The organism is Fibrella rubiginis, assembly GCF_017353185.1.
In the GTDB taxonomy this organism is placed as follows: Bacteria; Bacteroidota; Bacteroidia; order Cytophagales; family Spirosomataceae; genus Fibrella; species Fibrella rubiginis.
This window is the reverse complement of the sequence record NZ_JAFMYV010000003.1, coordinates 344860-402530: the sequence shown is the minus strand read 5'-3', so window position 1 is coordinate 402530 and position 57671 is coordinate 344860. Positions and strand designations below refer to the sequence as shown.

Annotated in this window: 42 protein-coding genes and 1 tRNA gene (2 of these 43 only partly in view); 19 read left to right on the top strand and 24 right to left on the bottom strand. The window is 55.1% G+C overall.

All coding sequences use genetic code 11. The features are described 5' to 3' along the window. Window positions 1-421, top strand: partial view of a single-stranded-DNA-specific exonuclease RecJ gene (gene recJ, locus J2I47_RS08575; protein ID WP_207364148.1) — the 3' portion only. It extends 1343 nt beyond the left edge of the window; the window shows 421 of its 1764 coding nt (coding positions 1344-1764); its start codon lies off the left edge, out of view; the stop codon is at window positions 419-421. A gap of 63 nt (window positions 422-484) precedes the next feature. Beyond that, a complete protein-coding gene (gene lptB / locus J2I47_RS08570) occupies window positions 485-1225 on the top strand; it encodes an LPS export ABC transporter ATP-binding protein (protein WP_207364147.1) in 741 nt (246 codons plus the stop codon). 7 nt (window positions 1226-1232) lie between these two features. Here lptB and J2I47_RS08565 read toward each other — a convergent pair whose 3' ends face one another. Both J2I47_RS08565 and recO read right to left on the bottom strand, forming a co-directional pair. Further along, window positions 1233-2072, bottom strand: a complete 840-nt coding sequence (locus J2I47_RS08565) for a hypothetical protein (protein ID WP_207364146.1) — start codon at window positions 2070-2072, stop codon at window positions 1233-1235. A 93-nt stretch (window positions 2073-2165) separates the two neighbouring features. Then, on the bottom strand, window positions 2166-2858 hold the full coding sequence (gene recO / locus J2I47_RS08560; protein ID WP_207364145.1) for a DNA repair protein RecO: 693 nt from the start codon (window positions 2856-2858) through the stop codon (window positions 2166-2168). Window positions 2859-2976: 118 nt separating this feature from the next. Between recO and J2I47_RS08555 the strand changes: the two genes are divergently transcribed. After that, window positions 2977-3516, top strand: a complete 540-nt coding sequence (locus tag J2I47_RS08555) for a hypothetical protein (RefSeq protein ID WP_229374415.1) — start codon at window positions 2977-2979, stop codon at window positions 3514-3516. Between the two features lie 256 nt (window positions 3517-3772). Here J2I47_RS08555 and J2I47_RS08550 read toward each other — a convergent pair whose 3' ends face one another. Next, entirely contained in the window at window positions 3773-4651 is an 879-nt protein-coding gene (locus tag J2I47_RS08550; RefSeq protein WP_207364144.1) for an SdiA-regulated domain-containing protein, read from the bottom strand. A gap of 195 nt (window positions 4652-4846) precedes the next feature. On the opposite strand from J2I47_RS08550, the gene J2I47_RS08545 reads away from it, so the two are divergent. Further along, window positions 4847-7270, top strand: coding sequence for a M1 family metallopeptidase (locus J2I47_RS08545; protein WP_207364143.1), 2424 nt, complete (start codon window positions 4847-4849; stop codon window positions 7268-7270). A gap of 361 nt (window positions 7271-7631) precedes the next feature. On the opposite strand, the gene J2I47_RS08540 is transcribed toward J2I47_RS08545, so the two are convergent. Beyond that, window positions 7632-8150 carry a protein kinase family protein gene (locus tag J2I47_RS08540; protein ID WP_207364142.1) on the bottom strand — a complete coding sequence of 173 codons (519 nt, stop codon included), beginning with the start codon at window positions 8148-8150 and terminating at the stop codon, window positions 7632-7634. A 117-nt stretch (window positions 8151-8267) separates the two neighbouring features. Here J2I47_RS08540 and J2I47_RS08535 point away from each other — a divergent pair, with 117 nt between their 5' ends. Next, window positions 8268-10868, top strand: a complete 2601-nt coding sequence (locus J2I47_RS08535) for a zinc-dependent metalloprotease (protein ID WP_207364141.1) — start codon at window positions 8268-8270, stop codon at window positions 10866-10868. A gap of 160 nt (window positions 10869-11028) precedes the next feature. Then, a tRNA-Pro gene (locus J2I47_RS08530) sits at window positions 11029-11105 on the top strand. A gap of 418 nt (window positions 11106-11523) precedes the next feature. On the opposite strand, the gene J2I47_RS08525 is transcribed toward J2I47_RS08530, so the two are convergent. Both J2I47_RS08525 and J2I47_RS08520 read right to left on the bottom strand, forming a co-directional pair. Continuing rightward, complete coding sequence (locus J2I47_RS08525; RefSeq protein WP_207364140.1) at window positions 11524-13986, bottom strand: T9SS type A sorting domain-containing protein; 2463 nt, start codon at window positions 13984-13986, stop codon at window positions 11524-11526. Between the two features lie 105 nt (window positions 13987-14091). After that, window positions 14092-16293 carry a lamin tail domain-containing protein gene (locus tag J2I47_RS08520; RefSeq protein ID WP_207364139.1) on the bottom strand — a complete coding sequence of 734 codons (2202 nt, stop codon included), beginning with the start codon at window positions 16291-16293 and terminating at the stop codon, window positions 14092-14094. A gap of 408 nt (window positions 16294-16701) precedes the next feature. On the opposite strand from J2I47_RS08520, the gene J2I47_RS08515 reads away from it, so the two are divergent. Continuing rightward, window positions 16702-16875: a hypothetical protein gene (locus J2I47_RS08515; RefSeq protein WP_207364138.1), complete on the top strand. Its 174-nt coding sequence runs from the start codon at window positions 16702-16704 to the stop codon at window positions 16873-16875. 223 nt (window positions 16876-17098) lie between these two features. Here the strand turns inward: J2I47_RS08515 and J2I47_RS08510 are convergent, their stop codons facing one another. The 14 genes from J2I47_RS08510 to J2I47_RS08450 all read right to left on the bottom strand — a co-directional run bounded on the left by J2I47_RS08510 (window position 17099) and on the right by J2I47_RS08450 (window position 30708). Continuing rightward, window positions 17099-18772 carry a bifunctional metallophosphatase/5'-nucleotidase gene (locus tag J2I47_RS08510; RefSeq protein ID WP_229374414.1) on the bottom strand — a complete coding sequence of 558 codons (1674 nt, stop codon included), beginning with the start codon at window positions 18770-18772 and terminating at the stop codon, window positions 17099-17101. Between the two features lie 60 nt (window positions 18773-18832). After that, window positions 18833-19258: a DsrE family protein gene (locus tag J2I47_RS08505; protein WP_207364137.1), complete on the bottom strand. Its 426-nt coding sequence runs from the start codon at window positions 19256-19258 to the stop codon at window positions 18833-18835. Between the two features lie 26 nt (window positions 19259-19284). Continuing rightward, a complete protein-coding gene (locus J2I47_RS08500) occupies window positions 19285-20325 on the bottom strand; it encodes a c-type cytochrome (RefSeq protein ID WP_207364136.1) in 1041 nt (346 codons plus the stop codon). A 72-nt stretch (window positions 20326-20397) separates the two neighbouring features. Next, window positions 20398-21000 carry a methyltransferase family protein gene (locus tag J2I47_RS08495; protein WP_207364135.1) on the bottom strand — a complete coding sequence of 201 codons (603 nt, stop codon included), beginning with the start codon at window positions 20998-21000 and terminating at the stop codon, window positions 20398-20400. Between the two features lie 8 nt (window positions 21001-21008). Further along, on the bottom strand, window positions 21009-21419 hold the full coding sequence (locus J2I47_RS08490) for a molybdenum cofactor biosynthesis protein MoaE (protein WP_207364134.1): 411 nt from the start codon (window positions 21417-21419) through the stop codon (window positions 21009-21011). A 15-nt stretch (window positions 21420-21434) separates the two neighbouring features. Beyond that, entirely contained in the window at window positions 21435-21683 is a 249-nt protein-coding gene (moaD, locus tag J2I47_RS08485; protein WP_207364133.1) for a molybdopterin converting factor subunit 1, read from the bottom strand. A 136-nt stretch (window positions 21684-21819) separates the two neighbouring features. Continuing rightward, the gene (locus J2I47_RS08480) at window positions 21820-22083 is read right to left on the bottom strand and encodes a hypothetical protein (protein ID WP_207364132.1); all 264 of its coding nucleotides are present in this window, start codon (window positions 22081-22083) and stop codon (window positions 21820-21822) included. 99 nt (window positions 22084-22182) lie between these two features. Continuing rightward, window positions 22183-23136, bottom strand: coding sequence for a DUF11 domain-containing protein (locus tag J2I47_RS08475; RefSeq protein ID WP_207364131.1), 954 nt, complete (start codon window positions 23134-23136; stop codon window positions 22183-22185). 2416 nt (window positions 23137-25552) lie between these two features. Next, on the bottom strand, window positions 25553-25675 hold the full coding sequence (locus J2I47_RS26780; RefSeq protein ID WP_262899005.1) for a hypothetical protein: 123 nt from the start codon (window positions 25673-25675) through the stop codon (window positions 25553-25555). A 188-nt stretch (window positions 25676-25863) separates the two neighbouring features. Continuing rightward, on the bottom strand, window positions 25864-26877 hold the full coding sequence (locus J2I47_RS08470) for a HipA domain-containing protein (protein ID WP_207364130.1): 1014 nt from the start codon (window positions 26875-26877) through the stop codon (window positions 25864-25866). Further along, the gene (locus J2I47_RS08465; protein WP_207364129.1) at window positions 26874-27206 is read right to left on the bottom strand and encodes a HipA N-terminal domain-containing protein; all 333 of its coding nucleotides are present in this window, start codon (window positions 27204-27206) and stop codon (window positions 26874-26876) included. Before J2I47_RS08465 ends, J2I47_RS08470 begins: the two co-directional genes overlap by 4 nt. Continuing rightward, complete coding sequence (locus J2I47_RS08460) at window positions 27203-27406, bottom strand: helix-turn-helix transcriptional regulator (protein WP_207364128.1); 204 nt, start codon at window positions 27404-27406, stop codon at window positions 27203-27205. The genes J2I47_RS08465 and J2I47_RS08460 overlap by 4 nt, the downstream gene beginning before the upstream one ends. Window positions 27407-27597: 191 nt before the next feature. Next, complete coding sequence (locus J2I47_RS26990; RefSeq protein WP_374759900.1) at window positions 27598-27825, bottom strand: DUF2442 domain-containing protein; 228 nt, start codon at window positions 27823-27825, stop codon at window positions 27598-27600. Between the two features lie 351 nt (window positions 27826-28176). Further along, entirely contained in the window at window positions 28177-30708 is a 2532-nt protein-coding gene (locus tag J2I47_RS08450; RefSeq protein ID WP_207364126.1) for a S9 family peptidase, read from the bottom strand. A gap of 115 nt (window positions 30709-30823) precedes the next feature. On the opposite strand from J2I47_RS08450, the gene J2I47_RS08445 reads away from it, so the two are divergent. The 7 genes from J2I47_RS08445 to J2I47_RS08415 all read left to right on the top strand — a co-directional run bounded on the left by J2I47_RS08445 (window position 30824) and on the right by J2I47_RS08415 (window position 39528). Next, complete coding sequence (locus J2I47_RS08445; protein WP_207364125.1) at window positions 30824-31111, top strand: YciI family protein; 288 nt, start codon at window positions 30824-30826, stop codon at window positions 31109-31111. 109 nt (window positions 31112-31220) lie between these two features. Then, window positions 31221-31985 (top strand): hypothetical protein, encoded by a 765-nt coding sequence (locus J2I47_RS08440; protein ID WP_207364124.1) that lies wholly within the window; start codon window positions 31221-31223, stop codon window positions 31983-31985. Then, a complete protein-coding gene (locus J2I47_RS08435) occupies window positions 31982-32806 on the top strand; it encodes a PhzF family protein (RefSeq protein ID WP_229374413.1) in 825 nt (274 codons plus the stop codon). The genes J2I47_RS08440 and J2I47_RS08435 overlap by 4 nt, the downstream gene beginning before the upstream one ends. A 185-nt stretch (window positions 32807-32991) precedes the next feature. Continuing rightward, a complete protein-coding gene (locus tag J2I47_RS08430; protein ID WP_207364123.1) occupies window positions 32992-33855 on the top strand; it encodes a TspO-related membrane protein in 864 nt (287 codons plus the stop codon). Between the two features lie 97 nt (window positions 33856-33952). Continuing rightward, on the top strand, window positions 33953-35389 hold the full coding sequence (locus J2I47_RS08425) for a M61 family metallopeptidase (protein ID WP_207364122.1): 1437 nt from the start codon (window positions 33953-33955) through the stop codon (window positions 35387-35389). Between the two features lie 249 nt (window positions 35390-35638). Next, window positions 35639-38908, top strand: a complete 3270-nt coding sequence (locus J2I47_RS08420; protein WP_207364121.1) for a TonB-dependent receptor — start codon at window positions 35639-35641, stop codon at window positions 38906-38908. Between the two features lie 161 nt (window positions 38909-39069). Beyond that, a complete protein-coding gene (locus tag J2I47_RS08415) occupies window positions 39070-39528 on the top strand; it encodes a GNAT family N-acetyltransferase (protein ID WP_207364120.1) in 459 nt (152 codons plus the stop codon). 63 nt (window positions 39529-39591) lie between these two features. On the opposite strand, the gene J2I47_RS08410 is transcribed toward J2I47_RS08415, so the two are convergent. Further along, window positions 39592-41286, bottom strand: coding sequence for an IPT/TIG domain-containing protein (locus J2I47_RS08410; RefSeq protein ID WP_207364119.1), 1695 nt, complete (start codon window positions 41284-41286; stop codon window positions 39592-39594). A 52-nt stretch (window positions 41287-41338) separates the two neighbouring features. Beyond that, window positions 41339-44209 (bottom strand): TonB-dependent receptor, encoded by a 2871-nt coding sequence (locus J2I47_RS08405; protein WP_207364118.1) that lies wholly within the window; start codon window positions 44207-44209, stop codon window positions 41339-41341. Between the two features lie 380 nt (window positions 44210-44589). Between J2I47_RS08405 and J2I47_RS08400 the strand changes: the two genes are divergently transcribed. Both J2I47_RS08400 and J2I47_RS08395 read left to right on the top strand, forming a co-directional pair. Continuing rightward, on the top strand, window positions 44590-46908 hold the full coding sequence (locus tag J2I47_RS08400) for a T9SS type A sorting domain-containing protein (protein WP_207364117.1): 2319 nt from the start codon (window positions 44590-44592) through the stop codon (window positions 46906-46908). Between the two features lie 198 nt (window positions 46909-47106). Further along, the gene (locus J2I47_RS08395) at window positions 47107-51837 is read left to right on the top strand and encodes a GEVED domain-containing protein (RefSeq protein ID WP_207364116.1); all 4731 of its coding nucleotides are present in this window, start codon (window positions 47107-47109) and stop codon (window positions 51835-51837) included. A 23-nt stretch (window positions 51838-51860) separates the two neighbouring features. Here the strand turns inward: J2I47_RS08395 and J2I47_RS08390 are convergent, their stop codons facing one another. After that, complete coding sequence (locus J2I47_RS08390; protein ID WP_207364115.1) at window positions 51861-53312, bottom strand: pyridoxal phosphate-dependent decarboxylase family protein; 1452 nt, start codon at window positions 53310-53312, stop codon at window positions 51861-51863. A gap of 70 nt (window positions 53313-53382) precedes the next feature. Beyond that, window positions 53383-54498: an endonuclease/exonuclease/phosphatase family protein gene (locus tag J2I47_RS08385; RefSeq protein WP_207364114.1), complete on the bottom strand. Its 1116-nt coding sequence runs from the start codon at window positions 54496-54498 to the stop codon at window positions 53383-53385. 295 nt (window positions 54499-54793) lie between these two features. Between J2I47_RS08385 and rimP the strand changes: the two genes are divergently transcribed. The 3 genes from rimP to infB form a co-directional block, all read left to right on the top strand. After that, on the top strand, window positions 54794-55291 hold the full coding sequence (rimP, locus tag J2I47_RS08380) for a ribosome maturation factor RimP (protein WP_207364113.1): 498 nt from the start codon (window positions 54794-54796) through the stop codon (window positions 55289-55291). Between the two features lie 56 nt (window positions 55292-55347). After that, on the top strand, window positions 55348-56622 hold the full coding sequence (gene nusA / locus J2I47_RS08375) for a transcription termination factor NusA (protein ID WP_207364112.1): 1275 nt from the start codon (window positions 55348-55350) through the stop codon (window positions 56620-56622). 166 nt (window positions 56623-56788) lie between these two features. Continuing rightward, a protein-coding gene (gene infB / locus J2I47_RS08370) for a translation initiation factor IF-2 (protein WP_207364111.1) crosses the window boundary here: on the top strand, window positions 56789-57671 show its 5' end (the start). The gene runs 2384 nt beyond the window's last position; only the first 883 of its 3267 coding nucleotides appear in the window; its start codon is at window positions 56789-56791; its stop codon lies beyond the right edge, outside the window.

The window sequence follows — 57671 nt, the reverse complement described above, 5'->3', positions numbered from 1 at the left end:
TGAAAACATCGACGCTTTCCGCGAAAAATTTGAACAGGTGGTGTCGGAACGAATTTTGGACGAATACCTCATACCTCGCGTAGAAGTGGATCTGCCGCTCGATTTCAGCGAAATCAACGATAAGTTCTACCGGGTTATGAAGCAGATGTCGCCGTTTGGGCCGCACAATCTGGCCCCAATTTTCTGCACGGAAGACGTGGTGCTGGTGGGCGAACCGATGTTGATGAAAGAAAAGCACATCAAGTTCACCTGTCGGCAGCGGCGGTCGGGTCATCAGTTCACGGCGGTGGGTTTCGGCCTCGGTGCCTGGGCCGACCACCTGCGCTCCGACGAACCGTTCTCGATTTGTTATAGCCTGGAAATGAATCATTTCAACAACCGCTCAACCATGCAGTTGTATTTGAAAGACATAAAGATTTAAGGGGACCGCGGATGACGCCGGGTGCGGTCGGGATGACAAAAAGACCGTTTCCTATACACATACATGATTCTCAGAACCGAACATTTAGTAAAAAAATACGGCAGCCGGCTAGTCAACAATGATGTGTCGTATCAGGTGGCGCAGGGCGAAATTGTGGGCTTGCTGGGGCCAAACGGCGCGGGTAAAACTACCTCGTTCTATATGGCCGTGGGCCTGGTAAAACCCAATAGCGGCAAAGTCTTCATCGACGATACCGACATCACCGATCAGCCCATGTACAAGCGTGCCCGGTTGGGATTGGGCTATCTGGCGCAGGAGGCGTCTATTTTCCGCGACCTCACGGTAGAAGAAAACATTCTGGCTGTGCTGGAAATGACCAACAAATCGAAGGTCGACCAACGGGCAAAATGTGAAGAGCTAATCGAAGAGTTTAACCTCGGCCATGTGCGCAAAAACGCGGGTAAAGTGCTCTCTGGCGGCGAACGTCGCCGGACAGAGATTGCCCGTGCGCTGGCTGTAGACCCCAAATTCATTCTCCTCGACGAACCCTTTGCAGGCGTTGACCCCATTGCCGTCGAAGATATTCAGACCATCGTGGCGCAACTCAAGCACCGCAACATCGGCATTCTCATTACCGATCACAACGTAAACGAAACCCTCTCCATTACTGACCGGGCATACCTGCTCTTCGAGGGAAAAATTCTGAAGCAGGGCACCGCCGAAGAACTAGCCGGCGACGAGCAGGTGCGGCGCTTATATCTAGGTCAGAATTTCGAATTGAAACGCAAGTTTGTGAAAGAGTGAAACTAGACTACAAGGCAAGAATTTCTAAACAACCTTGGGAATAGCGTATTGTATATTTTCCTGCCCTTTGAATATTGTAAGTAATCAAACCCTTGCAAAGGGAATTAATACGTATTGACAAAGGAATTTTTATATAGTTATCCGCATACATAGCGCTAGAAACCAAAGACATCTGTTGCCAACTGATACCATTGGTACTGTATTGAACAACTACAGGCACATTAGTATCATTTGAGATTGAAAATCCAGATGCAACATTTTCCTGTTCTTTCCTCACAACAGCATTTACTTCAATGTTAATATAGATACCACTCATTGCACTAGGATTTCTGATACCCAAATAGAAAATGCCCTCTTGCAGATTTGCTTGTTTAACAGGCACAACACCTGAAACGAAATTTTGCCTACTGGCAATGTCGTACCAACGAAAGCCAGAACCACTACCTAAAAGTGAATTGTCATCTTTATTTATAAAATGCAACCTTTCATTCTCTGGAAGTAGAAACACATCACATACTTCGGCACCCGTTGGCCGCATCAATTTTGTACTCAAAGACGCTATGCCAACTTGATCGAGTGTATTTACTAAATTAGAAAAGAGACTATACTGCTGGCTAGCTTGTGCGGCTTGCTCAGGAGAGTGAAAAGCCGAAAACGTATAATACCACTCAACTGTATTTTGAGGAAGAGTGACTGCTATTGCCACCCGCGATTTACCACCCATCATGGCACGATTACCTCCATTCAAATAAAATTGCTGAGGCTGTAATACTTGAACAACTTCATGATTTTGTGCAATTGAACTGGTACTAATTAAAAATAGAGATAGAATAGTATATATGTCCATAATCCTCTGTTGTGACTTAGTTGTGATTTTTTGAGCACTAATATTATAAATTTTATAGTAATTCCAAATTATTACACATAGTAAAAACACTTTTTACCCTAGCACTTCGCGCAAAACGGCCAGCGATTTCACGTCGCCGAGGTTATCGAAATGAATACGGTAATAGGCCACAAGAGCGTCGAGGAGGTCGGCGCGCTGGGCGCGGGTCAGGCGAACGGGGGTGCCAATGGGCTGGCTCATGAATGTGTTAAGGGCATCGGTCATGGCATCGTCGGCCAGGAAAGGGAGGGACCGTTCGCGAAGCTGATCTTCAAACTCCTGCGCGTTTTCGGGACCAAAGCCCAGGTAGGAAGCCAGTTGGAGCAGGAAGGCGAGGTGGAAGTTTTCGTACTGCTCCGTGGCCTCTTCCAGGTATACGATTGACGTGAGCAAAAACCGGAACAGATGCGGATTGCCTACTTCTTCTTTCAGCGTCCGGCTCAGTAACTCGGTCACGAATAGCGCGAGGCTCGATTTGGCTACTTCAAACGGAATATGCTGAAACGGATACGGCGTTTTTACCTCCGACAGCCGGTGCAGATCGCGGTCGTCGCGGTGGTAAACCACCATATCGAGCAGGGTGAGGGGCTGGAAAAGCGCGATCCTATTGGTTTTGTTTTTGGCCGACCGCACCCCGTTTACGATGTAGCTTTGCAGGCCAAACGCCTCGGTATACACCCGCACAATAATGGATGATTCGCGGTAACGGATATAGCTAAGGGCAATTCCTTTGGTTTTATAGAGCATGGACAAACGGATAACGGATACTAAAACAACATCAGAACACCCAAAAAAGTACCGGGCAACAATCTGTCCTGCCGGCTCGTTTCTGACTACAGTCGACACCTACTTTTCACGCAATCTCTTGACACGTATACAACTAACTATCTGGTTATTAGCGGGTTTTGTTACTACTGCCCATGCCCAGCGCGACACCTCGTTCTACCGAACCACGCCCATTCCCGCGCATCTGCGGCCTATTGAGCGGGCGTTAGGGTCTTCATCGCTGGGTAGCGTTTACTACTACGGAGGCAAAAAGCTTACTGGCCCTTATTCGCTGGAGGTACCCTTTTTTGAGTTAAACGACCCTATCGTAAACCGGCACTACCGCAACTTCCGGGTCTGGACCACTGTGAGCCGCCTTACGGCCCTGGGCCCTGTCATTTATTTCCTGGCCCGAACCCGGTCGTCGGGCTTCAATTCGGGCGAATACTGGACAATCTACGGTGGTAGTGCGGTGTTGGCCATCGGTACCGTGATTGTGGCCAATACGCAGGTAAACAAATCGGTTGCCCGCTACAACTCGCTGTTACGCCAAAATTACCGGGTGCAGGTTGGTGCCGCGTTCACACCGCTGCCTATGGGTATGCCCGCTTTGGGTGTGGGGGTAGTGGGAAAGTTTTAGCGGTCACGATTGCATTTTACTGCCGTTGCCTCGTCGTTGTCTCGTCGTTGTCGCTTGGCTCATGCCGAGTGACCTATATCAAAGGGCCTCCGGCCCGTAGTGCGACGTTGAGTCATGTTGGCCTATTGCTGCAAAGTCAACCTACGGGCCGGAGGCCCTTTGATATGGGTCACTCGGCATGAGCCAAGCGACAACGGGGCCAAGCGACAACGACGGGGCTTGCTCTAGGTGTGGAGGTGTAGGGAAATTTTATCGGTCACGACTTCATGTTGTATAGTACCAAAATGCCCTTTTTGCCGTCGCCTTCGCTGGAGATGCAGAGCGTACCGTCGGGCAGAAAACAGATGCCTTCGGCTTGCGGAAGCAGGTCTTTATCCAGTTTTATCACTGATTTTACCTTGCCCTGCACCGTACACACCAGCAGTTGATTCGACGCGGCCGATAGCAGGTAATAGTCGTGCGTTTGGGGGTGAACGGCAATGCCCGACGGCTTGAATTTTTTGTCGCCCAGCCCGAATGCGGCCACGTTGGCCTGCTTCAGGATGAAGCCCTGGAACAGCGTCTTGTTCTTCAGGCTGTAGAAATAGATCTTTTTGTCGTCAGAGCCGGGGCCATCTTTGGTAGCCAGCAGCAGCGCGTTTAGCTGGGGATCGTACCCCAGTCCTTCCATGTCATTCTTACCTGGGAGGTCTATCTTGATGTGGCGCGTTTGGGGGCCGCCGCCAATAATCTTGATACCGTTGCCGTCTTCGTGTTCAAAGGCATACAGTTCTCCATCACTGCGCAGTGCATAGAGGGTTTTGTTCACGTATTCAACCCCTTCAAAGTCGCCTTTAGGGCCAAAAACATGGTTATCGACCACTGCCTTTTTAGCCAGATCGTAGATAAAGACCATGCCCACCTCATCCTGCACGCAGGCTAGTCGACCTGGTTTGTAATAACTCAGGCCCGAAATTTCGCGCAGGTCGCTGGGGAGTTTATGCGTCTGTGCGGGGTTGGCAAGGTCATACGGAATTGGCTCATTCACCACCGTCGATGTGGATTGGTCGGCCTCATCAGTCTTCTTTTTGCCGGGCTTGCAGGCCGAAAAAAGAGTAAGCAGCAGTAAACTGGCCAGGGTTATTCGGTTGCGCATAAGGAGTTCGTCGTTGTCAGGGCTAAAGTAACCGGATAGATTGGAACACTGCCAAATTTTACATTATGCTTACGGGAATCAGCCAATAATTAGTTGGTATCTACCCGATAATGACGGCGAGCAGGGGGGTATAACCACACCTTGTCCGCTTTTTCTTTATTTTTAAGGTGGTTTTTCATTCACAAACTCAATTCTATGCGACACACAATCGGGTCGGTGCTGGCTCTGGGCCTGGCCCTGCTACTCAGCGAACGGGCCGCGGCCCAAACGGCTCCGTCGAACTTCAGCGCCAATGACAAGTTCGAACAGATGGGACCTGCCTTGCCCACGCCCAACACCTTCCGTACTGCCGCTGGTGCACCGGGTAAAGACTATTTCCAAAACCGCGCCGACTACGATATCAAGGCCACCCTCGACGACGCGCAACAGAAAATTACCGGCACTGAAACGATTACATACCACAACAACTCGACTGACGAGTTGCGTTACATCTGGCTGCAACTCGACCAGAACCTGTTTGCCAAGGGATCAACCGGCAGCATCACCCGCACGGGTGGCGTGAGCGAGGGCGGCATGAGCTTCACGCAGTTGCAAAACCTGACATCGGTACGCGAACGCAGCCAGCAGCAGGCGAGTGACAAGTTTGGCTACAAGATCACGAAGGTGACCTCGGCGGGCAAGAACGTGCAGCCACTGCCCTACACCATCAACGAAACGATGATGCGCATTGACCTGCCCACGCCGCTGAAGCCGGGTACGTCGTACTCATTCAACGTCGACTGGAATTACTTCATCACCGAGTATTATGGCCGTTCGGGCTACGAAAAATTCAAGGATGGTAACAGTAACTATTTCATAGCACACTGGTTTCCAAGACTTTGCGCATACAACGACGTAAACGGCTGGCAGAATAAGCAGTTTCTGGGGCAGGGCGAATTCACGCTCATCTTCGGTAATTACAAAGTGGCCATCACCGTGCCAAGCGACCACATTGTTGGCTCAACGGGTGAGTGCCAGAACTACAGACAGGTGCTGACATCTGCCCAACAGCAACGCATGGCCAAAGCTGCCGCCAGCAAAACGCCCGTGGTGATCGTGACCCAGGCCGAAGCTGAGGCCGCCGAAAAGGCCCGACCTGCCGACGTGAAAGGCACCAAAACGTGGGTCTACAAAGCTGACAACGTGCGCGATTTTGCCTTCGCCAGCAGCCGCAAGTTCATCTGGGATGCCATGCAAACGGATGTTTACGGTGACGGCCACAAGATATGGAGCATGTCCTTTTACTCGAAAGAGGGTAATCCACTATGGGGCCAGTATTCAACCCGCGTGGTCGAGCATACGCTGAAATCGTATGGCAACCGGACCATCAAGTACCCCTACCCGGTGGCTATTTCGTGCCACGCCACAGCGGGTGGCGGCATGGAATACCCCATGATCTCGTTTAATGGTGGTCGTCCGGAGGCCGACGGTACGTATTCGGAGCAGGTGAAAGCGGGCATGATCGGTGTAATCATTCACGAGGTGGGCCACAATTTCTTCCCCATGATCGTGAACTCCGACGAGCGCCAATGGACCTGGATGGACGAAGGCCTGAACACCTTCTGCCAATATCTGGCCGAAAAAGAGTGGGACTATAATTTCCCCAGCCGCCGTGGCGAACCCCAATACATTGTCGACTACATGAAGGCTGATAAGTCGGTGCTCTCGCCGATTATGACTTCGTCCGACAACGTCATCAACCTGGGTGCCAATGCCTACGCCAAACCCGCCACAGCCCTGAACATTCTGCGCGAAACCGTCATGGGCCGCGACCTGTTCGACTACGCCTTCAAGGAATATGCCCGCCGGTGGGCGTTCAAATCGCCCGAACCAGCCGACTTTTTCCGCACACTGGAAGACGCTTCAGGCGTAGATCTGGATTGGTTCTGGAAAGGCTGGTTTTATGGTGTAGAGCCTGTGGATCAGGACCTTGTTACGGTAAACTGGTATCAGCCGAGCAGTCAAAATCCGGAGGTGGTCAAAGCCGAAGCCCGCGAAGCCTACAAGCGCCGGATGAACACGGTGTCGAAGCAGCGCGACGCCCTGAAGAAAGACGAAACGGTGGTAAGCCAGGACACCACGATGATGGACTTCTACAACCGTTACGACCAGTTTGCCGTGACGGACGCCGACCGTAAGAAATACCAGGATTACCTTGCCACGCTCACCCCCGACGAACGGGCGGTGCTGGAGTCGAAGCAAAATTTCTATACGCTGACCCTGAAAAATAAAGGCGGTTTGCCAATGCCCGTAATCGTGCGGATGGAGTTTGAAGACGGCACCGATTCGACGGCCCGGTTCCCCGCCGAAATCTGGCGGTTTAACAACAACCAGATTGCCAAGGTGATTGCCACGTCGAAGAAAGTGACGCAGTGGACGCTGGATCCCTACCAGGAAATCGCTGATATCGACACGGAGAATAACTCGTTCCCACGCACGTCGAAGCCTACGCGGTTCCAGTTGTTCAAGCAACGCCCCGGTGGTTTCGGCCCGCCTGCAGGCCCCAACCCCATGCAGCAGCAACGGCAGGCCTCACAAGCCCCCGCCCCCCCCGCCAAGCAGGGTAGCGGAAAGAACTAAAGCACCTGATCGAGTAATGAAAAAGACCCCTGACACAGTGTCAGGGGTCTTTTTCGTGTAAAGAAGGACGTGAAATTGTAATGATCTGCCGCAAAGGCAAGAGGCCCGGAGGTTGAACGCCACAGCTTTAGCCTGGCGCTACGAAACCGCCCAACTCTTCCCTTTTAGCGACTAAAGTCGCCCGCCTGGACAATATCGCTGTAGCCCCATCGAGTATATAAGTCAGATTGAAACGGGCGACTAAAGTCGCCAAAGGGAGGAGGTGAGCGGTCTCGTAGCGCCAAGCTAAAGCCGTGGCGTTCAACCTCCAGGCCTCTTGCCTCTGATATAGGATACCGCACAAGTAACAGCCGCTATTTGGTTATCGATTCAAAAAATACGCCTTGAACTGAACCATTTCGGCTTGTTCTATCTCGATGTATTTGGCAAAAATCGTATCGCCAACCTGACTTTTTAACGCCGAAATGCCTACATCAATCAGGCGCAAGCCCTGTTCGGTGAGGAGGATGTTGTCGAAAGCTAGGCCGTCGAGGTTGGAGGGGCGTTTCAGGTCACGGTGGACGAAGCCACTGGCGTGGAGTTGAGCTAGTTCGTCGGCGAAAACATCGAACCAGAGTTCTCGGCGTTCTACTTCGTAAGCCCGATAATCAATGGGACGGATGCGTTCCATCACCAGCATTTCGGCAGCAAGGGCTTCGTTGTAATCGAGGCGAACGAAGCGCACCACAAGGTCATTAATGGCATTGGCAACCTTCATTTTCTCAGCCTCCGAACCAATGTCTGACCGCGTATCGCCCGTAAAGAGCTTAGCCACCTCCGTCTCTGACAAGACAATGACCGTATTGTTGGCACCTGACGAAAGACGGCGGGGGTATTTCATGGAAAAAGGCTTTTAAAGCCTGTAATAGCACATTACAGAAATGAGTAGCCGGACCTTATTCCGGCGTTTATTGACTGCGTATTCACGCGGCTTCTTTTGTAAAAATAACCTATTTCCATGCATCAACAGTTACTAAAAAGCTTGTGCGGCTTGGCGCTGCTGGGGCTTGCTTTGCCCACGCAGGCGCAGAACCGACCCACTGCTCCCGCATCAGCTACGGCCACTCCACCCACCACCAATACGGCCTCGCCTACTGCCGCCGGGCCGCCCCGGGTAGCCATTAAACCCTACCGCGAGGTGATTACCAAAGCGGCCAAAACCAGCAAGGGGTTGTTTACCGCCCACCAAATCGACGACAAGTATTACCTCGAAATTGCCGACTCGCTGCTGGGGCGTGAGTTTATGGCCATCACCCGCATTGCCAAAGCGCCCACCGGCGCGGGCTACGGCGGCGAACTGGCCAACCGGCAGGTGCTACGCTGGGAACGAGGCCCTGACAAACGGCTGCTGCTCCGGGTGGTTAGCTACATCAACGTCAGCACGGCCGGGGGCGACACCCTACCCATTTCGCAGGCTGTGCGCAACTCGAACGTAGAACCCATCGCGGCGGCGTTCGATGTTCGGGCCATTCGTAAAGACAGCTCGTCGGTAATCGACGTGACCGATTTCTTCCGGAATGATAATCAGGTTGTGTCGCTGACGCCCACAACCAAGTTCCGCTACCGGATCACGGCGGCGGCGGCCGACCGGTCGTTTATTCAAAGCGTGAAATCGTACCCCATCAACACCGAGGTGCGGGTGGTGCGCACGTTCAATGTCAATACCACGCCCACGCCGCCGTCGGCTACGCCCTCGCCACTGCCCACGGTAAGCCTGCCGGGGGGTAATGATGCCGGTGCCGTGACGATGGAGATCAACACGTCGATGATTTTGCTGCCGAAAGTGCCCATGCGCAAACGCCTGTTCGACAGCCGCGTGGGCTACTTTGCCAATAACTACACCGTTTATGACGACAATTCACAACGCACGGAAGATGAGACGTTTGCGGTGCGGTGGCGGCTGGAGCCCAAAAATGAGGCCGACGCCGAACGGCAAAAAAAGGGTGAGATGATCGAGCCGAAAAAGCCCATTGTTTATTACATCGACCCCGCTACGCCTACCAAATGGCGCCCTTTTCTGAAATTGGGTGTGGCCGACTGGCAGAAAGCGTTTGAAAAAGCGGGTTGGAAAAACGCGGTTATGGCTAAAGACTGGGACCGCGCCGACACTACCCTGAGTCTGGAAGATGCCCGGTATTCGGTGATCCGCTATTTCGCGTCTGACATTGAAAACGCCTACGGCCCCAACGTCAACGACCCCCGGTCGGGCGAGATTATTGAGAGTCATATTGGCTGGTATCATAACGTGATGAACCTGTTGCGGAAGTGGTATGTGGTACAGGGTGCCGCCGTAGATGCCCGCGCCCGCAAGCCCAAATTCGACGATGAACTGATGGGTCAACTGGTGCGGTTTGTGTCGAGCCACGAGGTAGGCCACACGCTGGGGCTGCGCCATAATTTCGGGTCCAGCCACGCTACGCCGGTAGAGAAACTGCGCGACAAGGCGTTTATTGCCCAAAATGGCCACACCGCTTCCATCATGGACTACGCCCGTTTCAACTACGTAGCCCAACCCGAAGACGGCATCACCGACCTGTTTCCACGCATTGGTACCTACGACATCTGGGCCGTGGAATGGGGCTACAAACCCATCTACGACACCAAAGATGCCACTGCCGACAAGCTGGTGCTGAACGAGATGGTGAAGAGCCACGAGAAGGACCCGCGCTACTGGTTTGGTACGGAAATAAACCCGATGGACCCCCGTTCGCAGAGCGAAGACCTGGGCGACAACGCCATGAAAGCGAGCGAATACGGCATCAAAAACCTTAAGCGCATTCTGCCCAACTTGGTTGAGTGGACCCGCGAAGAGGCCGAGGATTATGACAAGCTCCGCGAAATGCACGGCGAGATCGTGGGTCAGTTTCGGCGGTACATGGGCCATGTGACCAAGTATGTGGGCGGTATCTACGAGACCCCCCGCACCTATGACCAAACCGGCATGATGGTCTACGAACCTACGCCCCGCGCCCTGCAAAAAGAGGCCGTAGCATTCCTCAATGCCCAATTATTCCAAACCCCAACCTGGCTGCTGGACCCAAAAATTCTGCCGCTGGTACGTCCCGATCAGGGGGTAGACTATATCCGCACCTTGCAGGAAACCACCCTCAACAGCCTTACCGATGTGGGTCGGTTGTCGCGGCTGATCGAAACGGGTTCAGGCACGATGGGGCAGTCGGGCACACCAGGTTATTCGCTTATTGAGTTCATGACCGATTTGCAGAACGGTATTTTTAAGGAGCTAACCACAAACAAGCCCATCGACCTGTTCCGCCGGAATCTGCAGAAAGCGTATGCCGAGAAACTGATTGCCGTGCTGAACACACCGGCCTCGGCGGGTGGCGCCGCAGCCCCCTTTAGCGGGGCTGGTTTCCGGTTCAACCCCGGTCCGGTAACGGATATTCGGAAGTCGGATATCATGTCGGTTGTACGGGGTGAACTCGTTGGTCTACAGCGTAGTGTCGCCGCCGCCGTTCCCCGCCAAACCGACACCATGAGCCGCTACCACCTCGCCGACCTGCAAGCCCGCATTCAGCAGGCGCTGGATCCGAAGAAGTAAAGGAGTTCAAAGTCCAAAGTCTAATGTCTAATGTCTAAAGTTGCTTCACGCGAAGCTATTGCGAACTGCATCGATTCGGTGAACGACGGACTGGCGAAGCAACTTTAGACATTAGACTTTGGACTTTGAACTCCCTTCCTTTATCTTTGTCTCACTAAAACGGGATGTAGCGCAGTCCGGTAGCGTGCTTGCATGGGGTGCAAGAGGTCGTGGGTTCGAATCCCGCCTTCCCGACCAAGCCAGTCAGCAATGGCTGGCTTTTTCATTGGTAGCGTGTCCCGCTTTGGGCGGGAGAGTCGTGGACAGTCCACTTCCGCCTTCCCGACAAAGAAAACCGCCTTGATCAAACGATCAGGCGGTTTTTGTTTCTAGTACCTCAGCGCCATTCATTGATATAATGCCTTATTCTGGCTGTGTTTGTTATCCGCGTATCACGAGGACAGGATCAAAAACACACCGTTTACGATAAGCACGTTATCGCTTCCAGTTGCTGGAAGATTGTCAGTTCTCAGGTTATCTATCAAGTAAGCGCCACTTGTTACAACACATGTTGCCCGTATTGCTTACAACAACATGGGCAACATGTTAAGTTAAACGTTGGACTGTGTCGAATGGGATTTTCGTAGACGCACTGGTTTCGTCAAGATCAGCCGGTTCACTCTTTCACCAGCTTACGATTGACCCGACGGCCCTCCAGCGTTACCTCTAGTATATACAAGCCTGTCGACAATGATCCAATCACGAGCGTCCGTTCGTTTTTGCCAGCTATACCCCTATCGGTTCGTGTCTGTCGAACCCGTCCCTGTAAATCCAGCAATCGCAACTGTACATCGCCCGCATCCCTCAGGATGAATATTACTGTAGCCACATCCTGTGCGGGATTCGGTTGAACATAGACTGGCGACGATTCGTCCAGAGCCGGCTCGGCAGCCGCCGCCCGTAACCCATTGATCGAAAAGTAAATAGCGCCATCAGGTGAAGTACCCTGCTGGTAGCCCACCGGCGGTACTATACCGCTGGGCAGGGATAGTCCTCTCCAGGCTGTCGCACCGCTGTTGAGGCAGAACCGGTATTGATCGACGCCCCCGTCTTTGGTAAAATAAGTCCAGAAGTTGTCTCCCCGAACGTAATACCTGTCGTTAGAGGCCCCCGGTATGGTTGTTACCAAAGCGTGCCGGTCGTTGGCAAACGTCCGAATCTCCACATTGAGCCCGTTCCAGGTACCCACATGGCGGGGGCTTACATCGCAAATACTTTGCAGGGCTGGGTCACTCTGAGCGAAGAAGACAGCCCCATCGGGTGAGGTACCTTGTTGATAACCCGCCGGCGGTACTATACCGCCGGGCAGAGACAGTCCTTCCCAGGCTGTCGCACCGTTGTTGAGGCAGAACCGATACTGGTCAACGCCCCCGTCTCTGGTAACATAGTTCCAGAAATTGTCTCCCCGAACGTAATACCTGTCGTTAGAGGCTCCCGGTATGGTTGTTACCAGGGCGTGCCGGTCGTTGGCAAACGTCCGAATCTCCACATTGAGCCCGTTCCAGGTACCCACATGGCGAGGGCTCACATCGCAGGTATTTTGCGGGAGGGCGGCCTGAACAAAGAAAGCCGCCCCATCGGCTTCGGTTCCCTGCTTATAGCCAGCAGGTGCTTTTAGAAAACTTGACGCGGTTAACCCTCCCCAGGCAGTAGTCCCAGCGTTCAGGCAACTCTGTAAAGCAATTGCGCCAGAATCGAGCGCGAAGCTTCCCCAGAAGTTATCACCACGTGGGTAGTATTTGTCGGTAGTCGAATTAGGATCGGCCGTTACCAGTACGTTGTGTCCGGAAATAGTGCGAATCTGTACGAGTAGCCCATTCCAGGTACCCACGTTGCGGGGGCCGCTGCTGAAATCGCACCCCCCACAGTTATCGCTGGCATTGAAGGCATAACTGGCCGTTTGCCCATTCTGGCGAGCTTTCAGGAGTAGAGGAGTTCCATCAAGATTAGTTATGGCACTCGTTTCAAGGCGCTGGTTTGGACTGGTAGTCCAGTCGGTAATGCCGGTAGCCGAAAACTCAATGGGTGACCCATCGCCTCCTTTGGTACGAAAGGTCAATGTCTTCGTCTGGCAGTCGTAGCTAGGGGCTAGCAGGGAGAGCGGCTCCAGGGCGGGAGGGGACACGGCAGAACGCGGTGTTGGGCCTAATTTAACCACCCAAAAATCAGCCTGACCGTGTGTGCCGCTTACATCGCCATCGGTAGATGTAGTTGTGTTAGCCAGCAGGTAGCCTCCATCTGCTGTAGCCAGCAAGCCGCGGCTTATATCGCCACCTGTTCCCCCGTAGGTTTTCTGCCAGACCAGCTCTCCGGAACTGTTCAGTTTAACTACCCAGACATCTTCTCTGCCACTGGTACCTTCCGCATTAGAAGCATTCGGATCAAAAGCACCGCCGTGATTACCGGTCACATCTCCGTCGATGGATCGGGTAAATCCTGACACGACACAGCCTCCATCGGTGGTGGTCGTAAGGCCAAACGCTTCATCAAAAGTCGACCCACCCAGGGCCTTTTGCCAGAGTAGCTGCCCGCTGCTACTGAGCTTGACTACCCAATAATCCCAATCGCCGTGGTTGCCGGTCACGTCGCCATTGTGTGACTGGGTGCGGCCGGCTATCAGAAAGTCGCCCTGTTTTGTTTTGGTAACGGCCCGGGCAAAGTCCCAGTTGGAACCACCCAGGGTTTTTTGCCAAACTATGTCGCCGGTGCTTGATAGCCTGACCACCCAATAATCAATCGAGCCTTTGTTGCTAGTCACGTCCCCGTCGTTGGAAAAAGTGTAGCCGACTACAACCAGACCATTGTCGTCTGTAGTTGTTAGGGCAAAGGCTTCTTCGTTGGAGCTACCGCCTAACGTTTTTTGCCAAAGCATTGTACCCGAACTGTTTAGCCTGACAACCCAGAAGTCGCCACCACCATGTTGCCCCCTAACATCGCCATCACCTGAATTAGCTATCCCCGTTACAACAATGTCGCCATTGGTCGCGGTGGCGATCCCAAACCCCCACTCATTAGCCGATCCGCCCAGCAGTTTCTTCCAGACAACATCGCCAGTAAAATTGAATTTGATGACCCACAAGTCTGCACCACCGTGATTGCCGGCGGCATCGCCATCGCTGGAATACGTCCGTCCGACCGCTACATAACCATCCCCGGTTGAGGCAACACCCTCAAACGCATCTTCTCATGAGCCCCCTACTGTTTTTTGCCATACGATGCTTCCTACGCTGTTGACCCTCACAATCCAGGCATCCACACCACCATGATTTACACCAACGTCACCATTATTGGTAGACGATGTAGAGCCTGCCAGCACATAACCTCCATCCGACGTAGGCGTTATGGCTCCGGCTGATGATCCTTCTGACCCCGTACCGCCCAGAGCTTTCTGCCAGGCAAGGGGAGGAGGCGTTTCGCCGCCCAGGCCGACGAGTTCTGATCGGAATTTTTTGAATAAGGGCTGAGGTAGATCCTTGGTTGCAGTGCCGTCATTATAAAACTGGGTGACCCCATTGTCCATCAAAAATTGAATCGAACTGGTACTTTTCAACGGATTAGGCACGTCCACAATACCTTCAAAACTACCCGGAACAGTTAGGCTCGTTAGATCGGCATCGCGTAATATGGGAAACGAAGCCGGGTCTCCATTCCACGTGTACAGCCTGAAGTCGTTGGGGGCAATGTCTGTTGCCGTGCCGGGAGGGCCGGCAATGATAATGTACTCGTTGTTGCTGTTTCTGCGCATCTCCCGAATACCCCGCACGCCCAGATCCATTTCGATTGGTTTCCCAAATTTGGCACTCCCGGCTGGCAATGACTGGCTGGTGCTCGTTACTAAGGCCGTGAAGTTTGTAACGGGCACAATCAACGCCTTGTATCGATCATTGGTGGGTATCAGCGGTGCCCGGAAGCAGATGTAGCCCGCACTATCCAGGGGTGCCAATTCGAGGCCTTCAATATTATAGCCGGCCGCCTGTTTGGCATCTACCCCGGAGGCTGCACTGGCTACCAGCCCGTAATAGTTAGCTCCTTTCCCGTGCTTGTTACCCGCATCCCAGTTGAGAAGGTCATCCCGAAGGTAATCATATCGCCCTCCGTAGCTTAAGGATGTGCTGGCCCCCGTGCCGCTCACCGTAGTTACAAAGACCCGGTTGCGGTTTACCCTGGATTCGCCTTCTTCGTTATTGCTCTGGGAGCCAATCCAGAAAATGCGGTTGCCCGTTCGGGTCGAACCTTCAATATCGACTTCTTTTCCCTTACCGTTGTTCTTATAAAGGTCCAGCACGGAGGCAAAATCGAAGCCATTTACGGGTGTTCCCGAATTTTTGCGGTTATACAGGCGAATCGTCTGATTCTCATCGTCGCCCACCAGCATATAATCGGCATCGATATTAATGGCCGTCGATCCGTCGCTGGTGCCCGCATGGAAGCGGGAGGTAGTGGGGTTCTGCGAGGCCGCCGAGGCTGCATAGTTGATCAGGTACGTATCTGAGGAACTGCCGTCACTGACCATAACGCTGATGGTAGCATACCCCACACCGACTGGTGCGAATTTTAGGTTCAGGCTGAGTCCCGAACCCGTCACCGTCTTGTTCTGGATGAGGTTGCCGTTAGGCACAACGGCGGCGTTGTTGCTCGTAACCGAAACCACCAGAGTTGAAGCAGGTGTGTCTGTGTCGCTAATTGAAAACGAAGTACCCAACGTGCTGACCGGATCAGTAGGGTCATTCAAAACACCACTCACAAAGCCGACGCTATAGGTAGCCAACTGGATGTAGGGCGTAGTTTGGGTAGCCTGGATGAGCGGCGAAGCGGCTGACGTCCGGTATGAGTACCGGCCAGGGTTACCCGTATTTGTGGGGCTTGTAACCGTAGTGAATGATCGCTGGATGTCATTTACTACTGATTTCTGCCATTTGGTAGGATCATTCTTCCCCAGGTTAGGCAGGCTGGCCCAGAAACTGGTGCCATTGGCCGTTGAATTGGAATATTTAAGGTAATCTACCCGGCTGTTTAGATTGTCATAAATATTGATCTCGTCACTGCCTCCTAATTTTGTCGTGTTATCACCGATCACCTTGATGGTACTTGGTAAACCCCAGGCAGCATGAAAGGCGCTGTCAGTTGCTTCAGTGATAATAACCGACTCTCCGGGATATACCACCCCGAACTTGCTTAGGCTAAGCGGATTTGTGTGATTCTCATCCTCAAATCGCCAGTTCGTCATGTTCACGGCGGCATCCCCAACGTTGGTAAGCTCTATAAATTCGCCCGGTTTCCCGTCGTACATGAACTCAGTAATTCGGATCGACCCTGCTGACACTGTACCCATAGGAGCAACAAGTTGGCGGGATTGTCCGGCCACTGAGCCCGGTGCTGATGCCATAGCTGACCTGGTCGGCCCGGCCGGCATGATGGACCTGCTGAGGTCAAGAGAAGTTTTGTAGGTAAAGGAGATAAAGCTCAGAGAGGCTAGCAGAGCAATTGACCAATAAAAGCCCGTCCGACGGGCTTTTGGGTTAAACAGACGCTGTTTGACGGGTAAAAGAAGTTTCATGGTTTGTAGGATTAGTAGGTGGTTAGTGAAATGCGGTAAGAACATCATGCCAACTGGCTACATCCAGCCTTGGCCAGAGAAGAAGCGGGTAACGTACATGCAGCAGGGCTACTTTCGACTCATGAATCATTTACAGGCCGAGATTGCCTTCGAAGCATGAACTAAAAGTAAGTGGGGAGGTAGCTGCCATTCCATGAGTGGCCTTATCACTGATCATGATTAAAAACAGGGTTGACCATGATTAAGAACATGGACTTTCTACATCTGACCGGAGATGATTTTCAGGCACATTTGAGCGCATGGCAGACGGTGCCCATGAAAAAGGGAACGTACAGCCAACCGCCACTCATCGTGCTCACCAGGGTGAATGGCTTCAGCGTGGCCGATGATGGGTTAACCCGGATTAAATAAGGTATTTATTCATGAGTCGATGGCTGTACGATCAACTCATTGGTACAGCGAGTCCGTAGTTAACTCCGGTCGTACGATACGCGCTTGTATCCGGCTTAGCAGTTAGGCCGATAGGGAGGAGAAGGTTAGCAGAATGCTATCCAGCTGATGGTCAGATAATCAGGCTGACGTAATATGCAATGGGTCAAATTGTGGGTAGCTTTTTGCTTGCCTAACTAACGAGTCAGGTGAACTGGTAATCAACCCCATACACCTGCGTTAGCAAGGTTTGAGGGCCGTCGAGGATGTGGGCCGCACGGGGCATTTTGGGGCTGACGGGCGAGAACGCGGTCAGGTATTGTTTCATCACGGAGTGCATCGACTCGGTGGTGTTCTGCCCATCGAGCACACCCTTCAGGCGACAGAGCATATCAGCGGGGTCGCCTTCGCGTTCGCAGGCCGAAAGGGTGTAGGTGCGGGCGGGGTCGAGCGGTTGGCCACCGATGCGTACTGCCTGCACCCGCTGACCTGCCGGGGCATAGGCTTTGAAGTCGACTTCCATGCCCTTGAAGCGTACGACCCAGCCCCCCAACCGTTTGCTGGCATCATTGGCAAATACGTTTTGCAGTTCCCGTTCCAGCCAGTCAAGTACCTGTCGGCCAGTTGCTTTTGCCGTTCGTATGGCTGCATCGACGGGGAGCATGTCGTAGAGATAACCCTCCGTAATGGCTACGCGCCCGTCGGGACCAGCCGTGCGGGGCGGACAAAAACGGAAGCCGTTGGACAAGGCTATGTCGGGCTTTAGTTTCCACATCAGAGCGTCGGTGATGAGGGTGTCGATGGTGTTTTCGACCACAAAATTGCGGTATAGTGGTTCGGTGCTGTAGCCTAACACCCGGTTTATATCAGCCTTGTAAGGGGCTTCGATTTGTTCTACCAACCGCTGCACGGCGGGGTCGGCCCGGTACTTTTTGGGGTTTACTTCCAGCAGTTCGTAGTGTTCTCCCGTCACCTTACCGTCCTTTATCGTCAGGTCCAGCCGACCGATAAACGAGCCAAACGCACCGGGTTCGACCACTTTGGCCCACTTGCCCTGAATCGGTTTGCGCACCCGTTCGTGCGTGTCGGCCCCGAAAATGTAATCTACGCCCTCGGTGTCGGGGTGGTTGGCCAGGGCAATCTGTTGCGACAACCCCAGGTGGGCCAGCACAATCACGACGGCGCACTGCTCCTGATTGCGCAATACGTCGACCCAGTACTTGATGCTCTCTTCGGGTTTGGTATACACAATACCTTTGCTGTAGAGTGGCGACTGCCGGATGGGTACCAACGGGTCTGTGTAGCCCAGGAAGCCAATTTTTATGCCCAACCGGTTGAGGATCTGATAGGGCTGAAAAATCAGTTCGCCCTTCACGCCTTCGCCTTTATCGTGATGCATGTTAGTGCATACTTTGGGCGACTGAAGGCCTCCCAGTAAGTGCTGCATAGCCTTTTTCTGATACACCACTTCCCAATTGCCGGGCAGAAACAGGTCGTAATTCAGCGCGTTCAGCAGGGGTACAAATGCTTCGCCCTTTGTTTTGACCGACAGCATACTCCCCTGAAACATATCGCCGGTATCAATCAGCAGGGTATTGGCTGGGTTTTGCCGACGGATGCTGTTGATGGCGGTGGCTAAATGCGCGTAGCCACCCGCTTTGCGGAACGTAAGCTGGTCGTTTTCCCAAAACAACTCATCATGGGCATGGAGCTGGCAGTGTACGTCGGTGGTTTGCAGGAGCGTGATAGTGCCACTGCCCGGCGTACCGTCCAATGTAGGGCCCAACTTAACAGGTTGTGCCACAGTCGCCACCGGTACGGTGGCCGAAGCACCAGCCAGCAAGCCGGTCTGCAAAAACGTACGTCTTGATGGCATCATGTCACGGTGGATTTGTGGGACCGCCGGTGGAGCAGATCAATCGGCGGTCTATGTCTGTGCTTAAAAACCAGCCTTGATATACGACCAGCCGTCTTCCTGTTTCATAACCAGTTCGGCCACGCCGACGGGCACATATGTGGCCTGTTTCAGCATGTCGTCCTTAGTCAGTTTCATAGCCCGCATCGAGTTTTGGCACACAGCAAAAATGACTCCTTTTTCGGTCAGTGCCTGAACAGGCTTTTCCAATTTCGACCCCTCGCGACGGAACATGCTGATGCCCAAACTGTTGGCCAACACTTCTATTTTAGCCGTTGGCCAAACGTTAAGAATGTTGTTGACCTGCCGAATCACCATCTGGTAAACCAGGGTATCGTCAGTGGCCAGGTGAAACACCACGCGGTGTTCTTTGGCGGCAGGCTGTGTTTGTGCTAACGCAGGCGCGGTTAACGAAAACAGGCACAGGAGGGTAAAAAGAGTGTTTTTCATAACTGTCTGGCTGGTTTATAGTGAACTCATTTGTGGGCTTCTTTCCATTCCTTAATAGGACCGAACGGGCCGTACTTGTGCTGTTGTTCACTGAAGGGGTCGGCATAGGGGCCAAAAGGATGGTCGAATGGCTTACCCGCCAGGTTAGGCCAGTCACGGCTGACATCGCCGGCGGGGCGGGGCCGTGAGTTGATGTAGGCTGCCACGTCCCATGCCTCTTCGTCGGTGAGTTGAGGAGCTTCGTAGGTAGCACCCAGCGGCATGTTGTAGCGCACATAGCCCGCCAGGTTCGACAGCCGGAACAGCCCCGCCCCCTGATTGTAGCTGTGCTTGCCCCAAAGTGGCGGGTAGGTGTAGCTTCGGCCGCCCAGGGCCAGAACGCCTTCGCCGCCCGGCTGGTGACAACTTTGGCATTTTTGGGTGTAGACAGCCAGTCCGCGTGTCGAGTCGGCGGGGCGGTTCATGCCTTTCAGTTTGAAGATACCCGCCCCGCGTGGCACCTGTTTGGGTGGCAAATCAGTACCCAGCCATTTGATATAGGCCAGAATAGCCTGCATTTCGCGGCTGGACGAATCGAGCGGACGACCATTCAGGCTGCGCTGGAAGCAATCATTGACCCGCTTTATCTGGTTTTCGACCGTCCCCGACCGCTCTCGGAATTTGGGGTAGGTAGCCTGCACCGCCGCGTAGTTGTTGCCCCAGGGCTGCGTACCGGCTTTCAGGTGGCAGTTCTGGCAGTTCATCCCGTTGCTCATGTGCGCCACTGACCCTTTCGGCCCGAGGTAGTTGGCTGTGTTGGCGATTAGATCGCGGCCATACCGGATCAAGGCGCGGTCCGGTGCGGGCAGACTACGCAGCCGCGACTCGGCGGGGGCAGTCCAGAGATTGATAAAACTGGAGTCTCCAACCACTACAGCCTTATTTAGTGCGTCAAGATCCGTTGACTTAACAGGTTCCCGCAGCCCCATCAGCACACCCGACAGGCAGGCGGCCATCAGCAGACAGGCCAGCCACCAGCCACGTTGACGTAAAGTACGAACTACTGATTTTTGGTGAGGGTAGGGCATGAGGATAGGTGGCTAGTTGACACGAATCAACGAAAAAATCACGCACCTTCACCCCAAAATGATGTATTCGGCTTAGTTGGTTGTTGCCGCCGCTGGCCGAAGGGAAGGAATCAGCATGGGGACCTGCTGCCGGAAACGCAGGTATTGGTCGCCGAATAACCTCACTAGTTTGCGTTCTTCGAAATAAATACCGGTACGGATGTAAGCGAATGCGCAACCGCCGAAAAGTGCTTGCCGCCAGCTGAGTTCAGCCACAACCAACCCGGCAGCTATCAGCAGAATACCCGAATAAAGCGGGTGGCGTACGTACCGAAGCAAACCCGACCGCCGGAGGCTAGCTGTATCAGTAGAGGCGCTGGTTGGCCAGCCCACGAACTCGGCCAGATCGTACTGTCTAAGAGCCATGCAGCTGACGCCCACCCCCAGACCAACCAAAAAACCGCCTGCCAAAGGCAGCCCATGCCAGTGGCCAATCAGTTGAACCGGTGCCTCATGCAGGGCCAGCCACACGGGTATGAAGGTGAGGATAGCCAGTGCGTTATAAACCAGTCGGTAATAAGCTGGTGATACCAGTTTCGCTATAAATCGACTGTTTTTGAGCCAGCTGGTAGCCGTAACGCTGTGCACGATACCAAACAGCGCCCAGCTTAGCAACAGAAGCACGTAGGTTTGCATGGCTGCTGTCAGGGTGTTGGCTGAACCCAGACCGCCCCGTCGTCAAACTGTTCTTTCTTCCAGATGGGTACGGTCTGCTTAATGGTGTCGATGATGTAGCGGGTAGCCTCGAACGAGTCGCCCCGGTGCGGCGTCGATACACCAATCAATACGGCCATTTCGCCGATGTGCAGCGTGCCGGTCCGGTGAATGATTACGTACTTGAGCACCGGCCAGCGGCGGCAGGCTTCATCGGCAATCTTCTGCATTTCGCGCACAGCCATCGGGCCATAGGCCTCATAGTCAAGCAGTTCTACGGCTTTGTCCTGGGTGTTGTTGCGCACCACGCCGAAGAAGAAGTTAATAGCTCCAGCCTCGCCAGTCTGGATATGCCCGTAAGCAGCGTTGATGTCGATGGGGTCTTCAGTCAGGAAAATCATGGTACACTATACTGTTTACCCGCCGCTAACGGGGGGGATGAGGGCAATTTCGTCGGTTGGGCTTAGTATCTGGTCAGCGTCAGCATATTCGCTGTTAACGGCCACCAGAATAGACTGGATGCCTGCTAACGTAGGGTATTGCTGATGCAGCACGGTCATCAGATCAGCTACGCGACTATTGTCGGGGAGTTGAACGGCCAGCCGATTTTGTCCCACCAGATCGCGGGTGATACCGAAGAGCAGGACGTTGTGGGGGTTGTTCATAAGCACAAATAAACGGGAGAACGTGATACGGGCCAATGCCTGGGTGCGTCAAGGCAAAGCTGCCTGACCGTTGTAACAAGAAAAAGGTCAGATTCTGTGGAATCTGACCTTTTTAATTTATGGCGCTATTGCCAGACTAGTTGGTCATTTTGTGAGCTGTGTGCTTCACCGTGTGCTTGGTTTTGCGGGCGGCGCGTTTCATGCCCTGCTTCGCCTCGCGGCTTTCCTGCTTCACATCCTGCTTCGCTTCATTGGCCTCGCGGTCAATTTTATCACCGGCAGCGTTCATGGTTTTCTTGGCCGCACGGCCCGTTGCTTTGGCATTTTCTTTCACGTCCTGCGCCTGGGCAGTTGCGAAAGTTGCGGCCACTATGGCCAGCATCAAAAGGGTCTTTTTCATAGTCGTCGTGTAGCTGACGGGACAAGTCAACCGTAACGTATAAACAGCATGATTGCCCGTATTGTTGGCTAAATCAAATTATAAGCTGGTTAAATGCTACTACCGCACCCGCAGATAGACCTTGGCGGTATCATCTTCGCCATTGTCGGTGCCGTTACTAGGAGTGCTGTCGGTGTCGGGCCAATCGCAGGTCTGTATCTCGGCCACTATCGTTTTATCGCCAAGGCTAACGGCCTGCACCAGAAACTGATAAATGATAAATGGATCGCAGAAATAATCACCCCCGGCAATAGTTACCTGCTGACCTGCGACCGTCGCACCTGTACCGTTAAGGAACGTGAGGCCTGCCGGCAGCAGACACCGCAGCGATGGCGTAAGCATCCGGCGCGATTGTTCATTACTGATGATCAGGCTAACTGAAAAAACATCCCCCGGCTTAGGCGCGGCGTTGCTTGTTTTCAGGGCAAGGCTCAAATCAACTAAACCATCTGGTAGCGTAACGGGTACTGTGTTTGCCGCTGGCAGCACCGCCGGAAACGGTTCTGGCGATTCGGTTATGCCGCCCGGTTGGGTAGTGAGGAGATTCACCCAAGCCACGTCGTCCTGCCCGTCATTAGTACCGGAGTTAGGCCATGAGTCAACGTCGGGGTTGTCTGACGAAACAAGTTGCGCCGCCAGCCGACTACTGCCTGGCGACTGCTGGGTGATGGTAAACGCCAGATTCTGTGTCATACCCGCAGCCAGCGACGCAATACTCCCCTGCACTCCGCCCGAAATGGCCTGCATATCGCCCAGATTCTGAACGGCCAGCGAAGCAGGTAAACGACTCAGCACCTGTAAGTTAGACGCCGTGGCGGTGCCTTCGTTCACGGCGGTTATGGTTACCGAAATGGGTTCGCCCACACTCGCCACATGCCGGTCTGTCTTCATCCGCAAGGCTACGTCAGCGACGGGGGTATTCAACACTGTAATAGTCAGCGGCTCAGAGGGGTTGCTGGTGCAGATGTTGACAGTGCAGGTGGCCCGATAGGTGGTTGTTTCAGTTGGGGACACGGTTATACTTTGCCCTACCATGCCATTAGACCACACGATTTTATATGCATAAGAACTTTTACAATTGTCGGCGTATAGCGTGACTGATGCCCCAGCTGCAACAACTTGTTGCGTTGCCCGTATTGTGGGTGGCTGTACACCATACAGCACATAGGCTGTGTCTTTGACAACGGCATTGTTACAGGCTGGCCCATAGGTGGTTGTCAGGACATAGCGACCTGCCTTAGCAGGATCAGGGTTTGCGATATAAATATCGGGTGCGTTCGAAGTGAAACCATTTGGGCCTTCCCAAAGCAGGTTACTACTATAACTGTATGCACTTTCGAAGCCAAACGTACCGGTTCGCAGCCTAAGGTGATTGCTCTCACAAATAGCCAATGGGGTTATATAATCAGTTACTGAGCTTCCTTGTGAATAGGCTAACCGCTCCCATTGCACAATTAGGTTAGGTGCTGGCCGGGCAGCAATGCGAGTAAACTCTGTCGAATATCCCTGGCAAAAGCCATCATATAGCGCTGTGACGCTATAAATACCTGCCAGAGCTGACGTCATCGCCAGTAGCGTAACTTGACTTGACACCCCTGCGAAGCCGTTTGGCCCCTGCCATCGATATGCAACCGGCGTACCGGATGTGGGCGAGGCCGTAAGTTGAACGACTGTACCCGTACAGGCGTAGTTCACGTCATCAGTATATAATCTTGATTGGCTGATCTGTCCGGACAAGGCACTCGCCTGTACCGTGATAGGCGGCGGACCAATGGTTAGCTCTTTTACTGCAACGGAGTTCGCCGAGCAACTCGCTGGAAATGTAGCTGTTACACTATAGATGCCAGCCTGAGCGTTGGGGATCTCTACCGTTGTGCCAGTCGCCGAGAAATTACTTGGCCCTGCCCATTGGGCTACAAAAGGTATACCGCTCGGTGAAGCCAATACTAACAGCGAAGTTGCAGTGCCGGGACAATAGCGACCTGGCCTAGAATTACCCTCATAAACAGTGAGCGTGGGCTTCTTGTAGATCAGCGAATACCTAGCTGTTGAAGTGCCACATCCGTTGGGAAAAGTGACCGATACTGAATATGCACCAGCAGGCACTGGCGACCCCTCCAAAAAAGGAGCGGCATTGGTACTAACAAAACCATTCGGTCCAGACCAGCTATAGGTGGCCGAAGCGGAAGCAGGAATGTCTGTTGTTAGATCGAGGCGAGTCGTAGGACAGGTAGCACTTGCTACTTGGTAGGCACTGCTCCAACTCGTTTTGGCTGTAGGCGTTACTGGAGGCGGGGCAATAATTACCTGTATTGAATTGGTTGCTGTGCCGGAGCAAGCCCCTGAATAAACCGCATCAGCATAGTATAGGCCTGTTGATGGGTTAGAAACCGTTATGGTAGCCCCATTGCTAACAAACCCGTTGGGGCCTCGCCACGTGTAGTTCATCGTGGACGGTCCATACTGAAGCAAGGCACTTAGCGTAACGGGCGTTCCGGCGCATGTACGTATTTCTGGCGCGAAACCCATATAGACAGTTGGGTTACCATACTGTAGTGTCGCCACACCGTTGGACGTACACCCTCCTTCGTGAGTAACAACGACACTATAAGCACCTGGCGGAACTGGTGTCCCTGTTACATTAGGCTGATTAAGCGTACTGGTAAAATTATTCGGCCCCGACCAGGCGAAGGCAATGATGGGTGGTTGAGCCACGTTTACAGCAAGGCTATAACTTGTTGCAGCGCACGTAGTGATGTACGAACTATAGCTAGTATTAACCCGGCCGAGTGCGGTGACAGAGCTATTACTTGTATTTACCGTTGTTGTTGCTGAAGTTGAAGTGCCACACGAACTGAAACCACGTACCTGATACACGGCACTAGCGGCTGCTACGTTTGGGCTTGTTACCGTAACGCTGGTACCTGTGCCAACGGTCAGCCCCGTTGGTGTTGTCCAAACGTAGGCGACTACCGCAGCCGTACTCCCAGTGGTACCCACTCTCAAGATAACAGGCACACTAGGGCAAAATGTGTTTGTGGTAGCTCCACTACCAGTTGAGGATGTCGCACTCACCGTTGGTAATAGTGGTAGCGACAGCGAGACGGTATCCTTTACTGTGCCACACGTACCTGGAAACGTAGCCGTGAGAATATACTGTCCCGCGGGTACGAGTGATCCGGTAACTACGGGTGATCGGCTATTGCTGGAATAACTGTTTGGCCCAGTCCAGAGATAAATTGTCGAGGCCGGATGCCCCTGGAAGTCGGCGGTTAAGGATAAACTGCTGGGTGCGCATGCGACTACTGCCTTTGACCAGTAAGGTGAATCTGTAGTACGCCCCAGGGCACTCACTTTGGGCGTACCCAGGGCGGGGGTTACGCTACTGGTGGCAAAGCCGGTGTTGGTGCCGGTATAGGCTATGGTCAGGCTATATGGGCCGCTCATGGCCGCTGAGCTGTAGGGTACCGAGGGCGTAAAACTGCTGCTGGTAAAGCTGTTGGGGCCACTCCAGAAGAAGGTAGCGGTGGTGCCCGCGGATGGCGGTGTCCACTGGGCGTAGAGGTAGATGAGTTGCCCTTCGCAGACGGGCGTGGCTTTGGCCGTTACGTTGGGGTTATATTGGGCTAAGCAGGTATACGGCCACAGCAGGGCTACAACCAATAATCGGTAGAGTGTTGACATAGACAAGCCAGTAAGTATTGAATGCGTACTGGCAAGATAAGTAAACCTACTGAGTAGTTATAGTCTATTCTGAAATGAATACGTTAGTCGTTTCAACCGTGATTCGTAGGAAGCCAGGTACGTTACTTTATCCGCCTCGCTCAGAAACGACCGTCCAATAAGGGTGTGCACCCGTGGCTGATCTTGCTGAAACGGGGCCATCTGCTGACGGATGCGCTTTTCCATCATGCCAATGCGCAGACCGAACTCCAGAAAATCATCGAAGATATAATAGCCGTAGACTTCACTGCCCGGCGTCGCATAGTCGTCAGCAAAGAGGCCGTCTTTTAGGGCCATGTCCGAGTCATGTACGTGCAGGCTGGTGTTGATGAGGTCGTAGGCGGGGCTAAGCAGAAAATCACCATCGGTGGTTTCAAGTATGGAAAAGTTTTTTAGGTGTGCGTCGCCGTTAGAGAATAGGTAGTTGAACAGCACCAGCCGGAAGAATTTTTCAATCTCGACCCGGGCAGCGGGCAGGTACTGATGAATCAATCGCGCAATCTGTTCATAACTACCCTCATACTTAAAATCAGGCCCTGCCGATTGTTTGGTGCGGCCCGACAATGAGGCGAAATCTTCCTGCCGCCGTTTGCTGCCGTCGGGCTTCACATCGAACCGCCGGACCAATAAAGCTGGCTCGTTATCGTCGAAAAAAACAAGACCGTTGGCTGCCGTGACAATACCATATACCTGACCAGCAATCTGCATCGTCAGGTGCTCATTAGCCGGTACGGCAGTAGCGTTGTCTAAATCAGATGGAATGGGTTTAAGGATATATTGGGTCCGTTCGTTGCTGGTTGGCAAGAGGAGAGATCTCTCATGACGAACCAGGCCATATTTCTCCTGCACACCCGAAATGGACAGTCGCGGCGTGCTTGGTCCGGTTGATTGAAAAATACTCCGCCGAATATCTTGGTGCAGAAACGGAAGTGTATGGCTCACCTTCGCGCCATCGAACAGTTGCTTCAGGGCCTTTGGGCTGTAGGTTCGGTAGCCTGACTGCAATAAAGAAGGACATTCGGTCAGGTTCATAGGCCAGTGGGATAAGCGGCCACCACCCGAACAGCCCCGATCGTATCGGTATGGGCCACGGCTAGTAGCAAGCCAAAATCATCGTTTTCGTCGATCTTCAACAAGCGACATTGTACAGATCGGTTATAGCCTTCAGGAAGTAAGCCTACGAAAAACGCGAACAGGTACGCCGTCTGATACATCGATGACGACAAGGGTAATGTCAGGCTAATTGGCCGGGCATCGGGCGTTGCCAGGAACCGTTCATCGTAGCAAAACGAATAGCCAGATTCTTCTTCATTGAGATGCCCAACAACGACATCGTTCAGGAAAACCGTTGCGCTTCTCATGATTTCACTGTGAGGGTCAGTTCCAGACCAAGTACGTCAACGATCTTTGATAATGTATCGATAGACGGATTAGCCGCTCCCTGCTCAATAGCAATTAGCGTCCGCAAACTGACACCCGCCAAACTGGCTAGATCGGCTTGGCGGATACCAAGATTTTGCCGACGACGAACTATTGCGTCGTTGATACTGACAGTGGCCAAAGTGAGTGTTGTTTATGTTTGCCTGATGTGCAATGTATTGCACATCAGGCAAACATAAACAACATCTAACAAGTATGAAGCAATATATTGTTTAAATATGCAATATACTGCACATTTACAACCGCTCCTCAAATAGCTTCAGAATGCGTTTGTACTCGTCCATCCAACTGATAGGCTCCACGAAACGGTGATTAGCTGACTATGGGCGTGGGCTTCACAGCTTCTTGTATGAGCAGTCCCCTCAAGCTCAAATCAGCGTCCAAACTGGGCCAATGCACCCCCGAAGTGGTCAGAATGTAATCGGTCAGCTGCTCATCGGACGCGACTTGCAGTACTGGATAGATCGACAAAGGCTGACTGATGATTCGCCGATTTGTGAGGACAAATAAGAACAGGTCCAACTCACGTACCCAAAGCACCTTGCTTATTCGTAATTGGTCGCGCTCAATGATTTAGTCAAGCTCGTCTTTCATTACCGAAACAGGTTCGCTTTCCTTTGCTTCCAGCAGATGTTGAAGACGGTTGCTAACCGAAGGTTTGCTTCCAGGCATTGATGAAGTGCTCATAACGGTCTATGATAAATAGTAAGCGTAAGTTAGTTGATACGGAGTGCATGCTGGTTGGCTTCGCGCGTCGTGCCCTTCGACAGGCTCAGGGTGACAGGCCATCTGAAGCAGTTCAGGTACGTTGACTCTAGTTTCCCGTCACCCTGAGCCTGTCGAAGGGCACGACGCGCGAAGCCAACCAGCATGCACTCCGTATCAACTAGTTTACAATCGCTCCTCAAATAGCTTCAGAATGCGTTTGTACTCGTCCATCCAACTGGTGGGTTCCACGAAACCGTGGTCTTCGACGGGGTAGGGAGCCAGCTCCCAATTTTCCTTTTTTAGCTCGATGAGGCGCTGAGTGAGGCGGACGGCATCCTGGAAATGCACGTTCACGTCGACCATGCCGTGGCAGATGAGGAGGTGGCCTTTCAGTCCGGCGGCGTGGTAAATCGGCGACGACCGGCGGTAGGCCAGCGTATCGGCATAAGGTTCGTTAAGGATGTTACTGGTGTAGCCGTGGTTGTAAGCGGCCCAGTCCGTTACGGGGCGAAGCGCGGCACCGGCCTTGAACACGTCGGGGGTAGTGAACATGGCCATGAGCGTGATGAACCCACCGTATGACCCGCCATATATGCCAATCCGGTTGGCGTCGATACCCTGCGTTTTCACCAGCCAGTTTGCCGCGTCCACATGGTCGGTGAGGTCTTTGCCACCCATGAATCGGTAGATGCCCGTGCGCCAGTTACGACCATACCCCGCCGAGGCCCGGTAGTCGATGTCGAGCACCGTATAGCCCTTGTCTACCAGCAGGTTATGGAACATATATTCGCGGTAATACTGGCTCCACCATTTGTGCGCGTTCTGCAAGTACCCCGCCCCATGCACAAAAATCACGGCTTTGCCCGTAGCCTTCACTGGTGCATCAGGGGCCGGTTTGTAGAGCCGGGCATAGATCGGTTCGCCGTCGCGGGCGGGTATGGTAAGCACCTGCGGCTCGCGCCACGCATACGCCCGAAATGCCTCCGTCGTACTGGTGGTGAGTTGAATCGGCCCCATCCATGCGCTGTCAACCTGGCTTTTTTTACCCTTTCCTCCTTTCTTCCTTTCCTCCATTAAAAACAACTCCCACGGCTTGTTGCTGGCCGAATAGCGGAAGGCAATCTGCGTTTCGTCGGGGGAGAGTATGGCCTCGTTTGCACCGGTCATCGTGGTCAGGCGCACCCGGTCGCCGCCGGTTATGGCCATGCGGTAGAGGTGCTGTTCGCCGGGGTGAACTTCATTGGTGGTGAGGTAAAACGTTTTTTTGTCGGCCGAAAGCGTCACTTGCTGTACCTCAAATTTGCCCTTGGTTAGCTGCTTTTTTTCGCCCGTCAGCACGTTCAGGCTATACAGATGCGAATACCCATCCACCTCGGACTGGAAATAAATTGTTTGTGCATCGAGCCAGCCGAGTGTGCCCGCGCCGCCTCCGCCGCCAATGCCCGGACCACCCACCCAGGCTTCGTCGCGCTGCCGATCCAGGAGCTTAAGCACGGTGGGTTTCTCGGTGTCGAGCAGCATAATCCAGCGATCTTTGTTATCTACGGCCCGCACCACCAGCACGGCGTACTGGGCAGCGGCACCTTCGGCCCAGACCGGCACACTGACAAAAACGGCCCGGTTAGCCGCTGTAGGCCCTTTTTTGGCTGAACTCTGCCGTGTGGTGTCTTTTGTCGCAGCCGCTCCCGCGGCCTTTTCACTGGTGGCCACCGATACTTGTCCCGCCACCGTAGCCGAGCCGCTGGTAACGGCGGCGGGCATCAGAAAATCGGGTTTGTCAGTGATGCCGGGCAGGTTGGCAAGGCTCACCGAGAGAGCCGTGTCGCGGGCAATGTCATACACCATCAGTTCCATTGCCGCCAGGGGCGCGCCTACTTTGGTGCGGGCGGGCAGGTCTTCCGTAAAGCCCGACTCGGCCATGTAGTTGGGCACAATGGTTGTTTTGGCACCCGTGGGGGCTTTCATCAGCGCGTAGGTAACCACGCGCCCGTCGGGGCTGAGGCTGGCATTGGTCACGGTGCGTCCGTCGGTGTAGATCGTTTTGGGGCGGCGGGGGGCTTCTGATTTGGTACTGCGTTCACCTTGCTCGCGTTTGGCTTTGCGCAGCCGGAGCACGTCGAACAGGGCCAGTTGGTCTTTCCGCAGCCACGACTCCTGGTCGTTGGCCTTAGTAGCGTCAGGTTTTTTGGCCGGGTCAAAATTGGTTAGTTGATCAGTCATGCCCGTAGCCAGATCGAGGCGATACAGGTTGCTGGCGCGGGTGTAGATTACGGCCGTCTCATCGCCCGAAAAGGCTGGGTTGCTTTCCCGTTCAACGGTGTTGGTAAGGGTCCGCACCCGCCCGGCCCGCCGGTCGAGCAGGTAAAGGTCGCCGTACTTTTCGTAGAGCCGAAACGTCCGTGCGCGGTTGTAAAGCACTTTTTCTTCACTGGTAGGCAACAACCGCCGTTCGGCAATGGTCACTTTCACGGGTGTGCGATTACCTGTTAAGTCAATTTTATAGAGCGAATCGCCGAGGGCTTTTTCACCCGCACCGGTGGGGTTCCAGTTGAAATAGATCGTCCGCGAATCGTCGCCCCAAAACACCCCCGACGGGGCGGTGCCGACCCATTTTTTAGGGTCCTGCATGATGGTCTCGATAGTAAGCGCCGGGCGTTGGGCAAAGGCAGACAGACTGGTAACCAGAAAGGTCAGGCTAAGGAAAACGTGTCTCATAGTATGCAAAGCTACGTGTGCAGCTTAGATAAGGGAATGTAGCGCAAACATGCTGAAGTCTGCGCTACATTCGGCCAAATCAGTATCTTGCCAACCGACCTAATTCCAGCCTGTTATGCAATACCTTGTTCATGCCTACGACCATACCGATGCCGACGCCCTCAGCCGCCGCATGGCCGTCCGGGCCGACCACCTTGCCGGGGCCGCCCGCCTGAAAGCCGGTGGGCAGTTTATTCTTGGTGGGGCGCTGCTTAGTCCTGATGGTCAGATGATTGGCTCGGTTATGCTGCTCGATTTCGAGACCGAAGCGCAACTGCGCGACTGGCAGGCCAATGAGCCGTATATTCAGCGGGGCGTCTGGGACAAAATAGATATTAAACCATTTCGCGAGGCCGTTGTGTAGGGAGCGGAAAAGCAAGAGATGAGATTCAAGAGGCAAGATGGTTGAGTCTCTTCCGTTCCTTATTTCTTGTCTCTTGTTTCTTACCTCTTGTCTCTCACCTCTTTTGCCCATGAAAATCACCTATACATTACTCGCTTTATCAGTTGTCTTCCTGGCTTGTCAGGGACGCAAAAGCGCGCCGTCTGAAGTCGCCATGACCGATACGGCCCGGTTGCTGGCGGTGGCCAGCGACGATGATATTGCCGAGGAAATGGAGCAGAGCAACGATCTGTCGGCTGATTTTCTGATTGTTCCCGGCCAGCAGGTTGGCCCCATCCGGGCCGATGCCAGTGAAGCCAGCCTGATCCGGTTGCTGGGTAAAGCCAACGTGGTGCATGACACGATTTATACCGTAGAAGGCCAGTTCGACATCGGCACTACGCTCTACCGCAACACCGCTGACCAGGCGCATGTGCTATGGCGCGATAAGAAGCGGTTTGCCCGCCCCGAAACGGTGCTGATTCGGCCCGCCCGCGACGAGAACAACGACCTGCTGCCCGGTGCTGCCGGAAAAACCGTGCAATGGGCCACCGCCGACGGTCTGCGCGTGGGGAGCACACTCCGCGACGTGGAAGCCATCAACGGCAAACCCTTCAATCTGTATGGATTTGAATGGGACTACGGCGGGCAGTCGTCGGGTTGGCGGGGTGGTAGCCTGGAAACCAAAACTGGCAAAACGTTTATCGGCGCTACGTTTGGCTTCGATCACGACGTACCCGACAACCAGCAGGCCTTTTTCGAAGCGGTCATGGGCGATATTGAATTTCTGTCGAACAACACAGCCCTGCAACAACTTAATCCTACGGTACAAACCCTGTCTATTTCGTTCCAATGACACCGACGCCTACCCTGACAATCTACCAACTAGACGCTTTTACCAACCAACTCTACGCGGGTAACCCGGCGGCGGTGGTGCCCCTCACCGACCAGAACACCTGGCTACCCGACGCCCGGATGCAGGCCATTGCCGCCGAAAATAACCTGGCCGAGACCGCTTTCTACATCCGCACCGCCACCGGCTACCACATTCGCTGGTTTACCCCCACGGTAGAAGTGGACCTATGCGGGCATGCTACCCTGGCCACGGGCTACGTCATCTTTTTCCTGGAAGAAAAACCCGAAGCCGACCACATCACCCTCGACTCGCGAAGTGGGCCGCTGCGGGTCTGTCGCGGTGAGTCGGGCTGGCTCACCCTCGATTTCCCCGCCGACGTGCTGCTGAAATCGTCCGTGCAGCCACCCGCGCTGGCCGGTGGACTGGGTGGCCCAAAGCCGCTGGAAATTCACCGGGGCAAAACGGATTTCATGGTCGTTTATGCTACCCAGGCTGATGTAGAAGCACTTTCACCCGATTTTCGGGAATTGGCCAACGTACCCGCCCGCGGGGTCATCGTGACCGCGCCCGGCACCGATGTCGACTTTGTGTCGCGGTTTTTTGGGCCACAGTCGGGCATCGACGAAGACCCTGTGACAGGCTCGGCACATACCACGCTGGCACCGTATTGGGGCCAACGCCTTGGCAAAACAGACCTCACCGCCCGCCAGCTTTCTAAGCGGGGCGGCTACCTGCTCTGCAAACTCCACGACACCCCCACCGGCAGCCGCGTCGACATTTCGGGGCAGGTGCAGCTTTATATGAAGGGGGAGTTGGTGTAAGGGAGGAAAGGAGGAAGGCAGGAACGGAGGAAAGGATGGCTGGCGCGAGAGCAATACACTTGCGCCAGCCATCCTTTCCTCCGTTCCTGCCTTCCTCCTTTCCTCCTTTTTTTCCAACATTGCCAGCATGGGTCGGGTTAGTTCAGGTAGTTAACTAACTCAACCTCCGCTTCGGCGGCTATGTCATGGAAAACACAAAAATTAGTCGTTGGGCCACCGCCGTGTTGGTCGTGGGCAGCATTATCGGCACCTCGTGGCTGACGAGTCGCCGAAACCGCAAAAAGAGTAGTGAAGTAGCACCCGTTTTTGAAGGCGAACTAGACGCCAACCTCACCACCCCGGCCAACGCTACCTTTCCCGTTATGTGGTCGAGCATTTATGCGGGGACCCTGGGCCTGGCGGTGCATCAGGCCCTGCCGTCACAGGTCAACAACGAGCGTTACGAAAAGGCAAGCCCCTGGCTGGTGGCCAACTACGTGTTGAATGCCGTGTATGGCAGCTTGTTTTCGCATGGCGAAAAGAGCGCCCGTGTGGCGGCTAATGTGGTCACAATAGCCCAGCTACCCACCGTGCTTGGCCTCCACCAGGCGCTGGAAGTAGGCAAAACGGAGGTAGACGAGCCCGAAAAAACGTTTCAGCGCACGGTTGGTCTGTACGCAGGCTGGACCACTGTAGCTTCGGGGCTGGCCGTTACCAATCTGCTCATCGAGGCGGGTTACCGGGTAGGCCACAAACAGGCCGAGCCCTATGCCGTGGGTGCGCTGAGCATTCTGGGTGGCATTGGACTGGCGGTGTCGAAAAAGCTGAACGATCCCTACTACCTGTTGCCGTTTGTGGCGGGGTTCACAGGCGTGGCCGCCAAGCAATATGGCCGGAACGACCTCGTGGCGGGTGTTGCCGGTGCATTGGCTCTAACCGTTGCCGGGTTGTTTGCCCAGCGGATTCAGGAAGCAAAAACCGATGTCACCGAACAGGGAAACGACGCCGTAGTTGCCCAAGCCGCTCTCGACGAAATGGCCGAAGAACCGTACTATATTGATCTGGACTAAAACAGTTCAATGGCTAACGTTTAACGTTGCTTCGCGTACTACCCGGCTAAGTGCGAAATAACGTTAAACGTTAGCCATTGAACCTGTAACCCACTTTATGCACTACACCCTCGCTGCCCTTGCCGACGCTTCGTTTGCCGTAACCTGCCGGGTCGATGATGTGGTGGGTGATACGGTTGATTTACAATTGCCCGCCTGGCGACCGGGCCGGTATGAGTTGCAGCATTTTGCCAAAAACATCCGGACGTTTGGCGTGGTCGATCAGGATGGACATGCGTTGCGGGTTTGGAAGGTGACCAAAGACCGGTGGCGTGTGGAAACGGCGGGAGCAACGGCCATCGAAGCCCGTTACAACTACTTTGGCTTGCTGGCAGGCGACCATAAACTTGATGCGGGCAGCAGCTACGCCGACGAGCGTTTCTGGAGCGTAAACCCCGTTAATCTCTGCGTCTACGCCGAAGGCCGGTTGGCTGAACCGTGTACCCTCACACTGGCTGTTCCCGACCAATGGCAACTTGCAGGTGGTCTGTTAGATGAACATAAGACGTTGACTGCCAGCGACTATTATGCGTTGGTTGATAGTCCGTTTATTGCATCGGGATCGGTTTGGGCGGTAGAGTATGCCGTAGCGGGCGTACCCATGACCATCTGGATTCAGAACTGGCCGGGTGCCTTTGATGCCGCCCGGATGAGCCGCGATTTCGCCCGGTTCACCGAGGCGCAGATCCGACTTTTTGGTGAGTTTCCTTCTGCCGATTACCATTTTCTGACGGTCGTTTTGCCCGTGGCGTATTACCACGGGGTAGAGCACCGCAACAGTACGCATCTGGTGCTGGGTCCCGATACGGAAGGGGAGGGGCTGTATGTAGACCTGCTGGGCGTGGCCTCACACGAGTTGTTTCACACCTGGAACATTTGCCGTATTCGTCCCGCCGAACTGCTGCCCTACGATCTCACCCGCGAGAATTACTTTACCACCTGCTTCGTGGCCGAGGGCATCACTACCTACTACGGCGACCTGATGCTGCGCCGGTCCAGTGTTTTCGACGATGAAGCCTACCTGAAAGAGTTGCTGGTAATTCTGAAACGGCATTTCGAGCAGGCCAGCCACGCCGCCCTGTCGCTTACCGAATCATCGTATGACCTCTGGCTCGACGGTTACGTGAAGGGCGTTCCGGACCGCAAAGTGTCGGTGTATCATAAGGGGGCTATCGTATCGCTAATTCTGGACCTGCACCTCCGCCGACAAACAAACCATACCCGCTCCCTCGACGACGTAATGCGGCTGCTGTGGGTGCGTTTTGGTAAACCCTTTATCGGCTACACCTACGCCGATTACCGCGCCATCGTGGCCGAAGTAGCTAATGACCCCCTCGACTGGTATTTCGACACCTGCATCACCGGCACCGCCCCCCTCGACGACCTGCTGAATGAGCACTTGGGATTTGTGGGACTGCACATGATTTATGACGAAGCCGGCCTGGTACTGCTGGAACGGGCAGAAAGTGCCGAGTGGGAGAAGTGGTTTGACTAGCGTAACGAGATAGGGACGCCTCTTACAGTCAATATAGGTTGTTGGCAGACCGAAACGCCAATCTCGGTCAGAAATGAAGAGGTTATGTTAGTAGCAGGCGGGGCTTAAGGCGTGGCAGAACGTCAGATACTATTAACTATGATTTAAATGTAGCGCGTTGATTTAACAGTTTGATAACAGTGTTTGGCCGACTTTTTAACCTCGGCCTAATGTGGTCCGTCCACCTTTGTGGTGTTAAAATCACCCGATATGAAGGCTTTATCAATACTGTTATTTTGCTGTTTATCAATTAGTTATACTTTTGCTCAGGTCACTACAAGTTCGTATGAAGGGCGTATTACAGACAAAAAAGGGGAAGGGCTACCCGGTGCTACCGTCCAGCTAACCAACCTGCCGACCGGCACTAAGTACGGCACCACCACTGACCTCGACGGGCGTTATCGCATCTTCAACGCCAACCCCGGTGGTCCCTATGAAGTGGTCATCACGTTTGTGGGCTACAAGACCGAAACCCGCCGCGATGTGACGCTGCAACTGGGTGCTAACGCGGGTAATGACGTTACGCTGGTCGACGAAAATACAACCCTTGTTGAAGTAGTCATCACGGCCAATCGCGGTGGCGACAAGCAGGGCGCGGGCATCAACATTGGCGAGCAGAGTATTCGTCAACTGCCTACGCTCTCGCGTTCGTTTCAGGACGTAACGCGCCTGACACCACAGGCCAGCAACAACAACTCTTTTGCGGGCACCAACTTCCGCTATAACAACGTCACCATCGACGGTACGATCAACAACGACGCCATCGGGTTCAGCCCGTCGCTGGGTGGGCAGTCGGGGTCGTCGGGGCAGCCGGGCTCAAGCACACGCACTAACCCGGTTTCGCTCGATGCCATCCAGGACGTGCAGGTGTACCTGGCCCCGTTCGACGTGAAGATTGGTAACTTTTTGGGTGGCTCGGTCAACGCCGTGACGCGGTCGGGTACCAACGACGTGATGGGCTCGGTCTACGCGTATGGGCGGTCTGCCGGTCTGGTGGGTCAGTATAGCCCCGCCGACGGGGCCAATAACGCCGTACCCAGTTCGTTCCACGACCTGCAAACGGGCTTCCGGGTGGGGCTACCGATTATCAAGAACAAACTGTTTTTCTTCACCAACGAAGAGTTCACCAACCGCCGTGACCCGGTGCTGTTTCAGGCGGGCACGGCAGGGTCGCTTATCAAAGATGCCGCTGTGGCACAACGCATCAGCGACTTTGTGCAGCAGAATTACGGCCTCGATGCAGGATCGTTTCAATCGCCCTACAGCATCTATTCGGGTAGTGTGAAATTCTTCAACCGCATCGACTGGAATATCTCCGACAAGCATCAGTTAACGCTCCGTAACAACACGGTCTTTTCAGAGGCTACCAACCTGGAGCGCGACGCGCAGAATTTCCGCTTCGGCAGCATCGACTTCCGGCAGAATAACAACCAAAGCAGCACCGTCGCCGAACTGAAAAGCCGGTTTGGTGGCGCGCTGGGTTTCTCGAACAGCCTGATTCTGGGGTACTCAACCATTCACGACTACCGCACGCCACTCTCGAACCAGCCGTCGTTTCCGCAGGTGGAAATTGCTTACAACGGCGGCACCATTTTGCTGGGTAATGACCGCGAAGCTACTGTGTTTAACATGAAGCAGAACACCTTCGAGATTACCGACAACCTGTCGTTTTTCAAGGGCAAACACGCTTTCACGGTGGGCACCCACAACGAACTGTATAGTATCGACTACGGCTTTGTGAACTCGCTGAACGGCCGTATTGCCTACAGCGATTTCAACACAACCACGGCGGGCGTAACCACTACCACTTCGGCACTGGATGCGTTTTTGAGCAAACAACCCAATCGGGTTCGCGGGTCATATGCCTTCAATGGCGACCAGAACAACCGCGACTACCAGTTCAATAACCCCTACGCCCGGTTCAACGTGAATTTGTTGAGCGTCTATTTCCAGGATGATATTCAGCTAACCAACCGGTTGCGGATTTCGCCGGGTGTTCGCCTCGACTATTCGGGTCTGGGCAGCCAACCCACGCTGAACCCGCAGGTGCCCGCCACGGTGCTCGACCGTAACTACGGTACTACCTACACCACGGCTACGCCCATTAACCAGATCAACAACAAGTTTCTGAACATCCTGCAACCGTCTGTTCGGCTGGGCTTTAACTATGACGTGAAGGGCGATAAGAGCGTGGTGATTCGGGGTGGGACGGGTACGTTTACGGGCCGGATTCCGTTTGCCTGGCTGGGCTATGCCTACTACAACGACGGCGTAGGTTTTGGCGCGTATGATTATAACAACATTGCCACGACGGCTGCCGCCACCCGCCCCAAAGGTGATCCCCTCGACCCGAAAACCGGCGGTGCGGCTGGTTTCAACGCGGCCAACGCCGGTACGCGCACCACGCAGGTAGACTTAATCGACAACAACTTCAAGATGCCGCAGATGTGGCGGAACAACCTGGCCGTTGATTACACGGTGGGCGGTTACAAACTGACGCTGGAAGCCCTGTATACGCAGGTAATTCAGGACATCAAGTTCCAGCAGGTGAACACCAAAGACACGGTGCGGTATTATAGCTATGATGTTGACCGTCAGCAGCCGATCTACCTGGCCCGCAACGGTACGGCAGGGGCGCAACGGATTAACAGCAATTTCTCAAACGCCTACATGCTGAGCAACACCAACAAAGGGTACCGCTACAGCCTCACAGCTCAGCTGCAACGGCAGTTTCCTACGGGCTTTGGTTTCTCGGCGGCCTATACCTACGGCGAAGCATTCGACATTTCAAACGGTATTCGGAACTCGATGGAGTCGAACTGGCAGTTGAATCAGTCACTCACGCCCAACGACCCCAAACTGGCTTACTCGAACTTCGACATTCGGCACCGGATCGTGGGTAATGTGAACTACCGTTTGAACTGGAACACCACCAACGCCACCACGATCACGCTGTTTTATTCGGCGCAGTCGGGCAGCCCGTTCACCTGGGGTTATGTCAACGCCAACACGGCTGGTACGGCGCAGGCGGCTGGTCTGGCCTACATTCCGCGTGATCTGACCGAAGCGCAAAAGCTGATCCCCGACCCTACGCAGGCCCAGAACTTCCTGAACTACGTTAACGCTGATCCGTACCTGAGCACCCGCAAAGGCAACTTCACCGAGCGCAACACGGGCCGCACTCCCTGGAACAATAACATGGATCTGCGCTTTTTGCACGAAATCAAGCTGGGAGGCCGCAAAGCGCTTCAGATCAACTACGACATTTTCAACGTGCTGAATCTGATCGATAACAAGCTGGGCTACTACTACTTCTCGCCCAACACGTTCAACTCGACCGCCTCGGTGGGCCTGAGCCGGATCACCAACCCCGCCACCGGCGACCCAACCTTCCGCTGGAGCAACCCTACGGCGCCCTATTCAATCGACCAACTGGCCTCGCGCTGGCAAATGCAGTTCGGAGCCCGGTTGCTGTTCTGATGCAATCTTCTAATCTCATATTGGTAATCAAAAAACGCCCTGCACTTGCGGGGCGTTTTTTTGTGGTAAAGCATGCCACAGGCATGCTTTACTGGCTATTCGCTGGGCTATATATCTGTTGGGATATGCCCCTTTCATACCTACATCAACCTTAATTCTACATGGCCCTGACCTACCGCCTAGCCACCGAAGTTGATCTACCCGCCATTGTGCAACTCCTGGCTGATGATGTACTTGGCGCTGGGCGTGAAGCGTTTCAACTGCCCTTGCCGGCTAGTTATCAACAGGCTTTTGACGTTATCCACACAGATCCGCAACAGGAGCTAACGGTGGTGGAACTGGGCGGCGAGGTAGTGGGCACGTTTCACCTTACGTTCATCCAATACCTGACTTACCAGGGTGGTATCCGGGCGCAGATCGAGGCCGTTCGGGTGAAAGCAACGCACCGCGGACGGGGTCTGGGAACGGCCATTTTCGAGTATGCCATCGATCGGGCCAAACAACGCGGTGCCCACCTGCTGCAACTCACTACAGACAAGAAGCGTCCCGACGCCCTGCGCTTTTACGAGTCGCTGGGGTTTGTGACCTCACACGAGGGTATGAAGTTGTCGCTGACATAAAAAAACCGGAAGCAAAGCCTCCGGTCTTTTTCGCGACACCAATATGAATTGAACTAAATAAACTCAGTTGTAAGGGGTATTCTGCGGGTCCCAGTTGGTCCAGCCGGCAGTCCAGTTGGCCGTGCCGAAAGCACCGCGGAAAGGTTCTTTGGTAAAGAACGCGTCGGCACCTTTGCCGTCCCAGACAGCACCCGTAAGCAGGGGAGAGCCCGTACCGGGCAGGAAGTTGGGACCGGTGAGGGTGAACGTGGCGGGGTTGAAGAGCAGGGTGGCAATGTCGGCTGCCGTCACGATTTTGTTGCCAAACGCCGCTGTATTGAAGAACTCCTGCGCCTGGGCATTGGTAATGCCGCCCGCCCCACGCACCACCGTGGTCGAGTTGGGAATCTCGTCGTTGGCCAGCACGATGCCCCGCAGTTGCAGCGTACCCGCAGCTATGTTAGCGGCGGTGCCGTTGCCGGGTGCTGTGCCGTTGTCTAAACGAAGCCCCTCCGGGTAGCCCGCCAGCAGCGAGTTGAAAATGCTGATGGTGGTGTTGCGGCGCAGGTGCATTCCCGATTGGTACGGACCGCTACCACCCGCCGTGACGGCGTTGGACGGTGTGCTGCTGAAGGCGAAATTGCTCATGTTAGCAAACACCGGACTCGTCAGGGGTAAGCCTGCATTGGGGCCGGTGGCAGGCTGGCCGTTGTCTTTGAAGTTGTCTGATTCAAACCCGTTTGACGACGATTGGTCAGCTACGTTCGGGTCGCGCAGGGCTACGCCATACTGTACTTTACCCGAATACCCCCAGTCGGTATCCCAGTCGTCGTCGAAACCACGCAGGGCTACCAGGTACTTCATGTTGACCGTTCCGCCAAACCATTCGTAGGAATCATCACCCGAATACGACACCTGAATGTGGTCGATGGTGGTACCGGCACCCACGCCGTAGAGCGTCAGGCCGTTGATTTCGCTATTGGCCAGCAGGGCGATACCGGGAAACTCGATCCGCACATACTGCATAATGCCTGAATTGTCGTTAACGTCGCTATAGCTGCCCGTCTGCCCCGAAATGCCCCCTTCGAAGCCCGTTGCTGCCGGCTGGTTGATCGGCGCTTTGCCAATGAGGACAATGCCGCCCCAGTCGCCGTAGCCCCGCTGGCCGGCTGGCTTGCTCGATGTGAATACAATGGGGTTGGTGGCTGTGCCGCGGGCGTCAATCTTAGCCCCGGCTTCAATAATCAGGGTGCCCCCTTTTTGCTGTCCCGATGGGTCTGCATCACGGCCGCCGCCTTTGATGATCGTGCCCGGCTGAATGGTTAAGGTGGCCCCCGACCGGACATACACAAACCCGTTGAGTTGATAAACGTTATCGGACGTCCAGGTTTCGTTGGCCGTTATGGTGAGCGACTTTGGCACAACAGCGCGCGTACCCAGCGAGAAAACCTGCGTGCTGGAAATGGTTTGCCCGCCGGTTGTTACTGAAATAGCCCCGCTTTGTGCGTTGGCGGGTACCCGTACTACCAGCTGCGTTGTTGAGGCCGACAGAATTTCGGCCACGGCATTACCACCAAACGTTACCGTGTTGCTGGCGGGTGTGGCACTAAACTGAGTGCCCGTAATAGCCACCGTGCCATTAACAGGGGCCGTGGCGGGACTGATGCCCGTAATGCCCAACACCGGGGCCGGTTGGTCGTTATTCTTGCAGGCGCTGAACGCAATGGTTAGTCCGAAAAGGATGAGCAGTGCGTAGGCGAGTTTGCTGGCTACTTGCATAAGGGGTTGACTTGAGTTGATGGAAAAGTTTTTCGTACCCCAATCGCACCCGTTACGGTACGATCACGCGGCGACCAAAGGTGTAAATGGCTGATACGGTATAGTAGCTGCCCCGGCGGAACTTGCGCACGTCCTGGTCGGCATTGGCGGTTTGTGAGGTTACGTCTTTGCCAATGACACCGTCGCGGTTGAAGTCCTGCGCGAAGCGCACATATTGATTCAGAAGGTCCTGGATACCCAGCCGCAGCTCGATTCGGTTAGCAAACGTGCGGCTCAGGTTGAGGTCTACTACGTGGCGGGGCATCTCGTAGATGGTGGGGTTCTGCGCGTTGCCCACCGCAAACACCCGCTGACCGAATACGTTGTAGAGGATGTTGCCCTGCCAGCCCGATTTGGGGGCGGCATAGTATAAACCGGCGTTGAAGAGGTAAGGCGACTGCCCGGCCAGGGGACGTTCGTTGGCCGTCAGACCGCGGTATTGCTGTATTTCGCCGCCCAGGTCAGGTGCGGTAACCACGTCGCCTACGGTCACTTTGCTCTTGATCAGCGAGAGGTTTCCCACCACCGACAGGTTTTTCAGGAAAGCACTGGCCGCGTTGGGAAAGCCTTTGCGCACCTCGATTTCCACGCCATAGTTCTGCGCCGACTGGGCGTTCATAAACGTGTAGGCGAGGCTGTTGGGCTGCAGCAACAGCAGCGATTCAATGGGGTTTTTAAAGTGCTTGTAGAAGCCCGTCACCGAGATCAGTTCGCCCGATGTGGGGTAGAATTCCCACTTGGCATCGACGTTCTGAATTGTAGCGGTGGTCAGCGTGGTGTTACCCCGAATGTCGGCTAACTGGTTGAAATCGTAGTAGTTGAACGGGGCCAGCTCCCGGAATTCAGGCCGGTTGATGGTCGACGAATAGGCCAGCCGGAGGTTGGCCCGGTCAGTGAGCTTGTAGGTCAGGTTGAGTGAGGGCAGCGGGCTGAAAATCCTGTTCGACACCAGCCGCGTGTCGACGTTGACGATGTTAGCCCGCACGCTTTGATCGTTATACTCTCCCCGGAAACCCACCGTCAGGTTGGTACGGGCACCAAACGATACGTCGCCACTCACGTAAGCCGCATAATAGGTGTTCAGGCCCCGGTACGAATCCAGGTCGCGGGTGCCGTCGCGGAGGGTGAGTCCGTTGGAACCATTCACGTTCTGGAACGAAAAGGCCTGACCAAGCTCCTGTGACCGCACGTTGATCGAGTTGTCGCCCACGGAGTTGTAGCCGTAGAAACGGGCGGCAAAATCACGGTTTTTTTGTTCGTAATACACGCCGGCTTTGATCCGGTTCGGTTCGCGGTCGGTGGGGTTGCCAAACGTATGCTCGATGTTGGCAATACCTGAATACGAGTACTCGTGCAGGATGGAGTTGAACCGGCCTACTTCGTTGGGGGTGGGGTCTTGCGGTGTGGCAATCACAAACGGGTTGGTGGTGCCCAGTGCCCGGATGTAACGCACCCGCTTCCAGTCAGGCTCCCAGCGGCCCGTGAAGCCAAAACTGCCAATCCAGTTGACTTTAGTCAGATCATTGATGGTGTGTTCACCAGCCAGCTGTGAGGTTAGGATACTGCGGTTTTCGAAGCGCTCTGAATAGCTACGCACGTCGAGGTCGTTGGCAATTTGCTGCCCGGTGCGGGCTACGGTTTCGGTGGTGCTGAGCTGGTTAAACAGTGTTTTCCACTCCAGGTTGAACAGTGGCGAAATCCGGGCCGACCAGTTGTGCAGAATACCCAGCCGGGTGCCGCGGGCATACCCGTTGTCGACGTACCGCTGTGAGGGTACGTTGGCGGCTAGTTCGCTGTCGTAAACACTCAGGTCGGTCGTCGTGGCCTGATTGGTCATGGCGTAGTTTATGCTCGTAAGGTTGCTGATGCGCACGTCGCCCACGTCGAACCGGCGGCCAAAATTCAGCGCCAGCCGGATGTCGGGGGCTACCATGGCCTGTTCCATCCCCCAGTTGTTGGGTAGCAGGCGGGCATAGGCGGCGCGTTGCAGTGAGTTCAGGTTGTTGAAGTCACCCGCACGGGCCGGGAAACTGCTCGGAATCTGCTGATCGGCGCTCCAGAGGCCCAGCCAGTTCAGGCCACCCCGGCTGTGGGTCTGCACAGACTGGCCGGTGGTATTGCCCCGGTAACCGATGGTCAGGCCCGCGTCGAAGAAATTCTGTTCGGGACGGCGTTTGGTGTAAATCTTGATGGCGCCGCCCGCAAAATCGCCCGGCAGTTCGGCCAGCCCCGTTTTGTACACGATCATCCGGTCGATGATGTTGCTGGGCACGAGGTCGAATGAAAACGAGCGTGTATCGACTTCACTCGACGGGGTGATGACGTCGTTGATAAGCACCGAATTATAGCGGGCGCCCATGCCGCGAATCAGCACAAACCGGTTATCGACAATACTGACGCCCGGCACCCGGCGGATGGCGGCGGCGGCGTCGCGGTCCTGCGATTTCTGAATCTGTTGCGCCGACACCCCTACGGCCATGGCCTTGATCTGCTTGATCTCGGTCACTACGGCAATTTCGGTGTTGGTGGCTCGTCCGGCCCGCACCACTACTTCCTGCAACTGCTGGTTGTCTTCTACCAAATCAGTTTCCAGCACCGTTGAATTGCCTGATTCGATCCGCACGTTGGGGACCGTCTTGGTTTTGTAGGACACATAGCTGATTTGAACGCTATGCACCCCGGCAGGTACTTTGCTTAGCTCAAACTGTCCGTTTACGTCGGTGCTGCCGCCGATGGGTGTGGCCGTACCCATAATCTGTACGGTGGCACCAATAATGGCTTCGTTGGTCTTGCCGTCGCGGATGGTGCCGCGCAGAACGCCCGTCTGGGAGAAGGCTGCGGTTGCGGTTAGCAACAGTGAGAAAAAGAGTATGTATGGTTTCATATTGGTTTTGCATCCACTGAATGCGCTGCAAAACTACCGGTACAGTATTACCTCAGTGTTACGGGCAGGTTACCGCTTCGTTACGATTAAAGCCCTTATTCAGGTTTTCGATTAATTTGCGTAACCTACTAATTATCAGTTAGTAACAGCTTATTTTGTTACTCGCCTCAATGGCTGTTCAGCGTGTAGATTTCGCCACCATTTGCCAAATAATACTAGCTGTACCACTAGATTTGCCCAATAAACTGGACGTTCGCTGACCGTTGGTATCCGCCAGCGTTTTTGGCATGGGCAGTTGCCTTTGTCTCCTTTTTACGTCATAATTGACTGCACGATGAGGGCTGCTGCCCTGTGCCTCGTTAATACCCACCCAAACCCATATGTTGCTACATGTACTCCGTTTGCTGCTCGCGCTGTTGCTGAGCGTTGGTTGTGTTTCGCTTTACGCCCAGACCACCATTACCACCCTTCCGTTGTCTGTGAGTAGTGTTTGTGCGGGTACGTCACTCACGGTATCCTTTGCTCAAACCGGTACGGTTGCTACGGGCAACGTGTATACCGCACAACTCAGCAGCGGCGGCGATTACACCAGCCTTAGTGGCTCTACTCCGCCCACGTTTGATGCCACAACGGGCCAATATGCGCTACAGACCACCATACCGGCTTCCGTATCGGCGGGGGGCAACTACCGGGTTCGGGTGGTGGCCAGCAACCCGGCTACGGTGGGCTCGGCGAGTAGTACCACGCTCACGGTGCGGACACCGCCGGGTGCGCCTACGCTGGCAGCGCAGCTCATTGCGCCCAACACGTACCAGTACACATTTTGCCAGAACGATAAGGCGGTAGTGCTGTCGGACCTGGTCAACGCGGCCCCGGATAACTACCGGATTCAATATGATGTGGGCAACGGCCTGGCACCCACGGCGCAAAAAACCTTTACCCCCCCCACCATCAATCCCCTGCTGCCGGGCAAGGCACTCTATAATGTTCGGTACGTGGTGATCGACGACAAAAAAGGCTGCAACCCGCCCGAACAAAGCAGTTCCATAGCTTACCTGGTAGTAGAGATAAAGCCCCGGCCAACGTTGCCCTCCGTTGCCAGCGCGGCAGTGGCGTATTGCCAGAATCAGCCGCCTACCCCGCTGACTGCCAGCATCACCACGGCTGGGTCAGAGATTGTGTGGTATGACCCAAATGGCGCAGTGGTAAGCAGCACGGCGTTGAGCGGTACGGCGGCTACGGGTGCAAGCATCCTGCCCGCCACGGCCCAGACGGGTACGTTTGTGTATCAGGTAGTACAGTCGCTCGACCGGTGCGAAGGGCCGCGGGCATCGGTAACGGTGACGGTGTCGCCCGCAGCGGCTACGCCCACCACCACGACCCCGCGGGTAGAACTCTGCCGGGGCGCGGTGGCCTCACCGCTGGTGGCCACGGGCACTAACCTGATCTGGACCGACCCCAACGGCGTTACGTCAACCGCTGCCCCTACGCCGCCCACCATCAACGTGTCGAAAAATGCGGATGGCGACGTGTATTATGTGGCGCAGAACAACGCCAACGGCTGTATCAGTCAGCGGCTGGCGATCCGGGTGGTGGTGCAGGCCACCCCTACACTCGCGCTTACCGGTAGTACCACGGCGAATCTGGGTCAGGAGGTGCCTGTTAAACTGGTGTTTACGGGGGCGGGACCTTATCGCTTCAAACTCTCGAACGGGTTTAGTGGCGCAGCTCAGCGCGACACCACTATCCTGATTTTGCCCGATAAAACCACTACGTATCAGGTAGCCGAGGTAAGTAATAGCTGCGGGGCGGGCCTGCCCGTAAGTGCCGTCACGATCACCGTGCTGGTACCCACCATCCGCACGCAGGGCCTGAGCAGCAGTAGCTTATGCGCCGGAGCGTCGTTACTGGCCAATTTCCAGACGACGGGTGCATTTAACCCGGGCAATAGCTTCCGCCTCCAGATGGCCCGCCCCGTAGCAGACACGGCCAATGCCAACTACATAGAACTGGGCAACTTATTGATGGGCAATGGTCAGATTTCGGGTACGATTCCGGCCACCGCCACGGCAGGCACCTACTGGGTACGGGTGGTGGCTACGAATCCCAAAATCCCCATCAACGGCAGCATCAGTCCTACGCTGCTGACCGTACAGGGCACCCCTACGGCGTCGCTCTCGGCTACCCCCACGGCGGTACTGGCGGGCGAGACGGCCAAACTCTCGGTACTACTCGGCGGTAGCGGTCCCTGGACATTCGCCTACCGCGACAGCACCGACGCGCTTGGTGCCGTGCAGACTATTACGACCAATACCAGTCCGTACGTAATTGATGTAAAGCCCTTAAAAACAACAACTTATAAATTAACGGTCCTCAGCAATGCCTGTGGTGCCAGCACTGGTACACTGGCCCGAACGGTGATTACGGTAAACCCTGTCCTGGCCGTTGAACCGCTGGGCGGCAGTATATCGGCGTTTCCCAACCCGGCCACCGCCAGCATCACCGTGCGCATCGACCCGGCGCTACTCACCCAGCCCGCCACCCTCGAACTGATTGATCTGGCCGGGCTAATCACGCACCGGCAATTCACCAGTCAGCCCACCACTATACTCTCCCTCGATGGGCAGGCGGCAGGATTATTGCTGTTGCGTGTGCAGGCAGGCGGGCAAGCTGTGACCTACCGGGTAATGAAACTGTAGGATAACAAACACACCTAAACCAATGAAGGAGTTAGGCACCGCCCAACTCCTTTTTTTGTGCTTTACTGTTTGCAACAACTGCGTGGTAGAAATAACTAAGCGGGCCTTGGTATGACTACTTAGTTTTTGTAAAATGTAATAAATTGCCTTGGAGTTTATACATAATCGACAACTGATTACTAGTTTAACCTAACGTATATGGGCAACGTTGTACCTGCTTTCGTCGCTTATTTGTTGAGCCTGCTGCTGTTACCACTGGCGGTACTGAGCCAGACGCGCAGCCCCATTCAATTACCTCAATCGGTGCAGGCCGATTCACTGCAACGGGTTCGCGCTCAGCATGAGGGTCGCCTGCAGGCCAACAACGCGGCCCTCCAGCAACGATTCAGAGCACTATTTGCCACGGCGCTTACCGCCACAGTAGGGGGGCAAACGGCCCCCGCCACGCCCCCACCCGACAACCCGCTGGCCCGGTATCAGGTCGAGGTGTTGCGCACGATGGACCCACTCACACAAACCGTGCCCCTGGAGCGCGTTGAGCAAGCCCGCCGGGAGGTGCAACTGCGCATTCGGCAAAACGACTTTGCGTCAACCCTGCCCAATCCCATTACCTGGAGCGAACGGGGACCCAACAACGTTGGTGGTCGTACCCGCGTGCTTATGTTCGATCCCAACGATCCGACCAAAAAGAAGGTCTGGGCCGGGGGCGTGGCCGGCGGGCTGTGGTATACCAATGACATCACCAACCCCAACCAGTCGTGGCAGAAAGCAAGTGACCTTTGGGAGAATATTGCCGTTACAAGCATGGCCTATGACCCCAGCCAGCCCAACATCATGTACGTAGGTACCGGCGAGGCCTACTACAATATGGATGGTGTGCAGGGTGGCGGTATCTGGAAAACCACCGATGGCGGTCAGACCTGGAGCCGACTAACCGCCACTGTGCCCATAAACAACGGCGATCTGGCCACAATAGCCGGGGCATTTCAGGCTATTTACCGGCTGGTTGTTGCGCCGGGGGGCACCGTCTACGCGGCTACCTGGGGCGGGTTGGTAAAATCTACCGACGGGGGCACCTCATGGACATTTGATCTGGTGCCCGCCCGCAGTATCGGTACAACAACCGGTTCGGTCTACAACATCACCGATATTGACCTGGCTACAGATGGCGCGCTGTTTGCCGTTGCACAGGGTAGCCTGGTCTACCGGCGGAGCAGTGGTAGCAGCAGTTGGGAGGTTAAGCAGGCCAACCCACTTGGGTACCGCGCCGAAATTGCCCTTGCCCCGTCAACGTCAGGCGGCGGGCAGGTGATCTACCTTGTCGCGGCTAGCGCGTCTGTCATGCTACGTTCTACAGACGGCGGCACTAGCTGGACAAACCTGCCGCTGCCCTCATCGGTGACCGCGCCACTGGGCGAACAAAGCTGGTATAACCTGGTGCTGACCGTTCACCCCACCAACCCGAATCAAGTGTATCTGGGCACTAACCGACCCTTCCGGTCGCTGGATGGTGGCAACTCCTGGGCTTACCAGTCCGGGTATTGGGAAGGCACCCACCCCGATCAGCACACGTTTGTGTTTCGGCCCGACGCGCCCAACGAAATGTTGCTGGGCAATGATGGCGGCGTTTTCTATAGTAGTGACTTCGGCAATGCTACCGTGCCAAAGCCAACCTATTCGGCGCGCAATCGTGATTACAACGTAACCCAGTTTTATTCCGTCGCCATAAAAAACAGTGCCAATGATGGTTACCTGTTGGGTGGCACGCAGGATAATGGCAGCATCAACGTGTTCAGCAGCGCTACCGGGCCGGTAAGCGGCAATACCATTCAGGGCGGCGACGGCATGCTGTCATTCATTGACCAGGATGACCCCAACATTCAGATTGCTTCGTATCAGTACAACAGCTATAACCTGTTCAACAGCAACGGGGTCTACAGAGCGGGTCTGTGCAATGGAGCCGGGCAGTTTATTAACCCAGCCGACTACGATTCGCGCACCAATACCCTGTATGCCTTCAATCAGTCTATGAACAACGGCACCCAGCTCTATAAGGTGAGTAATGTGGGTACCACCAATACGCTCACAACACTGTTTGCGCCAAACAATGTTACGTACCTGATCCGGGCGGGACGTCAGCCCAACACGGTTTATCTGGGTGGGTACGGTGCTGTTTATAAGGTTACCAACACAGACCAGCTTACGGCTACTACCACGTCAATTACGTCTAATATACCAGGCTATTTTACCGGCTACGTGTCGTGCATTGAACTGGGTGCTACAGACGACGAAATGCTGGTTACGATATCGAGCTATGGCACCAGGTCGATCTGGCTAACCCGCAACGGCGGACAGACCTGGGAATCGAAAGATGAGGCTGGCTACGGCCTGCCCGATATTCCGGTGCGTTATGCCTTGTTTAACCCCAGAGACCGGCGGCAGGTGATGCTGGCTACCGAACTCGGCATTTGGTTTACCAACAACATCTACGCGCCAAATCCCGGTTGGTCGAGTGCCAACACCGGCCTTGCCAATACGCGCTGCGACATGCTGCGCTACCGCACTGCCGACGGAGCCGTGGCCGTTGGTACCCACGGACGGGGCCTTTTCATGACCGACTTCTTCACCCAGCCCATCCCCGATGAGATCGTGGTGGCACCCGTGACGGGGCCGCTCTGCGCAGGAAGCACCATAAGCCTCACTTTTACGGCTACAGGTACCTATCAGACAACCAATACCTTCACGGCCTACCTGACCGATGCATCGGGATCGTTTAGCGTAGCGCAGCCACTGGGCACTGTAAACCCCTTTGCCGGAAACTCGCTGCCTCTGTCGGCCACGCTAACGGGTGGCGTTTACCGGCTGCTGGTGCGATCTGGCAACCCGGTAATCAGCAGTGCCGCCAGCCAGACGTTCATTATTGGTGAGCGACCAACCTTTAGCTCGCTGTTGCCCTCCCTCCCCGACCGCACCACCAGCCGCATCGACCTTCGGGTGGGCAGTACGCAGAATGCCACTGCCTACTACATGCTGGCTCCACGGCAGTACTATGCCTACGCCCAGCAGGTGAGGGATGGCCTGGCCTACAACGGCCGGGTGGCGCTCCGGTCGGGTTCGCTGCCGTTGTTGGCTAATCAGCCGGTCAGTATAGCCATCGACGGACTGATGCCCGGCGTGGGTTACCGGGTGAACGTGGTGCTGGAAGATCCCATCAGCGGTTGCCTCAGTAACGTTGTACCGCTCGACACCATTATGGCTGGCATGGCCGCCCTCTACTGCACACCCCAGTCTGTATCAAATTGCGTTGGTGGCGATGTTATTGCTGACTTTGTGTTGCAGGGAACGGCCCTGAACCGAATCAACTCAGGGTGTTCCTATAATGGTTACGATCAGTTGATTGCCAATGGGTACGCTGTCCGGGCTACGGCTGATTACGGTTTTATCTTCCGAACCTATTATAACAACGGTGGTAGTTACTTTCCGCAACACATTGCCATCTGGCTCGATGCCAACCGCGACGGTGTTTACTCGCCCAGCGAACGACTGTATAAATCCACCGGAGCCATCACCAGCAACGGGTGGACCGGCACGCTCACCATACCGCCCATTCAGTCGGGGCTGTACCGGCTGCGGGTGCGCTGCCGGTGGTATAGCGAAGTCAACGACCCCTGTGAGCAATATACGTATGGGGAAACCGAAGACTATATTCTTGACGTAGCCGGGCTGGAAACATTGGCTGATGTGAGTTTGCGCATGTCGGTCGATAATCGGGTTGCCGCCGTAAATCAACCCGTCACGTACCAACTCGCGGTGCGCAACGACGGCCAGCAAACAGCCCGCAACGTGCTGATTGGTAGTCGGCTACCGGCAAACAGTCAATTGACCGAGGCCACCAACTGGACTACCGTAAACGGGCAGTTGCAACAGCTTATTCCGGCGCTTGCCATGGGCGAAGAAACGTCGCTGACGTTTGCGGTCATGCCCACCCAACCCGGTACTTACCAGACCGCGGCTCAGGTTGTACAGGTCAGCCCCGCCGACCCCGACAGCCGCCCCGGTAGCGGCACCGGCGACGGGGAAGATGACATGGCTACCGTCGACATGCGCACCGCCACGGCATCCTCCGATTACTTCGCCTCGCCCAATCCCGGCCAGTTTCCCCTGCCCGCTCTTCGGTCCAGCCAGCCTGCTCCTGACCCATCGGGGGCTGATTTGAGCCTGCAACTGGTCCTCAGCAGCCGCAACACGACCACAGGCTCTACCGTGACACTGTACCCAACGGTGTTTAATGCGGGTGGCCGGTCGGTCAATAACGTAAAGGTGCAGTTTTGGTTACAGGCCCCGCTAACTGGCCCCACCGGCCCAGCCTCATACAGTTTGCTTGTTGCCTCGCTACCTGTCAACGCGTCTGTCACACAGCCCATTACACTAACGGTAGGCGCTGGTAACGGGGGCTATCTAACCGTGCGGGGGGCCATTATCGCCGCCAGTGAGCCTGATCCCGATTCAGACCGGGTCACGTTTGGCAAAGGCCAGGACCATGAGGCGTTTGTTGACCTGCGGGTGTGGGGCAGTGGGGGCGGTGGGCGTCAGGCTGCCCATGCTGGACCACAGGTTGTCGTGCTTGTCAGCCCGGCCCAGCCAACAGCCGCCACTGAAGTGTCGCGAACCTACCAGGCTGACATCCGGATCGGTGAAGATGGGGGTGATGAATCGGCCAACGAGCAGCTTACCATCCGGCTCCAAAATAGCCGCGGGCGGGTAGTAAAAACCTGGCGGATGCCCCGGCATGAGCGGGTTCAGTTTCTCTTTACCCCGCAGGCCTATGGGCCAGGTGCTTACCGGTTGGTTGTGCAGCATGAAGGGCGCACCTACCGTAGCGCGCCGTTTGAAGCCGTGAAAACCCATCGGCCACTGGCCCGGAAGTAGATCAGCAGGGTTGCCTGTCAGGCTTATACTTCGCTGACAGGCAGCCCTGCGGCTACGATCTCAATGGCGTTGAGCAACGCTGCCAAATCGGCTTCGGTGGTCAGTGCGTTCATAAGCGAGACGCGGAGATAGGTCTGGCCGTGCAGGGTGGTCTGCACAACGTAGAAGCGGCCCTCGGCCAGCAGTGTCGCCCGGATGGTGGCGTTTAATGTGTTGAGTGCCACGGAGTCCGTTTCGCCCCCCAGGTAACGGAAACAGACAATGTTGCATTCGGGCTGCACGGCCAGTTCAAAATCAGGTCGCTGCTTGATCAGGGTTGAGAAGGTCGCCCCCAGATCGTACAGCGTGTTGATGTTCTCCTCGAAAAGGGCGTCGCCGTAGAGGCGCATGAGCGTATACACTTTCACCCCCACCATAAATTTGGTGCATTCAAACGTACGCTTGCCGCTGTTGTACCAGTCGGCGGTGGTGCTGTCTGCGACAACGTCCCAGAGGTACTGCGCCCGTTGCTGAAAGGTGCGGTGGGCATCGTCGCCCCGTTTGTAAACAAGGGCCGTGGCCAGGGCTGGTACCAGCAGCATTTTGTGGTAATCGACCACTACCGAGTCGGCGTCTTCAGCCCCCGCCAGCAGGTGTTGGTATTTGGGCGAAAAAAAGGCCCCGCCGCCATGTGCCCCGTCAACATGAAACCACAGCTTATGCAGCCGGGCAAACCGCCCAATCGCCACCAGGTCATCATACGAACCGGTCGATGTTGAACACGCGCTGCCCACTACGGCAAAAACCGTCAAACCAGCCTCCGTTGCCCTAGCAAGGGTATTCTCAAGCAAATCCGTCCGCATCTTGAACCGACCGTCGACCGGAATTTTCAGGATACCCGCGTCGCCGAGGCCCATGATCCGGGCGGCCCGGTCTACACAGTAATGCGCCTCTTCCGACACGATAATCGCGAGCTTTTCAGTACCTGTTCCGTCGTGCCAGATATCCCGCGGCAGCATAGCCCGCGCCGTGAGCAGGGCCGTCAGGTTCGCCAGGGTCCCACCCGACGTAAGAACGCCTCCCGCAGTAGCCGGGTACCCGATTTTGTGGGCCAGGTGTTCCACCACAATTCGTTCGATGGCATTGCCCGCCATGCCCATCTCATAGGCACCCGACCCGTTGTTGAGCAGTTCGGTCAGCAGACCTGCCAACGCCGCTGCGGGGGCCACCGCGCTGATCTGATGGCCCACATAATGCGGGTGGTGCACACGGGTGGAGCGTGCCAGCACATCGGCAAAAAACGCATCGGGGGTGTCGAGGAGGGGTTGTGTGGCATCGGCTTGCCAGAAAGCCAGCGATTCATCGGGGCTTTGATATGGAATAGCCTGCGATGCCTGGCGTGATGTGCTGGCTGCCAGGTGGTCGGCCAGCTGATCAATCAGGGCGTGGCCCATGCGGCGAAAGGCATCAGGCGAATAAACGTCGGCAAGAGACATAGCGGCAAAAGAAGAGAGACTGTGAGGAACGTAGTTGGGACTAGCTGACAAGTGGGCTATTGCCGATCGTCTATTTGGACAACGCATAGCTCGCCTCTACGGCGAAGTGATCGGAGTAAGGTACCTCGTTGTGCGTCAGAAAATTAGTAGGCCGAAGGCGGTCAGGTGTATAGAACTGGTTATCGATGCGGATGAAGCGCGGTGCCCGGTTGAGCGACAGGCCAAACCCCCGACCCGCGTCTTCAAAGGCGTTGTGCAGTTTGTTACGCATCCGCTGGTAGACAACGCTGTAGGGCGTGTCGTTGAAATCGCCGGTGACGATAGCGGGGTAGGGGGTAGTGGCCAGCAGGTCTTCAATGACCTGTACCTCACCCCGTCGCGACACGAAACCCGTTTTCAGCGCACCCAGCACCGTGCGGGTTTCGGCTTTTACGCCCGCCATCTGATCTTCTTCAAATACGCGCCGCACCCGGATGCCCATAGACTGTAGATGTACGTTGATCACCCGAATGGTGTCGGTCCCAATGGCAATGTCGGCCCAGACCAGCCCATTAAACGAGTTGAATGGCTGATGGCCCTGCCGCACAATGGGATAACGTGAAAACGTGGCTACACCCAGGTACTTGGCCGATGTTGGCTGCAACAGTGCTTTGTACGGGTATCCTGCCGCCGTCAGCCGATTGACCATATCGAAGGCGGGCGTCTCGTCACCGGTGTAAAACTCCTGGAAGCACTTGATGGGTGCCGGGTGCCTGATGACCCAGTCGGTGATGAGGCGCGTCTTGCGGGGTTCGCGTTTCAGTTTGTCTTTGTAAAGGTCTTCTAAGCCAAACACCGACACGTTGTAGCTCAGCAGCGAAAAGGCCGTTTGGTCGGCAGCAACCGGGTCGGGGTGGTCGTAGGAGAAGGTGCGGGGCCACAGCCAAAAGCCCGCCAGCAGGGCTACCACGCTGAGCAAGCTGCGCCAGGGCCGCGAAAACAGCCACATCACGCCCAGCACGATCAGTACCAGCCATGCCACCGGCAACGAGATCATGAGCATACTCGCCGACCAGTGTTCGAGCGGGAGTCGGGCCAGCAGATAGTAGATCAGCAGCGTATAAAAGAACACGCCAATGTGTATCGACCAAACCAGCGACCTGGCCATAAACCCAAAAAAACGGCCAATGCGTGTGAGAATAGACATGTAGTAATTTACGAACGGTCCGCCGCCGCGGTACGATTTACGAATTACGATTCATGGCTTACGCTACAGCAAACTGACCGCACCGGCGGGTCGGCGTAAGCCATGAATCGTAATTCGTAAATCGTACCGCGGCGGCGGACCGTTCGTAAATCAAAAACCTTGTCTGCAAAGCTACAACCCACCGCCGCCCGAAGGTTGCTTTTGGGGCAATAACCTACTATCTTTGCGGCACTTAGCAACATCAGAACTGGTAAAGCAAAGGGAGGGCACCTCCCTTTTTTAGTTGGTAGTACCTATGAATGACGCATCTCAAATTGCTGCCCTGTTGCAACCCTATCTGAACGATGGCGAATTCTACATCGTTGATATTCAGGTGGCGGGCCGGCAGGGTGGTACGTTGAAAGTAACGGTACTGCTGGATTCAGACGCGGGCATCACTATCGAGGAATGCGCCCGCATTGGTCGGCAGTTGGGTCACCAGATGGACGAGGCGAATTTTTTCGGCGAAGCCCCCTTCAACCTCGAAGTATCGTCGCCCGGTGTCGATTTTCCGCTTACGCAGGTTCGGCAGTTTGCTAAAAACGTGGGCCGGACGCTGAAAGTGCAGGTGAAAGACGGACCAACGCTGATTGGTAAACTGGAATCTGTTAATGACGAAGGCCTGGTGCTTGATGTTCCCCCGGCTAAGATTAGTAAGACAAAACGCAAAACGATGACGGAATTGCCGCCGGAAGGTAATCAACCTGTGCGGCTCGACCAGATTCTGAAAGCGACCGTAGAAATCATATTTTAAGCCTGTGTTGGCCGCCCTGCTGGAGGTGGCCGCCCGTTGAACCCCCACTAACTAACGTGAAAACCCAGACTAAAACGCCCCAACCGTCGAGCAGTAGCCTGCTCATCGAATCCTTTGCTGAGTTTGCCCGGTCGAAAAATATTGACCGGCCTACCATGATCGCCATCCTGGAAGAGGTGTTCCGCACCATGATTCGGAAGAAGTATGGCACCGACGAAAACTTCGACGTGATTATCAACGCCGAAAGCGGTGATCTGGAAATGTGGCGTACCCGTGAAATCGTGGACGACAACTCGGAAGACATCTGGGATTATGACAAAATACCCCTCGCCGAAGCCCGCGCCATCCAGGCCGACTTTGAAGTGGGTGAACAAGTGGCCGAAGAGGTCAAACTAGATGATTTTGGGCGCCGGGTGGTGCAAACAGCCCGCCAGACGCTCATTCAGCGTATTAAAGATTTAGAAAAAGAACTGCTGTACCAGAAATACATCGATCAGGTTGGCGACCTGGTTTCGGCGGAAGTATACCAACTTCTGAAGGCCGAAATCATTCTGGTAGACGGAGAAAACAACGAATTGAGTTTGCCCCGCAATGAGCAGATTCCCAAAGACCGTTACCGCAAAGGCGATCCGGTAAAAGCGGTCATCCACCGCGTCGACATGAACAACGGGACGCCCAAAATCGTCCTGTCGCGTACCTCACCTGTATTTCTGGAGCGGCTTTTCGAATCAGAAATCCCCGAAATCTACGACGGCCTCATCTCCATCCGCAAGGTGGTGCGGGAGCCGGGCGAACGCGCTAAAGTGGCCGTGGAGTCCTACGACGAGCGCATCGACCCCGTGGGGGCCTGCGTGGGTATGAAAGGCTCACGGATTCACTCCATCGTGCGCGAACTGGGCAACGAAAACATCGACGTAATCAACTACACCGAAAACCTTGAACTGCTCATCAGCCGTGCCCTCAGCCCGGCCAAAGTAAGTTCGATGAACATTGACCGGGAGGCGGGCCGCGTGGCGGTATTCCTCAAACCCGATCAGGTGTCGCTGGCAATTGGTAAGGGAGGACAGAACATTAAACTGGCGGGCCGGTTAGTGAACTTAGAACTCGACGTGTATCGCGAGAACGAAGGCCCCGAAGATGATGAAGACGTGGACCTCGGTGAGTTCCGCGACGAAATCGACGAGTGGATCATCGATGAGTTCCGCCGGGTGGGTCTCGACACGGCCAAGAGCGTACTGGCCCTCAGCCGCGAAGAACTCGTGCGCCGCACCGACCTTGAGGATGATACCATCGGTGAGGTGGTGAGCATCCTGAGTCAGGAATTCGAATAAAAGGCGGTCAAAGTTTAAGGTTCAAGGTCTAAGGTTTATTCAGTCGCAGTACAACTTTAGACCTTGAACCTTAAACCTTGACCGTCTCCTTAGGAATTTATAATCTATCAACCGTTGTTATCACTGTATAAACAACCATTAATTTTGTCGGGTCTAAACCGAACGTATGGCAGAAGATAAGTCAATGCGCCTGAGCCAAGTGGCAAAAATTCTCAACAAAGGGCTAACCTCTGTTGCGAGTACGCTTACTGCCAAAGGTTTCAAGGTGGAAATTAACCCTAACACCAAAATCAACCTGGAACAGTTGGAGGTGTTAGCGAAAGAGTTCAAATCAACCGATCTCCTGAACGGGGCACGCAAACCGGCCGAGGTTCCCTCTGCCGATTCGCACCGTGAGGCTCCTGCCCGTCGGGAACAAGACGACCTGCCGCTGTACTCGCGGGATGACAGAGGTCGGGCCAGCACCCCTGCTGCCGAGCGCCCTGCTGAGGCGCCCAAACCCGCTGCACCCATAGAGCGGGCTCCAACCACTATTTTGTCTGGCCCGAAGGTCGTGGGCAAGATTGATTTAGACGCTCGCCCGGCTCCGCCGAAGGCGCCTGAACCACCACGCCCGGCCCCGGCTGCCCCCCAGCCAACGCCCGCGCCAGCCCCGGCACCCGTGGCGGCACAGCCCGTTGCGCCAAAGCCAGCTGCACCCGTTACGCCTGAACCGAAAGCTGTGCAACCTGCACCAGCCCCGGCTCCTGTGACGCCACCGGCTGCACCCAAACCTGTTCAGCCTGCGGCAGCGGCGTCGGCTCCGGCCCCTCAGCCAACGCCCGCACCAGCTCCGGCACCCGTGGCGGCACAGCCTGCTGCGCCAAAGCCAGCCGTGCCGGTTACGCCTGAGCCAAAAGCCGTTCAACCAGTTCAGCCTGCGGCTACCCCCGCTCCGGCCGCGCCTGAAACCCCTGCCGAACCTGCCGGCCCCGTCGAAACGATCCGGGCTGAAGGTAGCGTGCAGTTGAAAGGTTTGACCGTAAAAGGTACTATTGACCTGACGCAGT

Bases quoted from the DNA above. Each gene is read 5' to 3' on its own strand.
- J2I47_RS08520 (WP_207364139.1), bottom strand. From the start codon at position 16,293: ATGGCATCAGCACCGGGCTCAGTGGCCGGACAATCCCGCCAACTTGTT.
- J2I47_RS08445 (WP_207364125.1), top strand. From the start codon at position 30,824: ATGCAATACCTTGTTCATGCCTACGACCATACCGATGCCGACGCCCTC.
- J2I47_RS08415 (WP_207364120.1), top strand. From the start codon at position 39,070: ATGGCCCTGACCTACCGCCTAGCCACCGAAGTTGATCTACCCGCCATT.
- J2I47_RS08495 (WP_207364135.1), bottom strand. From the start codon at position 21,000: ATGCAAACCTACGTGCTTCTGTTGCTAAGCTGGGCGCTGTTTGGTATC.
- J2I47_RS08430 (WP_207364123.1), top strand. From the start codon at position 32,992: ATGGAAAACACAAAAATTAGTCGTTGGGCCACCGCCGTGTTGGTCGTG.
- J2I47_RS08505 (WP_207364137.1), bottom strand. From the start codon at position 19,258: ATGAAAAACACTCTTTTTACCCTCCTGTGCCTGTTTTCGTTAACCGCG.
- J2I47_RS08425 (WP_207364122.1), top strand. From the start codon at position 33,953: ATGCACTACACCCTCGCTGCCCTTGCCGACGCTTCGTTTGCCGTAACC.
- J2I47_RS08410 (WP_207364119.1), bottom strand. From the start codon at position 41,286: ATGCAAGTAGCCAGCAAACTCGCCTACGCACTGCTCATCCTTTTCGGA.
- J2I47_RS08385 (WP_207364114.1), bottom strand. From the start codon at position 54,498: ATGTCTATTCTCACACGCATTGGCCGTTTTTTTGGGTTTATGGCCAGG.
- J2I47_RS08510 (WP_229374414.1), bottom strand. From the start codon at position 18,772: ATGATGCCATCAAGACGTACGTTTTTGCAGACCGGCTTGCTGGCTGGT.
- J2I47_RS08450 (WP_207364126.1), bottom strand. From the start codon at position 30,708: ATGAGACACGTTTTCCTTAGCCTGACCTTTCTGGTTACCAGTCTGTCT.
- J2I47_RS08515 (WP_207364138.1), top strand. From the start codon at position 16,702: ATGATTAAGAACATGGACTTTCTACATCTGACCGGAGATGATTTTCAG.
- J2I47_RS08405 (WP_207364118.1), bottom strand. From the start codon at position 44,209: ATGAAACCATACATACTCTTTTTCTCACTGTTGCTAACCGCAACCGCA.
- J2I47_RS08545 (WP_207364143.1), top strand. From the start codon at position 4,847: ATGCGACACACAATCGGGTCGGTGCTGGCTCTGGGCCTGGCCCTGCTA.
- J2I47_RS08400 (WP_207364117.1), top strand. From the start codon at position 44,590: ATGTTGCTACATGTACTCCGTTTGCTGCTCGCGCTGTTGCTGAGCGTT.
- J2I47_RS08565 (WP_207364146.1), bottom strand. From the start codon at position 2,072: ATGGACATATATACTATTCTATCTCTATTTTTAATTAGTACCAGTTCA.
- J2I47_RS08535 (WP_207364141.1), top strand. From the start codon at position 8,268: ATGCATCAACAGTTACTAAAAAGCTTGTGCGGCTTGGCGCTGCTGGGG.
- J2I47_RS08435 (WP_229374413.1), top strand. From the start codon at position 31,982: ATGACACCGACGCCTACCCTGACAATCTACCAACTAGACGCTTTTACC.
- J2I47_RS08420 (WP_207364121.1), top strand. From the start codon at position 35,639: ATGAAGGCTTTATCAATACTGTTATTTTGCTGTTTATCAATTAGTTAT.
- J2I47_RS08490 (WP_207364134.1), bottom strand. From the start codon at position 21,419: ATGATTTTCCTGACTGAAGACCCCATCGACATCAACGCTGCTTACGGG.
- J2I47_RS08470 (WP_207364130.1), bottom strand. From the start codon at position 26,877: ATGAACCTGACCGAATGTCCTTCTTTATTGCAGTCAGGCTACCGAACC.
- rimP (WP_207364113.1), top strand. From the start codon at position 54,794: ATGAATGACGCATCTCAAATTGCTGCCCTGTTGCAACCCTATCTGAAC.
- J2I47_RS08500 (WP_207364136.1), bottom strand. From the start codon at position 20,325: ATGCCCTACCCTCACCAAAAATCAGTAGTTCGTACTTTACGTCAACGT.
- J2I47_RS08465 (WP_207364129.1), bottom strand. From the start codon at position 27,206: ATGAGAAGCGCAACGGTTTTCCTGAACGATGTCGTTGTTGGGCATCTC.
- J2I47_RS08390 (WP_207364115.1), bottom strand. From the start codon at position 53,312: ATGTCTCTTGCCGACGTTTATTCGCCTGATGCCTTTCGCCGCATGGGC.
- J2I47_RS08540 (WP_207364142.1), bottom strand. From the start codon at position 8,150: ATGAAATACCCCCGCCGTCTTTCGTCAGGTGCCAACAATACGGTCATT.
- J2I47_RS08550 (WP_207364144.1), bottom strand. From the start codon at position 4,651: ATGCGCAACCGAATAACCCTGGCCAGTTTACTGCTGCTTACTCTTTTT.
- moaD (WP_207364133.1), bottom strand. From the start codon at position 21,683: ATGAACAACCCCCACAACGTCCTGCTCTTCGGTATCACCCGCGATCTG.
- recO (WP_207364145.1), bottom strand. From the start codon at position 2,858: ATGCTCTATAAAACCAAAGGAATTGCCCTTAGCTATATCCGTTACCGC.
- J2I47_RS08395 (WP_207364116.1), top strand. From the start codon at position 47,107: ATGGGCAACGTTGTACCTGCTTTCGTCGCTTATTTGTTGAGCCTGCTG.
- J2I47_RS08440 (WP_207364124.1), top strand. From the start codon at position 31,221: ATGAAAATCACCTATACATTACTCGCTTTATCAGTTGTCTTCCTGGCT.
- J2I47_RS08480 (WP_207364132.1), bottom strand. From the start codon at position 22,083: ATGAAAAAGACCCTTTTGATGCTGGCCATAGTGGCCGCAACTTTCGCA.
- lptB (WP_207364147.1), top strand. From the start codon at position 485: ATGATTCTCAGAACCGAACATTTAGTAAAAAAATACGGCAGCCGGCTA.